Annotated in this window: 44 protein-coding genes and 8 pseudogenes (1 of these 52 running past the window's edge); 29 read left to right on the top strand and 23 right to left on the bottom strand. The window is 46.4% G+C overall.

Going from position 1 to position 57,671, the window contains the following annotated elements:
• The 12 genes and pseudogenes from DW830_RS06225 to DW830_RS06170 all read left to right on the top strand — a co-directional run.
• Nucleotides 1–331 carry the final stretch of an acyltransferase family protein gene (locus DW830_RS06225; RefSeq protein ID WP_119249295.1) on the top strand. Its footprint begins 794 nt before the window's first position, so only the last 331 of its 1,125 coding nucleotides appear in the window; the start codon falls outside the window, past its left edge; the stop codon is at nt 329–331.
• 130 nt (nt 332–461) lie between these two features.
• Entirely contained in the window at nt 462–2,192 is a 1,731-nt protein-coding gene (gene lysS, locus DW830_RS06220) for a lysine--tRNA ligase (RefSeq protein ID WP_119249294.1), read from the top strand.
• Nucleotides 2,193–2,300: 108 nt separating this feature from the next.
• Nucleotides 2,301–3,297, top strand: a pseudogene (locus tag DW830_RS06215) (NAD(P)H-dependent glycerol-3-phosphate dehydrogenase).
• Nucleotides 3,298–3,340: 43 nt separating this feature from the next.
• Entirely contained in the window at nt 3,341–4,699 is a 1,359-nt protein-coding gene (locus tag DW830_RS06210; RefSeq protein WP_119249293.1) for a glucose-6-phosphate isomerase, read from the top strand.
• A 3-nt stretch (nt 4,700–4,702) separates the two neighbouring features.
• Nucleotides 4,703–5,469: pseudogene (locus DW830_RS06205) on the top strand (HAD family hydrolase).
• Nucleotides 5,470–5,652: 183 nt separating this feature from the next.
• Nucleotides 5,653–7,035 carry an alpha-L-fucosidase gene (locus DW830_RS06200; RefSeq protein WP_119249291.1) on the top strand — a complete coding sequence of 461 codons (1,383 nt, stop codon included), beginning with the start codon at nt 5,653–5,655 and terminating at the stop codon, nt 7,033–7,035.
• 126 nt (nt 7,036–7,161) lie between these two features.
• The gene (gene fucI, locus DW830_RS06195; RefSeq protein ID WP_119249290.1) at nt 7,162–8,934 is read left to right on the top strand and encodes an L-fucose isomerase; all 1,773 of its coding nucleotides are present in this window, start codon (nt 7,162–7,164) and stop codon (nt 8,932–8,934) included.
• 48 nt (nt 8,935–8,982) lie between these two features.
• Complete coding sequence (locus tag DW830_RS06190) at nt 8,983–9,618, top strand: class II aldolase/adducin family protein (protein ID WP_117661511.1); 636 nt, start codon at nt 8,983–8,985, stop codon at nt 9,616–9,618.
• 117 nt (nt 9,619–9,735) lie between these two features.
• Nucleotides 9,736–11,126: pseudogene (locus DW830_RS06185) on the top strand (rhamnulokinase).
• A 54-nt stretch (nt 11,127–11,180) separates the two neighbouring features.
• Nucleotides 11,181–12,509: an L-fucose:H+ symporter permease gene (fucP, locus tag DW830_RS06180; protein ID WP_119249289.1), complete on the top strand. Its 1,329-nt coding sequence runs from the start codon at nt 11,181–11,183 to the stop codon at nt 12,507–12,509.
• A 730-nt stretch (nt 12,510–13,239) separates the two neighbouring features.
• Complete coding sequence (locus DW830_RS06175; RefSeq protein WP_119249288.1) at nt 13,240–13,458, top strand: hypothetical protein; 219 nt, start codon at nt 13,240–13,242, stop codon at nt 13,456–13,458.
• On the top strand, nt 13,448–13,891 hold the full coding sequence (locus tag DW830_RS06170) for a DUF2335 domain-containing protein (protein ID WP_119249287.1): 444 nt from the start codon (nt 13,448–13,450) through the stop codon (nt 13,889–13,891). Before DW830_RS06175 ends, DW830_RS06170 begins: the two co-directional genes overlap by 11 nt.
• Nucleotides 13,892–14,017: 126 nt before the next feature.
• On the opposite strand, the gene DW830_RS06165 is transcribed toward DW830_RS06170, so the two are convergent.
• The 3 genes and pseudogenes from DW830_RS06165 to DW830_RS06160 all read right to left on the bottom strand — a co-directional run.
• Nucleotides 14,018–14,344, bottom strand: a complete 327-nt coding sequence (locus DW830_RS06165) for a PD-(D/E)XK nuclease domain-containing protein (protein WP_119249286.1) — start codon at nt 14,342–14,344, stop codon at nt 14,018–14,020.
• Between the two features lie 149 nt (nt 14,345–14,493).
• Nucleotides 14,494–14,718 carry a fibronectin type III-like domain-contianing protein gene (locus DW830_RS16395; RefSeq protein ID WP_233544405.1) on the bottom strand — a complete coding sequence of 75 codons (225 nt, stop codon included), beginning with the start codon at nt 14,716–14,718 and terminating at the stop codon, nt 14,494–14,496.
• Nucleotides 14,719–14,925: 207 nt separating this feature from the next.
• Nucleotides 14,926–16,984 (bottom strand): annotated as a pseudogene (locus DW830_RS06160) (glycoside hydrolase family 3 C-terminal domain-containing protein); the annotation flags it as partial.
• 454 nt (nt 16,985–17,438) lie between these two features.
• Here DW830_RS06160 and DW830_RS06155 point away from each other — a divergent pair.
• The 4 genes from DW830_RS06155 (at nt 17,439) to DW830_RS06140 (ending at nt 21,933) form a co-directional block, all read left to right on the top strand.
• Nucleotides 17,439–18,845 carry a sigma-54-dependent transcriptional regulator gene (locus DW830_RS06155; RefSeq protein WP_119249285.1) on the top strand — a complete coding sequence of 469 codons (1,407 nt, stop codon included), beginning with the start codon at nt 17,439–17,441 and terminating at the stop codon, nt 18,843–18,845.
• A 238-nt stretch (nt 18,846–19,083) separates the two neighbouring features.
• Nucleotides 19,084–19,326 (top strand): hypothetical protein, encoded by a 243-nt coding sequence (locus DW830_RS06150; RefSeq protein WP_119249284.1) that lies wholly within the window; start codon nt 19,084–19,086, stop codon nt 19,324–19,326.
• A 220-nt stretch (nt 19,327–19,546) separates the two neighbouring features.
• Nucleotides 19,547–21,226, top strand: a complete 1,680-nt coding sequence (locus DW830_RS06145; protein WP_119249283.1) for a sensor histidine kinase — start codon at nt 19,547–19,549, stop codon at nt 21,224–21,226.
• Nucleotides 21,133–21,933 carry a response regulator gene (locus DW830_RS06140; RefSeq protein ID WP_158573451.1) on the top strand — a complete coding sequence of 267 codons (801 nt, stop codon included), beginning with the start codon at nt 21,133–21,135 and terminating at the stop codon, nt 21,931–21,933. The genes DW830_RS06145 and DW830_RS06140 overlap by 94 nt, the downstream gene beginning before the upstream one ends.
• Here the strand turns inward: DW830_RS06140 and DW830_RS06135 are convergent.
• Nucleotides 21,890–22,801, bottom strand: coding sequence for a helix-turn-helix domain-containing protein (locus DW830_RS06135; RefSeq protein WP_119249281.1), 912 nt, complete (start codon nt 22,799–22,801; stop codon nt 21,890–21,892). The two genes, DW830_RS06140 and DW830_RS06135, sit on opposite strands and share 44 nt — an antisense overlap.
• A gap of 184 nt (nt 22,802–22,985) precedes the next feature.
• Between DW830_RS06135 and DW830_RS06130 the strand changes: the two genes are divergently transcribed.
• From DW830_RS06130 to DW830_RS06115, 5 genes and pseudogenes are all read left to right on the top strand, one after another.
• The gene (locus DW830_RS06130; RefSeq protein WP_233544404.1) at nt 22,986–24,383 is read left to right on the top strand and encodes a TolC family protein; all 1,398 of its coding nucleotides are present in this window, start codon (nt 22,986–22,988) and stop codon (nt 24,381–24,383) included.
• A gap of 22 nt (nt 24,384–24,405) precedes the next feature.
• Nucleotides 24,406–25,442: pseudogene (locus tag DW830_RS06125) on the top strand (HlyD family secretion protein).
• A 160-nt stretch (nt 25,443–25,602) separates the two neighbouring features.
• Nucleotides 25,603–26,706, top strand: coding sequence for a hypothetical protein (locus DW830_RS06120; RefSeq protein WP_233544403.1), 1,104 nt, complete (start codon nt 25,603–25,605; stop codon nt 26,704–26,706).
• The gene (locus tag DW830_RS16390; RefSeq protein ID WP_233544402.1) at nt 26,706–27,032 is read left to right on the top strand and encodes a hypothetical protein; all 327 of its coding nucleotides are present in this window, start codon (nt 26,706–26,708) and stop codon (nt 27,030–27,032) included. Before DW830_RS06120 ends, DW830_RS16390 begins: the two co-directional genes overlap by 1 nt.
• 136 nt (nt 27,033–27,168) lie before the next feature.
• Nucleotides 27,169–27,891 carry a phosphatase gene (locus DW830_RS06115; protein ID WP_119249280.1) on the top strand — a complete coding sequence of 241 codons (723 nt, stop codon included), beginning with the start codon at nt 27,169–27,171 and terminating at the stop codon, nt 27,889–27,891.
• A gap of 191 nt (nt 27,892–28,082) precedes the next feature.
• Here DW830_RS06115 and DW830_RS06105 read toward each other — a convergent pair whose 3' ends face one another.
• From DW830_RS06105 to DW830_RS06095, 3 genes and pseudogenes are all read right to left on the bottom strand, one after another.
• Nucleotides 28,083–28,715: a response regulator gene (locus tag DW830_RS06105; protein ID WP_119249279.1), complete on the bottom strand. Its 633-nt coding sequence runs from the start codon at nt 28,713–28,715 to the stop codon at nt 28,083–28,085.
• A 47-nt stretch (nt 28,716–28,762) separates the two neighbouring features.
• Nucleotides 28,763–29,494: a sensor histidine kinase gene (locus DW830_RS06100; RefSeq protein ID WP_119249278.1), complete on the bottom strand. Its 732-nt coding sequence runs from the start codon at nt 29,492–29,494 to the stop codon at nt 28,763–28,765.
• A gap of 129 nt (nt 29,495–29,623) precedes the next feature.
• Nucleotides 29,624–29,757, bottom strand: a pseudogene (locus DW830_RS06095) (IS1380 family transposase); the annotation flags it as partial.
• A gap of 201 nt (nt 29,758–29,958) precedes the next feature.
• Between DW830_RS06095 and DW830_RS06090 the strand changes: the two are divergent.
• The 4 genes from DW830_RS06090 to DW830_RS15810 all read left to right on the top strand — a co-directional run bounded on the left by DW830_RS06090 (nt 29,959) and on the right by DW830_RS15810 (nt 31,574).
• Nucleotides 29,959–30,219, top strand: a complete 261-nt coding sequence (locus DW830_RS06090) for a hypothetical protein (RefSeq protein WP_147487230.1) — start codon at nt 29,959–29,961, stop codon at nt 30,217–30,219.
• A 292-nt stretch (nt 30,220–30,511) separates the two neighbouring features.
• A complete protein-coding gene (locus DW830_RS06085; protein WP_147487229.1) occupies nt 30,512–30,955 on the top strand; it encodes a hypothetical protein in 444 nt (147 codons plus the stop codon).
• Nucleotides 30,956–30,970: 15 nt separating this feature from the next.
• Nucleotides 30,971–31,240 carry a hypothetical protein gene (locus DW830_RS06080; RefSeq protein ID WP_119249275.1) on the top strand — a complete coding sequence of 90 codons (270 nt, stop codon included), beginning with the start codon at nt 30,971–30,973 and terminating at the stop codon, nt 31,238–31,240.
• On the top strand, nt 31,233–31,574 hold the full coding sequence (locus tag DW830_RS15810) for a hypothetical protein (protein WP_119249274.1): 342 nt from the start codon (nt 31,233–31,235) through the stop codon (nt 31,572–31,574). Before DW830_RS06080 ends, DW830_RS15810 begins: the two co-directional genes overlap by 8 nt.
• 160 nt (nt 31,575–31,734) lie before the next feature.
• Here the strand turns inward: DW830_RS15810 and DW830_RS06070 are convergent, their stop codons facing one another.
• The 9 genes from DW830_RS06070 to DW830_RS06025 all read right to left on the bottom strand — a co-directional run bounded on the left by DW830_RS06070 (nt 31,735) and on the right by DW830_RS06025 (nt 43,702).
• A complete protein-coding gene (locus DW830_RS06070; protein WP_117661492.1) occupies nt 31,735–33,177 on the bottom strand; it encodes an alanine/glycine:cation symporter family protein in 1,443 nt (480 codons plus the stop codon).
• Nucleotides 33,178–33,444: 267 nt separating this feature from the next.
• Complete coding sequence (locus DW830_RS06065) at nt 33,445–33,936, bottom strand: hypothetical protein (protein WP_119249273.1); 492 nt, start codon at nt 33,934–33,936, stop codon at nt 33,445–33,447.
• Nucleotides 33,937–33,938: 2 nt separating this feature from the next.
• Nucleotides 33,939–35,507: an ATP-binding protein gene (locus DW830_RS06060; protein WP_199656068.1), complete on the bottom strand. Its 1,569-nt coding sequence runs from the start codon at nt 35,505–35,507 to the stop codon at nt 33,939–33,941.
• A 35-nt stretch (nt 35,508–35,542) separates the two neighbouring features.
• Nucleotides 35,543–37,558: an AAA family ATPase gene (locus tag DW830_RS06055; RefSeq protein ID WP_119249271.1), complete on the bottom strand. Its 2,016-nt coding sequence runs from the start codon at nt 37,556–37,558 to the stop codon at nt 35,543–35,545.
• Nucleotides 37,558–37,782, bottom strand: a complete 225-nt coding sequence (locus tag DW830_RS06050; protein ID WP_119249270.1) for a hypothetical protein — start codon at nt 37,780–37,782, stop codon at nt 37,558–37,560. Before DW830_RS06050 ends, DW830_RS06055 begins: the two co-directional genes overlap by 1 nt.
• A gap of 29 nt (nt 37,783–37,811) precedes the next feature.
• Nucleotides 37,812–40,184, bottom strand: a complete 2,373-nt coding sequence (locus DW830_RS06045; protein WP_119249269.1) for a DEAD/DEAH box helicase — start codon at nt 40,182–40,184, stop codon at nt 37,812–37,814.
• A 13-nt stretch (nt 40,185–40,197) separates the two neighbouring features.
• Nucleotides 40,198–42,108: a site-specific DNA-methyltransferase gene (locus DW830_RS06040; protein ID WP_119249268.1), complete on the bottom strand. Its 1,911-nt coding sequence runs from the start codon at nt 42,106–42,108 to the stop codon at nt 40,198–40,200.
• A gap of 675 nt (nt 42,109–42,783) precedes the next feature.
• Complete coding sequence (locus tag DW830_RS06030) at nt 42,784–43,014, bottom strand: hypothetical protein (protein WP_119249266.1); 231 nt, start codon at nt 43,012–43,014, stop codon at nt 42,784–42,786.
• A gap of 49 nt (nt 43,015–43,063) precedes the next feature.
• Complete coding sequence (locus DW830_RS06025; RefSeq protein WP_119249265.1) at nt 43,064–43,702, bottom strand: hypothetical protein; 639 nt, start codon at nt 43,700–43,702, stop codon at nt 43,064–43,066.
• Between the two features lie 483 nt (nt 43,703–44,185).
• Here DW830_RS06025 and DW830_RS06020 point away from each other — a divergent pair.
• Nucleotides 44,186–45,334 (top strand): annotated as a pseudogene (locus tag DW830_RS06020) (AAA family ATPase); the annotation flags it as partial.
• Nucleotides 45,335–45,482: 148 nt separating this feature from the next.
• Here DW830_RS06020 and DW830_RS17300 read toward each other — a convergent pair.
• Genes DW830_RS17300 through DW830_RS06005 form a run of 4 tightly spaced genes read right to left on the bottom strand, consistent with a single transcriptional unit; the run spans nt 45,483 to nt 50,855 of the window.
• Nucleotides 45,483–46,082, bottom strand: coding sequence for a hypothetical protein (locus tag DW830_RS17300; RefSeq protein ID WP_410524496.1), 600 nt, complete (start codon nt 46,080–46,082; stop codon nt 45,483–45,485).
• On the bottom strand, nt 46,079–46,876 hold the full coding sequence (locus DW830_RS17295; protein ID WP_410524495.1) for a hypothetical protein: 798 nt from the start codon (nt 46,874–46,876) through the stop codon (nt 46,079–46,081). The genes DW830_RS17300 and DW830_RS17295 overlap by 4 nt, the downstream gene beginning before the upstream one ends.
• A 17-nt stretch (nt 46,877–46,893) precedes the next feature.
• A complete protein-coding gene (locus DW830_RS06010) occupies nt 46,894–49,725 on the bottom strand; it encodes a TonB-dependent receptor (protein WP_119249263.1) in 2,832 nt (943 codons plus the stop codon).
• Between the two features lie 59 nt (nt 49,726–49,784).
• On the bottom strand, nt 49,785–50,855 hold the full coding sequence (locus DW830_RS06005) for a metallophosphoesterase (RefSeq protein WP_119249262.1): 1,071 nt from the start codon (nt 50,853–50,855) through the stop codon (nt 49,785–49,787).
• A 395-nt stretch (nt 50,856–51,250) separates the two neighbouring features.
• Here DW830_RS06005 and DW830_RS06000 point away from each other — a divergent pair, with 395 nt between their 5' ends.
• Nucleotides 51,251–51,838: a hypothetical protein gene (locus tag DW830_RS06000; RefSeq protein WP_147487228.1), complete on the top strand. Its 588-nt coding sequence runs from the start codon at nt 51,251–51,253 to the stop codon at nt 51,836–51,838.
• 146 nt (nt 51,839–51,984) lie between these two features.
• On the opposite strand, the gene DW830_RS05995 is transcribed toward DW830_RS06000, so the two are convergent.
• Entirely contained in the window at nt 51,985–53,775 is a 1,791-nt protein-coding gene (locus DW830_RS05995) for a 1-deoxy-D-xylulose-5-phosphate synthase (protein ID WP_119249260.1), read from the bottom strand.
• A 270-nt stretch (nt 53,776–54,045) separates the two neighbouring features.
• Here DW830_RS05995 and DW830_RS05990 point away from each other — a divergent pair, with 270 nt between their 5' ends.
• The gene (locus tag DW830_RS05990; protein ID WP_119249259.1) at nt 54,046–55,644 is read left to right on the top strand and encodes an ATP-binding protein; all 1,599 of its coding nucleotides are present in this window, start codon (nt 54,046–54,048) and stop codon (nt 55,642–55,644) included.
• Between the two features lie 298 nt (nt 55,645–55,942).
• Complete coding sequence (locus DW830_RS05985) at nt 55,943–56,503, top strand: hypothetical protein (RefSeq protein WP_147487227.1); 561 nt, start codon at nt 55,943–55,945, stop codon at nt 56,501–56,503.
• 294 nt (nt 56,504–56,797) lie between these two features.
• Here DW830_RS05985 and DW830_RS05980 read toward each other — a convergent pair whose 3' ends face one another.
• Nucleotides 56,798–57,166 (bottom strand): winged helix-turn-helix transcriptional regulator, encoded by a 369-nt coding sequence (locus DW830_RS05980; RefSeq protein ID WP_119249257.1) that lies wholly within the window; start codon nt 57,164–57,166, stop codon nt 56,798–56,800.
• A gap of 356 nt (nt 57,167–57,522) precedes the next feature.
• Nucleotides 57,523–57,671, bottom strand: a pseudogene (locus DW830_RS05975) (IS982 family transposase); the annotation flags it as partial.

The following is a 57,671-nucleotide window of genomic DNA, read 5'->3' as shown; positions in this document are numbered from 1 at the left end:
ATTGGGCATCCTGGTACAGTTTATCGACGGAAGAGGAGCAGCTACCAATTCAGCTGCGACAGGCGACAGCCCGAAGAAGCCACGGAAAGACAACATCCTGACCAGAGGATTGCTCGCCTTTGGCATGAACCCACTCTTCCTCTATGTGATGAGTGAGGCACTCGCCATCCTCTTCGGCAGCTTCGGCATCAAGGCAGATATCTTTGCCGGCATTCACAGCCTCATCACCGATGATTATGTAGCATCGCTCACCTACGCCCTCTTCTTTGTAGCCATCCACGCTGTGATGGGAGTCTGGATGTATCACAAGAAAATCTTCATCAAACTATAGGCTCGTGCAATTTTTGCATAGATAAATCACCTTATTATATTAAAAAGCATAAAAATAGGGTGCGAGTTCGGAAAATTATTTGTATTTTTGCACCAAAATAAGAAAATATAAAGATATATCTGAATATAATATGAACATTTTAGAGTTAAGCGAACAGGAGATCGTTCGCAGACAGAGTCTTCAGACATTGCGCGAGATGGGCATCGATCCATATCCAGCAGCAGAGTTTCCAACCAATGCATTCAGCACAGATATCAAGGCTGAATTCAAGGACGAGGACGAGCCACGCCAGGTAGTTATCGCTGGACGTATGATGGGTCGCCGCGTGATGGGTAAAGCAAGCTTCGCTGAGTTGCAGGACTCAAAGGGAAGAATCCAGGTCTATATCGCCCGCGACGAGATTTGTCCAGACGAGAACAAGGACCTTTATAATACTGTATTCAAGAAGCTTCTCGACATCGGTGACTTCATCGGTGTAAAGGGTTTCGTATTCCGCACACAGACTGGCGAGATTTCTGTTCATGCCAAGGAATTGTGCTTACTCTCCAAGAGCTTGAAGCCACTCCCTATCGTGAAGTATAAGGATGGTGTTGCTTACGATAAGTTCGACGATCCAGAGTTGCGTTACCGTCAGCGCTATGTTGACCTCATCGTAAACGATGGCGTAAAGGATACATTCCTGCAGCGTGCTACCGTACTGCGCACTCTCCGCAACGTACTCGATAACGCTGGTTATACAGAGGTAGAAACTCCTACCCTGCAGAGCATTGCCGGCGGTGCTTCTGCCCGCCCATTCATCACCCACTTCAACGCACTCGACCAGGATATGTACATGCGTATCGCTACCGAGCTGTACCTGAAGCGCCTCATCGTAGGTGGTTTCGAGGGTGTCTATGAGATTGGCAAGAACTTCCGCAACGAGGGTATGGACCGTAACCACAACCCAGAGTTCACCTGTATGGAGCTTTATGTTCAGTACAAGGACTACAACTGGATGATGGCATTCACAGAGAAGTTGCTCGAGACTATCTGTATTGCAGTCAACGGCAAGCCAGAGCGCGAGATTGATGGTAACATCATCAGCTTCAAGGCTCCATATCGCCGTCTTCCTATCCTCGATGCCATCAAGGAGAAGACCGGTTTCGACTGCAACGGCAAGACCGAGGAAGAGATCCGCGCATTCTGCAAGGAGAAGGGCATGGATGTAGATGAGACCATGGGTAAGGGTAAGTTGATCGACGAGCTCTTCGGTGAGTTCTGCGAGGGTACTTTCCTCCAGCCAACCTTCATCACCGACTATCCTGTAGAGATGTCTCCATTGACCAAGATGCATCGTTCTAAGCCAGGCTTGACTGAGCGTTTCGAGTTGATGGTAAACGGTAAGGAGCTTGCCAATGCATACTCTGAGCTCAACGACCCAATCGACCAGGAAGAGCGTTTCATCGACCAGATGAAGCTTGCCGACAAGGGTGATGACGAGGCCATGATCATCGACCAGGACTTCCTCCGTTCACTCCAGTATGGTATGCCTCCAACATCAGGTATCGGTATCGGTATCGACCGTCTGGTAATGCTGATGACCGGCAAGACCTTTATCCAGGAGGTATTGTTCTTCCCACAGATGAAGCCAGAGAAGAAGATGCCACAGAGCACCATCAAGGAATGGGCAGAGATTGGCGTGCCAGAGGATTGGGCATACGTACTCCGCAAGGCAGGTTTCAACCTCATCTCTGATATCCGTGAAGAGAAGGCTCAGGGACTCCAGCAGAAGATTGGAGAAATCAACAAGAAGTACAAGCTCGGCTATGACAAACCTTCTGTTGACGACATTCAGGGCTGGATTGACGCAGCAAACAAATAAAATCAAGTTTATTTCGTTTCAAGAATTAGAGAATTTCAGATTTTTCTCTAATTCTCTAATTCTTGAAAAAAACTTGAGAACATTTAACACTTAACATTATATAATAAGGTGTATAATTGCGGTAAAATAGCGATAATTGGCGGCGGTAGCTGGGCTACAGCAATAGCCAAGATTGTGGTGGGACATACTCATCACATAGGTTGGTATATGCGTCGCGACGATCGCATCGAGGACTTCAAGCGTATGGGTCACAACCCTGCCTATCTGATGTCAGCACGATTCAATGTAGATGAGATTTTCTTCTCTTCCGACATCAACAAGATAGTGCAGAACTACGATACACTCGTATTCGTTACCCCATCACCTTACCTGAAGAACCATCTCAAGAAACTCAAGACCCGCATCAGCGACAAGTTCATCATCACAGCCATCAAGGGTATCGTGCCTGACGAGAACCTGGTCTGCTCGGAATATTTCCATCAGGTTTATGACGTACCATACGAGAACCTGGCGTGTATCGGCGGTCCTTCTCATGCAGAGGAGGTTGCTTGGAGCGATTGAGTTACCTCACCGTGGGTTGCAGCGACACAGACAAAGCGCGTGCCTTCGCCAATAACTGTTTGGCGAGTGAGTTTATCAAGACCAAAACTTCCAGTGACGTCATCGGTATCGAATACTCATCGGTACTGAAGAACGTGTATGCCATTGCAGCTGGTATCTGTGGCGGTTTGAAGTATGGTGACAACTTCCAGGCGGTACTCATGTCGAACGCCGTACAGGAGATGCATCGCTTCCTCACTGCCGTCCACCCCATCGACCGTAGTATGTACGACTCGGTATATCTGGGCGACCTGCTCGTAACGGGTTACAGCAACTTCTCCCGCAACCGCACCTTCGGAACCATGATAGGCAAGGCTATAGCGTGAAAAGTGCGCAGATAGAGATGGAGATGATTGCCGAGGGATTTTTCGGCACGAAGTGTATGAAGGAAATCAATCGCCACATGCACGTCAACATGCCGATTCTCGATGCCGTATATAATATATTGTACGAGCGTATCAGTCCGCAAATCGAAATCAAGCTCTTGACCGACTCGTTCAGATAAAGGAGAAACATTAACACATTCATTTAGATATTAAAAAGGAAAAATGAAAAGTATCAGCTTAAACATTTCAAAGGCTGCATCATTCCTCGCAGAGGGTGCAGTAAAGGCTTACGAGCCAAAGGTAAAGGCCGCTCAGGAAGCTCTTGAGAACGGCACTTGTGAAGGTAACGATTTCTTGGGATGGTTGCATTTGCCATCTTCTATCACTCCTGAGTTCCTCGATGAGATCCAGGCTGTTGCCAACACATTGCGCGAAAAGTGTGAGGTCGTTGTTGTGGCAGGTATCGGTGGTAGCTACCTCGGTGCACGCGCCGTTATCGAAGGTCTCGGCAACTCTTTTGCTTGGCTCGTAAACGACAAGAAGAACCCTACTATCCTCTTCGCAGGTAACAATATCGGTGAGGACTACCTCTTCGAGTTGACTTCTTTCCTGAAGGACAAGAAGTTTGGTGTCATCAATATCTCTAAGTCTGGTACCACAACTGAGACAGCTCTCGCTTTCCGTCTTCTGAAGAAGCAGTGCGAGGATCAGCGCGGCAAGGAAGAGGCTAAGGATGTTATCGTTGCTGTAACCGATGCCAAGAAGGGTGCTGCACGTACTTGCGCTGACAAGGAGGGTTACAAGAGCTTCATCATCCCTGACAATGTAGGTGGTCGTTTCTCTGTTTTGACCCCAGTAGGTTTGTTGCCTATCGCTGTAGCTGGTTTCGATGTTAAGCTGCTCGTAGCTGGTGCTGTAGAGATGGAGAAGGCTTGCGGCAAGGACGTAGCTTTCGAGGAGAACCCTGCTGCTATCTATGCAGCTACACGTCAGGCTCTCTATACTCAGGCTGGCAAGAAGATTGAGATCGTCTGCAACTTCCAGCCTAAGCTTCACTACTTCGCTGAGTGGTGGAAGCAGCTCTATGGTGAGAGCGAGGGTAAGGACCAGAAGGGTATCTTCCCAGCAGCTTGCGACTTCACTACCGACCTTCACTCTATGGGTCAGTGGATTCAGGAGGGCGAGCGCTCTATCTTCGAGACTGTCATCAGCGTAGAGACTCCTAACGAGAAGTTGCTCTTCCCTCACGACGATGAGAACCTCGATGGTTTGAACTTCCTCGAGGGCAAGCGTGTTGACGAGGTGAACAAGATGGCTGAGCTCGGTACACGTCTGGCTCACGTTGACGGTGGTGTTCCTAACATCCTGGTTAACGTACCTGAGTTGAACGCTTACTACCTCGGTCAGTTGATCTACTTCTTCGAGAAGGCTTGCGGTATCAGCGGTCTCTTGGAAGAGGTGAACCCATTCAACCAGCCAGGTGTTGAGGCTTACAAGAAGAACATGTTCGCATTGCTCAACAAGCCAGGTTATGAGGCAGAGAGCAAGGCTATCCAGGAGCGTCTGGCTAACGAGAAGTAATTGATGAAAGAATTTATTTCAAAATACTTAAAAGACCACGCTTTGGGGAATTCAACCCTAAAGCCGTTCTTTTTGATATGGATGGCGTATTGTATAACAGTATGCCCAATCATGCCGTAGCATGGCAGGAGTCGATGAAGCAATTTGATATCCACATGACTGCCGCCGATGCCTATGCCACCGAGGGAGCCCGAGGCATCGACACCATCCAGATGATGGTGAAGAAGCAGAAGGGTATCGACATCACGCTGGATGAAGCACAGAAGATGTACGATGTAAAGACTGACATCTTCCACACGATGCCTACCGCCGAGATTTTCCCTGGTGTGAAGGAAATCATGCAGAAGATCAAGGAAGCCGGTATGCAGGTAGGAGTTGTAACGGGCAGCGGTCAGCGCCCACTCATCCTGAGACTTCTCAACGACTTCGGCGAATATCTCGATGAAGCACATATCGTAACAGCTTATGATGTGAAGCGAGGCAAACCAAATCCAGATCCTTATCTGATGGGATTGCAGAAGGCTGGCAACCTGCAGCCTTGGGAAGGCATCGTGGTAGAGAATGCTCCTTTGGGCGTTCGTGCCGGTGTAGCAGCCAACATCTTCACCGTGGCCATCAACTCCGGACCTCTGCCAGATACAGAGTTATCTGATAAAGGCAGCAACCTGCTCTATCATCAGATGACAGAGTTCTGCGATGACTTCGGAAGCTTGATTGATGCAGCAAAAGAAACAGGCAATAATGCCGAAGGAAACAGAAAAAACGGGTAAGTAACACAAACCCGTTTTTCTATTATCTTTTTTTATTACAGCCAAGACTATGCATCTCCTGATGATACTCATGCTTGTTCTTCTTTTCTTCCATTATTTCCAATACTTTTTGCTCATTTGCAGCACATAAATAAAAACGGCATAAACAATTAAAACATCAATCCAATTTAACTATCAAAGCATATGAAACAATTTAAATTAATGATGCTCGGACTTGCCTTGTCTGCAGGATTCACTACCCAGATGCAGGCACAGGAAGCACAGAGTTTCGTTCACCAACAGTCAAACACTGAAGATTACGTCTGGCCAACAGATCCACAAGTATTAACCAAACTCAAGCACTGGCAGGACCAGAAGTTCGGCGTATTGATGCACTGGGGACTCTATAGCGTACCCGGCGTTGTAGAATCCTGGTCAATTTGTTCGGAAGACTGGATTGTACGTGAGCGCAAACCAACCTACGAGGAGGACAAGGCATGGTACTGGAGCCAGAAAGATTCCCTCAATCCAGTGAACTTCGACCCTAGCAAATGGGCTGACGTGATGAAAAAGGCAGGTATGAAGTATATGATCTTCACCACCAAGCACCACGACGGCTTCTGCATGTTTGATACCAAATATACCGACTTCTCCATTGCCCATGGACCTTTCGGCAAGGATCCACGCCACAACATCGCCAAGGAGGTATTCGACGCCTACCGCAACAAGGGATTCATGATCGGTTGTTATTTCTCCAAACCAGACTGGCACAGCAAATGGTTCTGGAACCCTTATTATGCAACCCCTAACCGCCGCATCAACTACAAGAAGCAGCAGCATCCAGACTGGTGGCAGAACTACCGCAAGTTTACACAGAACCAGCTTAACGAGTTGACCACCGATTATGGCAACATCGATATTCTGTGGCTCGATGGCGGATGGATTACCGGCGATGAAATCGGTCTTGATACCATTCTGGTAGATGCCCGCAAGCGCAATCCGGGTATGATCAGTGTAGATAGAACCATTCGTGGAAAGAATGAAAACTATCAGACTCCAGAGCAGGGTATCCCAGCCAAGCAGCTCGATATTCCTTGGGAAAGCTGCATCACCCTGAGCCATGCATGGGGATGGACACCTAACGCCAAGTTCAAGTCACCTAACAAGGTAATCGGTATTCTCGCTGAAATTGTAGCAAAGGGCGGATGTCTCGCACTCGGCGTTGGTCCGAAGGCTGACGGAACCCTGCAACCGGAAGTTGTGAATACCCTCCTGCGGATAGGAAGCTGGCTCAACAAGAACGGTCAGGCTATTTACTCTACCGTCAATGCAGCCCACTATAATGATGGCAAGGTATGGTTTACCGCCGACAAGAATGGCAAGACCCTCTACGCCATCTATGCACTGGAAGATGGAGAGAAGACTCCTAAGACCATTACCTGGACAGAAAACAAGCCTAAGGGTAAGCTGGTTCTGCTGCAGAACGGCAAGTCTGTCAAGTACACCGTCAAGGGCAATCAGGTAACCGTTACCCTTCCATCCGGACTCAAGAATGAACCTCTGGCATTCAAGTTTAATTCTAAATAAAGAAAAACAAATATAAAAAAGTATAAAGGTAGTGATAAGATTCGTTTTTTATCACTACCTTTGTGCTTACATATAATATAATGTATATAAAATATAGTAACTATAAAAACTTAAAGAACAAGAATTATGAGTAACTATCCTAAAATCGGTATCCGTCCTACTATCGACGGACGTCAGGGAGGTGTACGTGAAAGCCTCGAGGAAAAAACCATGAATTTGGCTAAGTCTGTAGCCAAATTGATTTCTGAAAACTTACGTAATGGCGATGGCTCACCTGTAGAGTGCGTGATCGCTGACAGTACCATCGGTCGTGTAGCAGAAAGTGCAGCTTGCGCAGAAAAGTTTGAGCGCGAGGGTGTTGGCTCTACCATCACCGTTACTTCCTGCTGGTGCTATGGTGCAGAAACTATGGATATGAATCCACACTGGCCTAAGGCAGTATGGGGATTCAACGGTACAGAGCGTCCAGGTGCTGTTTATCTGGCTGCCGTTCTCGCAGCTCATGCCCAGAAGGGATTGCCAGCTTTCGGTATCTACGGTCATGATGTACAGGACTTGGAGGATGACTCCATCCCTGCTGACGTAGCAGAAAAGATTCTTCGCTTTGCAAGAGCTGCCCAGGCTGTAGCTACCATGCGCGGCAAGTCTTATCTCTCTATGGGTAGCGCCTGCATGGGCATCGCCGGTTCCATCGTTGACCCTAACTTCTTCCAGGAGTACCTCGGTATGCGCAACGAAAGTGTTGACCTTACTGAGATTATCCGCCGCATGACTGAGGGTATCTACGACCCTGTGGAGTACGAGAAGGCTATGGCATGGACCCGCGAGCACTGTATGTGCAATGAGGGTGAGGACATCGCCAACAATGAAAAGGCAAAGACACGTGAGCAGAAGGATGCTGACTGGGAGTTTATCGTGAAGATGACTATCATCATGCGTGACTTGATGCACGGTAACCCAAGATTGAAAGAATTAGGTTTCAAGGAGGAAGCATTGGGCCACAATGCCATCGCCGGTGGTTTCCAGGGACAGCGTCAGTGGACAGACTTCTACCCTAACGGCGACTATCCTGAGGCTCTCCTCAATACTTCATTCGACTGGAACGGTATCCGTGAGGCTATCATTCTCGCTACAGAGAATGATGCAGGCAATGGCGTAGCCATGCTGTTCAACCACCTGTTGACAGGTCGTGCTCAGATCTTCAGCGACGTTCGTACCTACTGGAGTCCAGAGGCTGTGAAGCGTGTTACCGGTAAGGAACTTACAGGTCAGGCAGCAGGTGGTATCATCCACTTGATCAACTCTGGTGCTACCACACTCGACGGTACAGGTCAGGCTACAGATGCAGAGGGCAGCCCAATCATGAAGCAGCCTTGGGAGATGACCGAGGAGGATGTAGATAAGTGCTTGAAGGCAACTACCTGGTATCCAGCCAACCGTGACTACTTCCGTGGCGGCGGTTTCTCTTCCAACTTCCTCAGCAAGGGCGGTATGCCTGTAACCATGGTTCGTCTGAACCACGTAAAGGGTCTTGGTCCTGTGCTCCAGCTGGCAGAAGGTTGGACTGTAGAGATTGATCCTGAGATTCACAAGGTTCTCGACAAGCGTACAGACCCAACATGGCCTACAACCTGGTTCGCACCACGCCTTTGCGACAAGGCTCCATTCAAGGATGTATATTCTGTGATGAACAACTGGGGCGCAAACCATGGTGCTATCAGCTATGGTCATATCGGTGCCGACCTCATCACCCTCTGCTCTATTCTCCGCATCCCAGTATGCATGCACAATGTAGAGGACGATAAGATCTTCCGTCCAGCATCTTGGAACGCATTCGGTATGGACAAGGAAGGTGCAGACTTCCGTGCTTGCAAGAACTACGGTCCTATATATAAATAAGGTGTAACACCATCAGTACGAATATCATTCAAAAGAAAGAAAAAGAAAATGATTACAGAAGAGCATATTCAGAAATTCCTGGAGCAGGCTCACCGCGTAGGCGATGCAGCTCTCACCATCTGCAGTAGTGGCAACCTTTCTTGGCGCATCGGCGACGAGGCTCTTGTCTCAGGTACAGGTTCATGGGTTCCTAGCCTCCAGAAGGAGAAAGTATCTCAGTGTCTGGTAGCAACGGGCGAAGTACTCAATGGCGTTAAACCTTCTATGGAGAGCGGATTCCACCTTGGTGTACTCCGTGAGCGTCCTGATTGTGATGTGGTTCTCCACTTCCAGTCTCCTTTTGCAACAGCAGTGGCTTGCATGCAGGAAACACCAAAGGACTTCAATGTAACAGCAGAGGTACCATGCCACGTAGGCAAGGAAATCCCTGTGATTCCTTACTATCGTCCTGGTTCTCCAGAATTGGCAGCAGCCGTTATCGCAGCATTGAAGGATCACAACTCAGCTCTCTTGCTGAAGCACGGACAGGTAGTTTGCGGCAAGAATTTCGACGAGGTGTTCGAGCGTGCCATGTTCTTTGAGATGGCTTGTAGAATCATCGTTCAGAGTGGCGGCAAATACACCACACTGACACCGGAAGAAATCGACGATCTTGAGGTTTACGTATTAGGTAAGAAACAATAAGCCTCTATCCTCTATATGAGAGAAGCGGTAGGAGAGAAAGCTGCCCGCTAAACAGGGCACTCTCCTACCGCTTTTTATACGAAACAACTTTTATCTACCCAAACATTTAGAATAACTATGATTTATCTAGCTATAGATTTCGGTGGAGGCAGCGGACGAGTGATTGCCGGAAAACTAGAAAACGGCAAGCTCGAAATGGAGCTCATCCATCGTTTCCCTAACCGACAGGTAAGATTAGGCAACCACGTCTATTGGGATTTCCTCGCCCTTTTCGAGGATATGAAGACGGGACTGAAGATGGCAGGAGCCAAAGGACTCAAGGTGGATGGCATCGCCATCGATACCTGGGGAGTGGATTTCGGTCTCATCGATCAGGACGGCAACCTTCTGGCAACCCGGTATGCTATCGCGATGCCCGCACCCAGGGAATGCCGGAAGAAGTGTTCAAGCAGATTGATCCATCGGCACATTATGCCATCAACGGCACGCAGGTGATGGAAATCAATACCCTCTTCCAGTTATACAGTCTGAAGAAAGCCAACAGTCCACAGTTGGAGAAGGCAGCTCATCTGCTTTTCACCCCAGATCTCTTCAGCTACTATCTCACTGGCGAAGCCAACAATGAATATACCATCGCATCCACATCAGAACTGCTGAATGCCAGCACCAAGGACTGGGACTGGGCAACCATCGACCAGCTGGGGCTTCCACGCCACATCTTCGGCAAGATCGTGATGCCGGGCACCGTAAGAGGAAAGCTGCGCCGCGACATCGCAGAGGAAACCGGACTCGGAGAAGTAGATGTCATCGCTGTAGGTTCTCATGATACAGCCAGTGCGGTAGCAGCCGTACCAGCCACAGAAGATGAATACCCGATGGCATTCATCAGTTCGGGAACCTGGTCACTTCTGGGTGTTGAGATAGAAAAGCCAATCCTTACCGAGGAAGCCCGAAAGGCTGAGTTTACCAACGAGGGCGGCATTGGCGGTCGCATCACCTTCCTGCAGAACATCACAGGTCTCTGGATCATGCAGAGACTGATGGCAGAATGGAAGGAGAATGGCGAGGAACAGCAGTTCGACATCATCCTTCCTCTGGCAGAAGAAGCTCACATCAATGCCATCATCCCGGTGGATGACGCTGCGTTCCAGAATCCGGCATCCATGCAGCAGGCTATCATCGACTACTGCGCCACCCATCAGTTGCAGGTTCCTCAGAACAAGGCAGAAATCGTGCGCTGCGTACTCCAGTCGCTGGCAGCCAAGTATGCCGAGGCAACCGCTCACCTCAACGAGATGTTACCGCAGCCAATCAAGTGCATGCACATCATCGGCGGCGGCTCACAGAACAAGTTACTCAACCGTCTCACCTCCGAAGCATTGGGCGTTCCAGTCATTGCGGGTCCTATAGAGGCTACGGGTATGGGCAACATCCTGACCCAGGCACTTGCCAAGGGAGAAATCAAGGATATCGACGAGCTGAGAGCTGTGGTAAGACAAAGCATCTGATCCATCTGAACATTTACCCTACAAACATAAACGCAGACAATATTAACCTGAAATATGGAACCAAAAAAGAAAGAATCAATCCTGATGAAAGACGGGGTGAGCTACCTCGTACCCTTCATATTAATCACATCGTGCTTTGCACTGTGGGGATTTGCCAATGATATCACCAATCCGATGGTGAAGGCATTCTCCAAGATCTTCCGAATGTCATCTACGGATGGCGCACTGGTACAGGTAGCCTTCTACGGCGGTTACTTCGCCATGGCATTCCCTGCCGCCATCTTCATCCGCCGCTTCTCATACAAGGCAGGCGTACTGCTGGGATTAGGACTCTATGCCTTCGGTGCATTCCTCTTCTATCCGGCAAAGATGATGGGCGAATATTATCCATTCCTCCTCGCCTATTTCATCCTGACCTGCGGACTTTCCTTCCTGGAGACATCGAGCAACCCTTACATTCTGTCGATGGGAACGGAGGAGACGGCAACACGCCGACTGAACCTGGCGCAATCGTTCAACCCGATGGGTTCGCTGCTCGGTATGTATGTGGCAATGAACTTTATCCAGGCAAAACTCAACCCGCTTGATACGGCTGGGCGCACCAATCTCTCAGACAGCGAGTTTGAGGCAATCAAGGAGTACGACCTTTCGGTATTGATTAATCCATACCTGATTATCGGTCTGGTCATCCTCACCATCTTCTTCGTCATCCTGTTTACCAAGATGCCGAAGAACAGCGAGAAAGACAACAAGATCAACTTCATGCCTACCCTGCGCCGCATCTTCCGCATGCCGCACTATCGTGAAGGCGTATTTACCCAGTTCTTCTATGTGGGCGCACAGATTATGTGCTGGACCTTCATCATCCAGTATGGTACCCGCATTCTGATGCAGGAAGGTATGGCAGAGATTGATGCCGAGGTAACCTCACAGAAGTTCAACATCTTTGCAATGGTACTGTTCTGCTGTTCCCGCTTCATCTGCACATTCATCCTCCGCTTCTTCAATGCAGGACAGCTGCTGATGATATTGGCGATAGCAGGTGGCTGTTTCACGGCCGGCGTCATTGCCCTTCACAACATCTGGGGTCTCTACTGTCTGGTGGCAGTAAGTTCCTGCATGTCATTGATGTTCCCTACCATCTATGGTATAGCCCTGAGGGGTCTTGGCGATGATGCTAAGTTTGGTGCAGCCGGTCTCATCATGGCAATCCTGGGCGGTAGTGTCCTGCCACCTTTGCAGGCATCCATCATCGATATGCATACCGTATTCGGAATGCCATCTACCAATGTGTCGTTCATTCTTCCATTCATCTGTTTCGTGGTGATTGCCATCTATGGATATCGCACGAAATTGCGCAGTATAGGCAAACTTTTAGGTTAACAGAACGTCTGTGGCAAGACCAGGGTGCTCCAGCATGGGGCGCAGGAAGTGCAAAATAATATATAAATACATAGGGTATGGGGACACATCAGTGTTCCCATACTTTGTTTTTATCTAAGGCATCATCAGGAAACACAATACAGACTTCGTGAAAGCCGAAGACATCATTGCCCTAACTGCTGATATACTCCCATTGCTTCCATAAAACTCCACAACCCCTCCTCCATTCCTAGGTGCAACAGAGAATTTCAGCACGAAAATTGCAAAACACTCTTCACCCTTCACCAATCCGCTATAACTATCTGATATTCAGAAGTTTTAATAGGGTGAAGAGTATCCTTTCACTCTTCACCTCCCGAAACCCCAGTGTTTATCGGGGTTTCAGGCGAAAAGGTGAAGGGTGAAGAGTAAAAAAGAGATTAGGATTCTATACGACGCATCAGAAGAAAACCAGATGCACCAATTCCACCAATACGAGAGGACACATCGTTTCTTGCCTCGCCTTGGCATATTACTGCCCTGTACTAGGGCAATATCTTGCCAGCGAGGTAAAATATGAAAAGAGGTTTCAGTACATTTCAATTACTATGGAAAGCTTCTGCCCTTTCATAGCGAGTGGTGCATACTTGCAAAAATTCATTTAATATACAAAAGAAAAATAGTTTTTTTCTTGGTTGATTCGAGAAAAAAGCGTAACTTTGCAACAAATAAGAATAAAGGAGATTGAATTATGAAGAAATCTTTTATAGAAAGAATATCAAAGTTAGCTAATAACCCATACGTAAAAGGTATGGGAAGCATTACGAATATATTTGGCTCTAGTATTTCTTATAAACCAAAGTCTTTAAAGGATGATTTAAAAGTCTTAAGAAATGATTGGGAAGTTATAGGTACAGATATGCAAATTGCATTCGATTTATTTAGAAAGGAGGTTCCAAATGGACGATAATTCTATCAATGAAAAAGAGAAAACTTTAGAAAAAATCATTAGTGAACTTCCTAAAGAAGATAAAGATAAAGTTGTTGCAGCTATCTATGCATACGAACGTAAATCCTGGAGCGGTCCATTACCTTCTCCAGAAGATTTCGAAAAATACGAGAACATTATGCCAGGTTCTATGAATAGAGTTTTAACTCTTATGGAAAAACAAGCAGATCATCGTATGGATAAAGAGAATAAAGAATTAGAAGCTCAGATTCAACAGTCTAAAACTGGACAAATTATAGGAGCCGTATTGGTTTCTCTATTTGGCTGCTTTGCTTTTATTCTAGGTCTTTTAGGTCATGATAGTGTTGCTACAGGATTAGGTGTTGCTACAGCAATTAGCCTTGCAGCAATTTTTGTCTTAAAGCAGATTCCTTCCTGGTTGAAACAAAAATAAAAAACATATAAAAGTAAAACTAAAGGCGATAGGTATACTAAATCTTATTGATTCAAGAGTTAGTGCACCTATCGCCTTTTTTATTCTTCCTTGATAATCCAATCGCTAATAGTGCGCTGGGTGCTGTCATAATTTTACACCAATCTTAAACAGGCGCTTGCCATCTGCAGTATAAGGAATCAGATAGCCCTTTTCATCTATCTGCCTGATTGCTTCCTCGGCAGAACCGTCATACTTCAATTCGAAAACAAATACGGCATCTGGCATATACACCACGGCATCAGCCCTGCCTATAGCACTGTTCTCTTCTACCCTCATGTGGGCACCCATCAGATTGAAGATAAGATAGAAAACCGTTTGGAAATCACGTTCACTCTTATTGCTCAAACGGTTGGATATACTGGCAAGGAATGTCTGTATTCCTACAGGATAGAAATTTACTATTTTTGCCATATTCCTTCATGCTTTACGTTTTGCGCTGCTAAGTTACAAAGAAAATCCGAATAAACCAAGCTTAATGGTAAAAAAAATGAGCCATAGCTGAAAGTTCGCCGAATATGCCGAACTTTCAGCTATGAGGCTTATTTCAAATAGCTAGAATGCTATCTGATCTTCACTTCTATCTTAGCCTTGGCAGCATCTGCGCTGGAGCCGCCAACAAAAACCTGGTAAGTGCCAGAAACCACACGGATGGTGTTGGTCTGGGCATCCCAACCCTCGAAACTCTTGCAAGGAAGATCGATGCTCACCATCTGGCGCTCGCCAGCCTTCAAAGACACACGCTTGAATGCCTTGAGACTCTTGATAGGTCCATCCACGTCATCCATGCGCTTGATATAAACCTGCGCTACTTCGGTACCCTCTCGCTTGCCCGTATTCTGCAAGGAGAACATCAGCTTGTAATCAGCAGCCTTGCCGTCACGCTTCCTGCTCTTCACCTGCATCAGAGTAGGTTTGCCATACTCGAAAGAGGTATAACTCAAACCGTAACCGAATGGGAACAAAGGCTCACCCTTGAAATAACGATAGGTACGATTCTTCATCGTATAATCGAGGAAATCAGGAAGATCGTTCACACTCTTATAGAAGGTAACCGGAAGCTTGCCCGATGGATTCACCTCGCCAAAGAGAACCTTGGCTACAGCCTCACCACCCCGTTCACCAGGATACCATGCCTGAAGGATTGCCTCGCATCTCAGTCTCAGGAACCATGGCGATGGCACATCCCGAACAGTTGACAAAGACAACACGCTTGCCTGCCTGATGCAGCATGGCGATGACCTGGCGCTGAGCCTTCGGCAACTCCAGGTCGGTTCTGTCGCCGCCCTTGAATCCAGGCTCCTCAATCTCAAGCTGTTCACCCTCCAGGTTTGGAGAGATACCGCCTACGAATACCACGGCATCCGCATCGCCCACCTCTGCCAGGATCTGCTCGCAGGTAGGCTTCGAAGTCTTCAGGATATCAAACTGCATCACAGCCACATCTTCCCTCTGGGTATAATCTATCTGAATCTTGACCGGCTTGCCTGCTTTCAGAGAGAGCGGTTTGATGATAGGCGCCACACGGCCCCAACACTCCCTCATATTCACGATGGTATCGCCATCCACTATCAGGCGGCAACCGTCATCAATACCCATATTGATGGTAAGATCCTCATCCCTGTCAGGAGTCAACACTCCCTCATAGCGGGCAGAGAAATGAGTAAGATTCACACCCGGTGCAAACACGGTATTACCACCATTGCTCAGATTGATGGCAGTCTTCATCACATCCGTAGCCACCGGCTCGCCCTTCTGATTCTGATTGTTCCAATAGGTAGCCTTCATTCCCTCACGGAAGAGGTTGAAACGGCTCTCCTGCACCTCGTTTCTTGTCAAGGTACAAGCCGGAACATACTTCACCTCAGCCCCCTTCATATAGTTGCGGATGCCCTGGAGGATAGTGGTAGAACTGGTAGGATAACCCGAATAGTTGCCTCGCAGCATGATGGAATCATTGGCATTAGGTCCCATCACCACAATCTTCTGATTGCGGTTCAAAGGCAGCAGCTGGTTTCTGTTCTGAAGAAGTACGATGCCTTCTTCAGCTATTTTCTCAGCCAGATCCTTATGAGCCTTGCAGGCGATGACGTTCTCAGGAATCTGAGTCCACGACACGGTTTCATCCTTATCGAAATCGCCGAGCTTGAAACGAGCCACCAGCAGGCGCTTCAGGCTCTGGTTTACCTTATCTTCATTGATCATTCCCGCCTTCACAGCCTGCGGAATGGTGCGATAGGCGCTGCCGCACTCCAGGTCGGTACCGGCATTCACAGCCTGGGCAGTTGCCTCGGTAGCAGTCTTTGCCGTACCGTGATAGCCCGGCATATAGAAATCGTTAACAGCTCCGCAATCGGAAGTAATCAATCCCTTGAATCCCCATTCGTCTCTGAGGATCTGGCGCTCAAACTTGGCGTTGGAACAGCAAGGAGCACCATCTATACGCTGATAGGCACACATCACCTCAGCCACATGTCCATCCTGTACCAGCGACTTGAAGGCAGGAAGATAAGTCTCCCACAAATCCCGGGCTGGCAGATTCTCCAGATTGAAGACGTGGCGATTCCACTCCGGACCGCTATGCACGGCAAAATGCTTGGCACAAGCCAGTGTCTTGACATACTGGGGAGTCTTAGACTGATCAGAAGCCAGAACACCAGGAGCCGCCAGCGGCTTGCCGTCGAACGACTGTCCCTGCAAGCCATTCACTACGGCGAGTCCCATACGTGTAGTGAGATAAGGATCTTCGCCATAAGTCTCCTGTCCGCGTCCCCATCTAGGATCACGGAAGATATTGACATTCGGAGTCCAGAAGCTCAGACTCTGATATCTCTTTACATTACCCGACTTCTTCGCCACCTGCGCCTTGGCTCTCGCCTCATCGCTTACGGCAGTAAACACCTGATAGAGCAAGGCATCATCCCAGGAAGAAGCCATGTGCATGGTGATAGGGAAAACCGTGGCATATCCGTTGCGTGCCACGCCATGCAGCGCCTCGTTCCACCATTGAAACTGAGGGATACCCAGTCGGGAGATGGCAGGCGAAGCATCCATCATCAGCTTCGTCTTTTCCTCCAGGGTCAGGCGTGAAAGTAAGTCATTGGCTCTTGCCTCGGCAGAAAGGTTAGGGTTCTGATAAGGCAACAGCTGACTGGCTGGCTGTTGGGCATGAGCTGAGAGCGCCAGAGCGGACAGCATGGCCAATGTAAGTATTTGTTTCTTCATAACTGCTATTGTTATTACGTTAATATTGTATAGATTCGTTTTTTAAATGCAAAAATACATATTTTTCCTGAATACAGAGACTGATGAAGTGTTAAAAAACTCAGATTGTTTTCATTTTTATGTGATTACTTCCTAATTTTTTCGAATCATTCAAACAATAAAGCACTTTTTCCTTGCTGATTCCAAATATTAGTGCTAACTTTGCACTCAGAAACGACTCTATCTTTTTAGAAGACAAAGATACAATAAGAAAGATACAACAAGACAGTAAGATCGCAATAATATGGAAAAGATTCTAATAGTTGAAGACGATATCGCATTTGGAACCATGATTCAGACATGGCTCAGGAAGAAGGGATTTGAAGTGGAGAAAACCACTTCGGTCAAGGCTGCCATACAGGTTTGCGAGGAAGCAGAAAGAGGATTCGATCTGGTATTATCAGACCTCCGCCTTCCCGACCACGACGGCATCTTCCTGCTGCAATGGATGAGAAAGCATGGCGTGCAGGTGCCTTTCATCGTGATGACCAGCTATGCAGAAATTCAGAATGTGGTGCTCGCCATGAAATCAGGTGCTACCGATTATGTGGCAAAGCCTTTCCATCCGGAAATCCTTCTGGATAAGATCAAGGAAGCTATCAAGACTCCGAAAAAACAGGATTCGCATGCAAACTCAGCAGATAGTCTGCGTTCCACAGACTCAAATTCTACTCCTACAAACGCAGCACCTGGCAAGCAGGCAGGAAACCAGGCATCATCTGCCAATGGGGATGTGCCCAAATACCTGGAAGGTGAAAGCGAGGCTTCACGCAAGCTCTACAGTTTCGTTTCGCTGGTGGCCCCTACCCCTATGTCGGTACTCATTCTGGGTGCCAGCGGTACGGGTAAGGAATATGTGGCAAGAAGAATACACGAACTCAGCACTAGAGCCAATAAGCCTTTCTTCGCACTCGACTGCGGTGCCATTCCTAAAGAGGTGGCGGCATCAGAATTCTTCGGTCATGTGAAAGGTTCGTTTACGGGAGCCGATCAGGACAAGAAGGGCGCTTTCGAGATTGCCAACGGAGGAACTCTCTTCCTCGATGAGATGGGAAACCTGAACTATGAAGTACAGGTGCAGTTGCTCCGTGCCCTCCAGGAAAGAAAAATCCGTCCGGTGGGAAGCAACAAGGAAATAGATATCGATATCCGACTGGTATGCGCTACCAATGAGAATCTGGCTCAACGCGTGGCAGAAGGCAACTTCCGTGAAGACCTCTACCACCGCATCAATGAGTTTACCATCTACATGCCGGAGCTGAAAGACCGTGGTGCCGACCTCTTCCTCTTTGCCGACCTCTTTATCAAGCACGCCAACAAGGAGCTGAACAGAAATGTGGAAGGACTCGACGGCAAAGCCAAGGAGCGAATTGCCGCCTACAACTGGCCGGGCAACCTGCGAGAACTGAACAATGTGATGAAACGAGCTACCCTGCTCGCCACCGGAAGATACATCGGAGTAACCGAACTGGAACAGAGTATGGCGCATATCCAGCCACAAGCCCCTACCGCCCTGCACGATGAGGAAACAGAACTGCAGAGAATAGAAGCTGCGCTGAAAGCAGCAGGCGGCAACAAGAGCAAGGCTGCACAATTGCTCGCCGTGGATAGAAAGACACTCTACAATAAGATGAAGAAATACGGTATCTGATGACCATTCCCCAACTTTTTGGGGAATAATTCCACACTAGTTCCACACTTTCCACAATGTAGAATTCTGGCACAAAGAGCAATTACAACTGATAATCAAGCAATTAGATAATTCTTTTGTTTTTTGGCACGCAGATTGTGATATTAGAAAGTGAACACGCCAATGAGCGGTAACGCAAGCAAGGCTGTTCACAAAGAAAGTAATAAATATAATATTCACAATAAAAAAACAAAAGATTATGAAAAAGTTAGTTTTCGCAGCTATTGCTGCCATGGTTATGGTTTCAGTGAGCAATGTATTCGCCAGCAACAAGATGGCAAGTGTATCATCAGTAGCTCCAGTTGACACAGTAGCCCCAGCAGAACCAGCTGCTCCAGCAGACACAACAGTAGAGAAAGAGACTCCAGCAGAGACACCAGCTGAAACTCCAGCAGAGACTCCAGCAGACTCTACAGCAACAGATTCTACTGTAGCAGAGTAATATCACCTTTAAAAAAAAGTAATTAACAGAGGAAAAGATAGAATAACACTAGTAATTACGCGTCGCTTTCAATCAGGCAGGAGACTAATGATAGAATTCATTGGTCTCCTGACTTGTTTTTAGCCCTTTTGTTTTCTAATATCATTTTTTTGCATTAACTTTGCAAACAAATATCTATTGAGCAAGATATCAGTCTGCTCATCATTTTAAACGATTTCTCATGCACAAGAACAATATTCCTCTCAAGGTAGCCCTCGGATATAGCGCCATTGCCATTATCATGATTCTGGCAATCAGTCTGGTGTATAGCAACACCAAGAGCATCAATGCCATCAATGAAGCTTCGCGCGAGTATATCCAAAAAAGGGGTGCCGCCGATAGTACCATCTCTTCCCTGCTCAAAGAGGAGCAGAGAAACCTGAAGCAACTGTCTGATGCCATGGCAGGAAGACCTACCCAAAACTATCTGCAAAATAAGGTGAAGAATCTGAATACGGGAAAGGATTCCATACTGGTTCACTCCAAGGCACCTCAAACCCACGAGGCGAAGAAGACCACGGTAGAGGTATTGAAGACCCGAAGGGGGTTCTTCCGCCGACTCGCCGATGCCTTCAAGAAGGAGCACGCCGAGACCCTGAGCGTAAAACAGGACAGCAACCGGGCTGTCATCGATTCTGTTACCACCCCAGTCAACGTGGCGGAAAACGTGGCAAACATCCTAGAACAGATAGACAAGAAGGAGAAAGTGGCTACACAAGACCACAAGCAGAACATCAATAGGGAGATGGAAGAGCTGAAGATGGTGAGTGCCAAACTCGCCCTGCGCTCCGCCAAACATCTGAGCGATGTACACCAGCGTGAGAAAGACAATATGCAGGAAGCCATCGAGAAGGCGATGGAAGCAAGAAAGCATCTGTTGTGGCAAATGGAACTGCTCGCCATCGTAGCCTTCTTTGCCATCGTCATCATGATCTGGTTTATCTGGCGCGATGCCAGAAAGGAGCGTATCTACAGGGAAAACCTGGAGGCTGCCAATGAGGAAATCCAGCGTATCATGAACCAGCGCGAGCGCCTGCTCCTCACCATCACCCACGATATCAAGGCGCCAGCTGCCTCTATCTCGGGCTTCATCGATCTGATGAAAGCCTACGTCAGCAATCCCCAGGGCATCGAATGCCTCCAGAACATCAAGAATTCTGCCGCACATCTATCCCATCTCGTTGCCTCCCTGCTCGATTATCATCAGTTGGAAAATGGCTTGATGAAGGTACAACCAACCACTTTCTCGCCAGCGCAACTGGTAGCAGAATCGGTAGAGGGAATGAAATTGCGGGCAGAAGAGAAAGGATTGGAGATTTCATTCGAATGCAAGATGAAGGGGATGGGAACTTCGGATTCTTCGGAAACTTCGGATTCTCCAATGAAGAAGAAATTCTTCCGTGCTGATGCCTTCCGCATTCGTCAGATATTGGATAATCTGGTAAGCAATGCCATCAAATATACCGACCGGGGCAGCGTTACCATCCAGGCACAGGTTTCAGAAATTCTGGGCAAGCCTACGCTTACCCTGAGCGTAAAGGATACGGGAAAAGGAATGACCGATGAGGAGAAACAGAAAGTGTTCCAGGCGTTTACGAGATTGAAGAGTGCCCAGGGCATCGAGGGTACCGGCTTGGGATTGTCCATCACCCAGGAACTGGTATCGCTGCTTGGCGGAGAAATCATCCTCCACTCTACCCTGGCAAAGGTTCTACCTTCATCGTCACCATCCCTATCGAGCCAGCACCAATGGAGGAGTCTCAGGAAATGGCTCCATCAGAAGTTAAGCATGATCCTTCTCCCGATTCTGCTCAAGATAAGGAAGGACAGAATTCTGGCAGCCATCAGGTTACTGATATAAAGAAGAAGCCGGAATTTGCCAACCACAAGATTCTGATTCTGGATGATGACAAGCTGCAGCTCCAGCTTCTCCAGGAGATGCTGCGTCGCATCGTAGGCGACACCTGGCAGGTATTCGCCTGCAACCATGTAATGGACGCCCTCACTACGCTGCATAACGAGCAGCCAGCCCTGATGCTGATGGATATCGAAATGCCGGAGATGAACGGCATGGATATGATTGCCCACATCAACCATACCCAAATGACGGTGGTAGCGATGACGGCTCACGATACAAGCATCTTGGGACAGCTCTTGAAAGCAGGCTTTGATGATTGCCTGTTCAAGCCATTCAGCATGGAGAAACTGTCTGATATCCTGGGAATAGAGTCCCAATCCAAGCCTCAGCTTGATTCTCTCCTCGCTTTTGCCGAAGGCGACGAAGAGGCGGCGAAGGAGATTCTCGATACCGTGAAGCAGGAACTTGCAGCACACCTCGAGAACCTGAAAGAAGCCATAGAAGAGGAATCCTTATCTACCGACCGCATAGGAAAGGCGGCACATAAGCTCCTCCCTATCGCCACCATGATGCAGATGGGATGCCTTGAAGAACTCAAGGCGCTGTCACCTGAATACATCGGCGAGATAGAAGAAGCCGAGATCAGAGAAAAACTGAAGGTTGTGATTACGACCTTATCTGCTGCGGTGTCAGATCTGTATGCTTCTTGAAATAGCGGCAGAAGAAACTGACGTCGGCAAAATGAAACTCCCAAGCCATCTCCTTGATGCTTTGCGTGGTCCGCTTAAGATGCATCTTGAGTTGCAGAATCACGTATTGGTCGATGATGGTCTTGGGGGTATGCCCCGTCACCTGATTCACGATGTTGGTCAGATATTTCGAGGAGATATTCATCTGTTCGGCATAATAGTTCACATCCCTTGAAATCTTGTAATCCTTCTCCAGCAACATCATAAACCGATTGAACAGTTCTCTTACACGATACAATTTCACTTCATCTGGCCGGTATTGCGGATTGCGCTGAAGATACTCATGGAAACCGATGAAGAACGCCTTCAACTGACACAATACCAACTGCGAGATGCAGGTACATTCCGACTGGTCGAAATATACCTTCAATAAACCAAACATCCCATTGATGATGTTTGTCACCACAGGGGTATCCTGCCGGCAGCGGTCTTCCCGCAAGGAAGAATACACCGTCTGCTCCAGCTGCAAGCTTGCTTCGCGAAGCAAGGAAGGATTATATTTCAGGATTTCGGCCTGGAAACTGTTCGCTGTTTGAGGGGATTTGCAATCCCCGTTTTCAGTTTCAGGGGATTTGCAATCCCCATTTTCAGTTTGAGGGGATTTGCAATCCCCGTCAACCTTCAATTCCACTACATCATTCGGGAAGAGCGTAATCACCGCCCCCTCATAAAGTTCCCAATCCTTATAATTCACATTCAGCATAGCCTTTCCCTTCCGGCAAATCAATATCGCTCCGTAAGTCAAAACTTGCGGACCCTCCTGCCATTCCTCCAAACCAGAGCAGGAAAGGCTTGCTTCCTGCTGACTACTTAATTCAGATAATTCCATCTACACCTTATTATATATAGAGTTATTATATCTCTTTATTCCTATTTCGGTTGCAAAATTACACAAAATATGTGAGATAAAAGAACTATTATTCCCAAATCGTCCATCCGCTGCGAAATATTTAAAGCGATTGTTCGCTCAAAACTCCGTACCTTTGCACCCGAAATTCAAAAAGTAATGATCAATGATTAAGAACATCTTATTTGTAAGCCTTCTGCTTGCAGGAGGAACCCATTGGGCTTCGGCTCAATCACAAACCACCGTAGGAGCGGCTTCTTCCTTGCCCGTCAGCAAGAAAGAAAACATGACCATCAGCCAACTCTTCCAGAAGGTAGAGGATAACAGCAAAAGTCTTCGCACTTCATTATCAGGAGTAGAAGCAGCCCATCTCGGCATCGAAGCGGCTAAAAGCAAAAAACTGCCCGACCTCGATGCTTCCCTCTCATTCAGCTACATCGGCAATGCCCTGATTACCGACCGTAACTTCAGCAACGTTCATGGTTTGAAATCCCCACATTTCGGCAACAACTTCGCCTTCCAGGCACAGCAGGTGGTTTACGCCGGTGGAGCCATCAACGCTGGCATCAAACTCGCCGAACTCGGAAAGCAGCAGGCAGAAGTAGGCGTGAAACTCACCCGCCAGCAGATTCGCTTCATCGCCCTCGGTCAATATCTCGACCTCTATAAGATAGACAACCGTATCAAGGTGTATGAAAAGAACATCGAGTTGACCCGTCAGCTCATCGATGACATCAAGGAGAAACAGACACAAGGCATGGCACTGAAGAACGATATCACCCGATACGAGCTCCAGATGGAAAGCCTCAAACTCGGTCTTACGGCGCTCCGAAACAACCGGAGCATCCTGAACCATCAGCTTTGCAATACCCTCGGAATGAACCAGGAAAGCCAAAAGAATGAAGGAAGCCAGATGAACCAGACAAGCCAGGAGATTCAGATTATCCCCGATGCCACTATCGCCGACAAGACCTACGGCAAGGAGGGCGAGGCTTACTGGCAGACGGCAGGCACCCTGAACTCTCCACTCCTGGAGCAGAGCAGCAACGCCATCCGCATCGCCGAACAGAAAGAGAAGATAGCCAAGAGCGACCTTCTGCCAAAAGTGGCATTCGTTGCCGCAGACAACTTCGATGGACCTATCCTCTTCGAATTGCCACCTGTTGACAAGAACCTCAACGTCTGGTATGTGGGAGTGGGTGTGAAATACAGCCTCAGCTCTCTCTTCAAGAGCAACAAGCGCATCAAGCAGGCTGCCGTAGAGACCCGACAGGCTAAAGAGGCACATGCCGTACAGGCAGAGCAGCTCAACAACAATGTGCAGGCTGCCTACGTGCAGTATCAGCAAACCTACGTGGAACTGGAAACGCAGCGAAAGAGCGTGGAGCTGGCACAGCAGAACTACGACGTGATGAATGCCCGCTATCTCAGCCAGCTCGCTCTGGTTACAGACATGGTGGATGCCTCCAACCTCAAGCTCAATGCCGAGCTCAGCGAGGTGGATGCCCGCATCAACATCGTCTATGCCTACTATCGCATGAAGTACGTGGCAGGAGAAATTTAGAAACAATAAAATAAATAAAGCAATGAGCAAGAAGATTATCAAGAGAATATATAATGTAGTGATTATCCTCCTTTTTCTGGGAGCAATCGGCTGGTGCTTCAGCCATTTCTATCATGGCAGCGATGTGGCTTACACAGATGATGCACAGGTAAACCGCCATATCACCCCTATCAATACCCGTGTACCGGGATTCATCAAGGAGATTCGTTTCAACGATTATCAGCACGTAAAGAAGGGCGATACCCTCGTCATCATCGAGGATGCTGAGTTCCGCCTGCATGTAGCTCAGGCAGAGGCAGGCTTGCGTGGATCCAAGTCAAGTTCTTCGGTAGTTACTGCCAGCATGGGCACCACCAATACCAATGTGCAGACAGCGGCTGCCGGCATCGAGGAGGCTCGTGTGGATATGATGAATGCCAAGCAGGACTTCGACCGCTTTGCAGCCCTGATGAAGAAGGATGCGGTAACCCGTCAGCAATACGACAATGCTTATGCCCGCTATCAGGGAGCCAAGGCACGTTATGAGCAGGCTAGCAGCCGCAAGGCTAGTGCCGCATCAGTTCGCAATGTACAGACCCAGCAGCTCGGCGGTTCACGTGCCGGAGAGAGCGTGGCAGAAGCACAGCTCAACCTGGCTCGCCTGAATCTTTCCTATACCGTAATCGTGGCAACCTGCGATGGCGTGATGGGAAGAAAGGATATTCACGAGGGACAGTTGGTGCAGCCTGGTCAGATGCTCGCCCGCATCGTGGATGACAATGATGTTTGGGTGGTAGCCAATTATCGTGAGACTCAGATGGACGGCATCACCGTGGGAAAGAGCGTAGATTTCACCGCCGATGCCATCCCAGATATAGTATTCCATGGCAAGGTAGAGGCTCTCTCTGCCGCAGCGGCAATGCCTATTCCATGATTCCTGTGGATAATGCCACCGGCAACTTCGTAAAAGTAGAGCAGCGCGTGCCTGTTCGCATCGCCCTTACCAAGGACAATGATCCTAAGAATGTTGCCCTGCTCCGTGCCGGACTAAACGTAGAAACCAAGGTTCACATTAAATAGAATGTTCTATAAATTATAAACTATAAATGATAAATTATAAACGATAGAAAATGCCAGGACCTCCAATGCTTCAGGGACCTTCCGGGTTCCATCGTTCAATGGATACATTCCTCGCCGATTACAGCCTTGGATTTATCTCCTCTTCGCCTTCACCTTCCTGATGTCGGGCGGAATCTATGGAGGAGCCATGAGCCAGGTGATGGGCGAGTACAGTTTGATGAGAGAAGACGTGCTCATGATCATCATGTTCAACGTGGTGGGCGTGGCGATGCCATTCCCCTTCCTCTTCAAAATGAAGTTCCACTTTACCAACCGCCAGCTCCTGCTGAATGCGGCACTGGTAGTGGCAGCTTGTAATTTCCTCATCATGTGGACCGACTCGGTGCCCTTGATGTGCATTCTCGCTTACATCGCAGGCTTCTTCAAACTCTGCGGAACCTTCGAATGTATGAGCACCATCCAGTTGTGGATGACCTCCAAGCGCGATTTCACCATCTTCTTCCCCCTGCTCTACTGCATCGTGCTGGGAAATATGTTCCTCTCGCCCTGGGTCACCGAACACCTGATTTACATCTATCAGGATTGGCGCATCATCAACTGGACGATGACGGGAGCCCTGCTCCTGGTGGCACTCATCGTGTACGTCACCACCCACGACTTCCGCTTCATGAAACCTCTGCCCTTCATCAGCCTCGACTATCTAGGCTGCTTCCTGTGGTCGGCATGGATGCTGGAGTTCATCTTCTTCTTCACCTATGGCGAGCACTACAACTGGCTCGATTCGAAGATCATGCAGATGGATGTATTGCTCTTTATATTTACCGGATATTTTTGCATCCAGCGAATGCTCCACATCCGTCACCCTTACATCGAGCCGGCGGCGTGGAAGTATAAGCGACTCATCCCGCAGCTCATTCTCTTCGCCTTCGTAGAGTTCATGGGCAGTACGCCTAAAGTGTTGCAAACCGCCTTTACGGGTGGCGTGCTGCATTTCGGCAACATCACCACCAATGTGCTCAACTTCGTGGAATGGACGGGTGCCATCGCCGGCTGCCTCTTCTGCCTCTTCTGGTGCAAGGTGCTTCATCAGAAATACACCCGTCTGCTCACGATAGGCGTGGCAACGATGGTATGTTATCCCGTGATGATGTATTTCCTCATCGATCCGGGTCTTAACATCGAGGCGCTCTATCTGCCTGTTTTCTGCGGAGCTTCGGCAACGCCATCTTCTTCTGCATGCTCACCGTGTATCTGGAAGAGCTGATGCCATTCCAACATTTCTTCATGGGATTGACGATGGCAGGCATCATCCGTAATGGTCCGATGTCGGCGATGTGCTCAGGCCTTTACAGTTTCGGGCTCCGTTATCAGATGACAGACAACATGTCGCGCGGCTTGCCCTACGATGCCACCAATCTTCTGATGCTCAGCATCCGGAATCTCTATGGCATCACCTGTCTCATCGGCATAGCCGTGCTGATCATCTTCCTGCTCTGGGATGTACAGCCCGTGAGAAGTACCCTGAAGAAGATGCCTTCCTGGAACTTCGTGGGTAAGAGGATGAAGAAAAAGAAAGGATTTGCGAAATAAAACCTATAATCATTACGGCTGTCAGTTTCTTATAAACTGGCAGCGTTTTTGCTATTCAGCTACCCAAAACAACCAGAATAAAAGAAAAAGCCCGAAGAATCTTTGCTTTTCCAAACTTTATCCGTACCTTTGCAGTATGAAAACATTATTAGACGTTCATACACATACTATAGCATCGGGTCATGCCTACAGCAGTTTGCAGGAAATGACCTTGGCAGCAAAAGAAAAGGGGTTGGAAATATTGGGAATCACAGAGCACGGACCACATATCCCGGGCACCTGTGATCCCATCTATTTCAGAAACCTGCATTGCGTTCCCCGTCAGCTCTACGGAATCAAGCTGATGCTGGGAGCGGAACTCAACATCCTCAATACCCAAGGCGATATTGACCTCGATGAGGATTACTGGCGCATGCTTGATATCCGAATCGCTGGCATTCATAGCCTTTGCTGGCAGGGAGGAACCAAGGAAGAGAACACGCAGGGTGTCATCAATGCCATGCGCAATCCATTTGTGCAAATCATCTCCCATCCTGGAGATGGAACGGCAGAACTGGATTTCGAGGCTCTGATGAAGGTTTCCAAGGAGACGCATACCTTGCTCGAAATCAACAATCACTCCATGGCTCCCATCCGCCACAAGTCGGTAGCAGCTCCCAATAATCTGGAACTGCTGGAACTTGCCAAGAAGTACGAGACCCCAGTCATCTTTGGAAGTGATGCCCACTTCTCTACCATGATTGCCGACTACAGCAACATCATGCCTCTGGTAGAGAAAGCAGAGTTCCCTGACGAGCTGGTTCTCAACTATCAGCCGGAGAAGTTCATGGCCTATCTCAAGCCTACCCCAGAGAAATAGGAAAATTTCGTTTCACATTTCATTTGCACAAAATACCATCCGTACCCACCCTCTTGTACCAAAGGATGTCAATCTGCATGGTTATATCATCGATTCCCAAACGGGTAAGCTTACAGAAGTAAAATAGAACTATATAATAATAATGAGAACATCAGCCGGTGATGAAGAAGAAGAAAAAAATAAGATAGTTTTCAATGCTTGATGAACGCCAACCCCATCTGCATCGCCTTTTTCACCATATTTGCCACATTGCTGGCTTGCAGCTTGCTCATCAAGTTGTGGCGGTGAAATTCTACGGTATTGTTGCTGATGTTCAACTCCCGGGCAATGGTATTGGTCGAATGTCCCTCGGCTATGTGCTCCAAGACTTCGAGTTCTCTATTAGAGAGGTTGACTTGCTCGACATTCTGCTGATTGATCAGTCTGAAAAACTGTTGACTATAATACCCCTTTCCTTCTTCTATCCTGTGCAGAGCAGTAAGAAGTTCCTGCGGGTCATCACCTTTCAAAACTATGGCATCTACATCCTCGTCCATCAGCTGGCGTATCGTCCAGATTTCTTCGTGCATCGTATAGACAATGATCTTGGTCTTGGGATGCTTATGGTGAAGCAGCTTGACAAGCAGCAGACCATTCTCATTACTCAGTTCCAAGTCGATGATAGCGGTATCGATATTCTCCCTGTTGATGATATCCCTGGCAGATAGGAGGCTAGAGGCGGTCTGTACATTTTTATAGACACCATCTTGCAGGATGAGTGCCCTCAAACCAACCAAGACGACAGGATGGTCATCTACAATAAGGATGCTTTTGCTCTTTTCCATGATGATACATTTTTAAGCGTAATTTTTCGCAAGCCTTTGCTCGCAGATTATAGTTGAAACTTGAGTTCTACCAGATACTCTTCTCCATCATTTCTTATATCGAGTTCTGCCTGCAGAGCATCAGCTCTCATCTTCAGGGTATCTTTGCCGATTCCTGGCTTGTCCTGGCTGATAGGGTGAAGTGGTGACAGATCGTTGATGATGGATATGCTCCCCTGCTTTCCACAGATATCCAGCGTGACGCTTATCATCTTGCTGTATCCATATTTGATGGCATTAGATACGCATTCCTGGATGATGCGGTAGATTTCTATCGCCTTGCCGTCGGGGAGATTCTGCGCATTGAAAGAGGTACTGATGAACGGCTTAACGATGGTTCCGTTTTCGGCTGTTACCGATTGACAGAAGCTTTCTATCAGCTCCGCAAGCGAAGTGTTGTCAAACCTAGGTGGTATCAGCTCATGTGAAAGACGGCGTACATCATGTCCCACGTTCTTAAGCAATCTTTCTGCTTCCTCCTTATTGGTCTGCATCATGATATTCACCGCCAGAATATCGTTGCATATTCCATCATGCAATTCCTTGGCCAGACGCTTGCGCTCATTCTCCACACCATTGATATAGGATGTCTTTTCCAACAATTCGGATCTCTGCCTGTCGAGTTTCCTGCGGTATAGGATGACAAGAATGGCTATCAACAATATGATGAGTGCCAGGATGAGCCATAAGATACGGATATAGAGCAAGCTCTGTTCGTGGTTCATCTTTTCTATCAGCATTTCTTTCTCCAAGGTCTTGTACTTGATGTTGGCTACACTTACTCCAATCTGAAAAAGGAGCCAAGAGATTATGCCTGCTTCCTTTATGAATGAATACCTATAGATTTCACAGATTGAATAACGTTAGATATAACCAAACAATATGCATCTCAATCCCAAGGAGGAATCAATAGTTTGAGCAAAAGAGCATTAAATTGCTCCATAATCGAAAAAAATCCTCCAAAAGAAGTGAGTTTCTCAGATTTTATTTGTACTTTTGCCATGTCATTCTGAGTTTTATTATATTTTTAATTGCAACACAAAGATAAGTGAAATCTCAGACATGGCAACCCCTCAGTAACTTTTTGTTGCTCGGGCACTTATAAAAAATATCAAATTATAGCGTTGCAGAAATTAGGTTTATGAGAAAAACATTTTCACCATCAGGCATCCTCAATAGTAGCTGGATGCGAGTGTTTTTTATCATGGTTGGCATACTTGCCTCGCTCTCTGTAATGGCCGACAAAGGCGACAAATGGAGAGTGAGCGACCAAGATCTCACCGTGTGGGATTCACCCAACTATCTTCAAAAAATCGGAATGATTCATCGAGGCTATGAGATTGAGGAACTCGGAATTGATGGTGACATGATAAAATCGAGTACAAGGGGCAGACGGCTTATGTCGCTACTTATTGCTGCGAAAGAATTATATCCACAGGCAAAACCGGTGCTCAGGAGCAGATAGACGGAAGCACCAATGAAACATTCGACAAAACCACGGTAGAGACAAGCCAAGGAGAAGTCCAAGAAAGGGAATCTGCTTCTTCTGCCAAGCAACCACAAACAGAAAAAGTCTCAACTCAAAACAAGTTGACGCAGAGGAGAACGCTGCCACAGACAAGGCACAGGACAACGAACCGATAAGTGCAATAGGTCAGATATTAACGGTTGCATTATATATTGCGACATTTCTGTATGTGGCATTATCAATATGGTTTTTCGTGCAGATATTCAAATATCTCTTCCAATGGAAAAAGATGCGCAGACAATGGGACAAAAGAGCTGATGCACCGATCATGCCGGAAGATAGACTGTCGGCTATGCAAAACCCTCTGAAGCTTATCTCAAACTATTCCACAACAAAGATTCTCTACGGCAAGCATGCAGCAAGGGTACAGTTATGTTGGATTCTTCTGTCGTATGTCATGATAGCGTACCTCGTGGTGCTGACATTGACCTTGTTCATGTACTACCTAATGTTCCGCATAGCGCTTGGTTTCATAACTTCTAGCAGTAATGGTGGAACATCGTCATCCAGCAGTGATAACGAGCCAGACTTCCAACAGGCTTACGATGTCTACGGCAATAGTGTGAATATCCATCGTACTTCTACCGGAGAAATGATGGATGATAACGGCAACACCTACAGCAAGTCGGGAAACGGCATGAGACGCGATTGCGACGGCAGCACATTCTACTAAAGAAAACTGTTTAACATGAGCACAAATATAAAAAAGAAAAGGCTGCTTGACATTGCTATCCTGTGCGAACAGGATGGTGATACTTGTCAAGCAGCATCCTTGTATGGTGATATTTTAATGGCAGAAAGCCCTACAACCATTAAACAGATTCTCAATAGTCCTAATGACAACACGATTCTCAATCAGGCCTATCAGGGTCTCTTACGTATGGCTGCAAGCAAAGACGAATGTACATGGGAGATGGCGTCACAAATATTGGGTGACTTGAGAGCTATGTTTGGATAATGTGAAAAAGAGGCATGTGCATATACTCTCTCATTTTCATAACTTCATCTTCCTTGCTTCTTCCACAAGTGATACACTTTCTTCCATAGGTGTAGCACTTACCATAGCAACCCCCGTTCTGTGTCTTTGGTACAGATATAAGAAAGACAAGGAACAATATGGCAAGAAGGCAGCAAGCTGGATGATGCTCTATTCTTTCCTCAGTATAGTGGCAATATATCTGATTTGTGTTGTAATAGCCTATATTATTGTGGGAATTGTTGCTGTACTGATTTTTGCCCTGATTGTAAGCCTGGCATTCCCTACAAGATACTATGTTGTCCGCAGGTGGTAGCAGACCTGATTTCAATGACAGCTATATGTTATACCACCATTTGACAATGTTATAACTATACTTTAAGCAATACGTACAGAAAAAGGAAAAAGCTTTGAAAACAATCTTATTTTCAAAGCTTTTTCCTTTTTTCTTGCATCATTCAGATAAAAGCCGTATATTACCATGCCTCCAGCTTATCAGCAATCTCAGGCATCTTATCCTTGCTGAATACAGGATTCTTTCCTTCCTTTTTCTGCTGACGATAATCTTGCAGCAGGAAGACGGCTTGGCGGGAAAGCAGAACAATAGCCACCAGATTACAGAGCGTGAGAAGAGCCATCGTGATATCGGCAAAGCTCCATGCGAAATCCAGCGATACCACAGCTCCTACCATCACCATCGCTGCCACAGCAAGGCGATAGATAAATACGCCCAACTTGGAATCCCTGATATATCTCACATTGGTCTCGCCATAATAATAGTTGCCGATGATGCTACTAAAGGCAAAGAGCCAGATCATCACAGCCACAAATGGATTGCCGATACTTCCGATTTCGTGGGTCAAGGCATCCTGCGTCAGCTGGATACCATTGGATGCGGTAACATCTACCCCACTCACAAGGATGATGAAGGCGGTGCAGGAACATACCACCAAGGTATCTGTAAAAACACCCAAAGCCTGAATCAAACCTTGCTTCACCGGATGGCTTACCGTAGCCACAGCTGCTGCATTAGGTGCACTACCCTCACCAGCCTCGTTACTGAACAAACCTCGCTTGATACCCTGTATCACCGTAACACCCAGCACTCCGCCGGCAGCCTGATTGAATCCGAAGGCATTCTCCACAATGGCAAGCAACACTTTAGGCAGACTGGCAATATTCCAAACCACTACTCCTACAGCTATCAGAAGATAGACGACAGCCATCACAGGAACCACGGTAGAAGAGAACTTAGCCACTCGCTGGATACCACCGAAGATGATGAGAAGGGTAAGCGCAGTAAGCACAATTCCCATGGTAGCTGGTTCTATACCAAACGCTTTCTGCCAAGCCAGACAGATGGTATTGCTCTGAACAGAATTATAGGCAAAGCCAAAGGTGATGATCATCAGGACGGCAAAGAGAATACCCATCCATCCCTTTCCCAATCCATACTTCATATAATAGGCAGGTCCACCAAAGAAGGATGTCTTGCCCTTACGCTTATAAAGTTGGGCAAGAGTTGATTCGATGAAAGCCGATGCTGAACCCAGTAAAGCCAGCACCCACATCCAGAACACGGCTCCCGGTCCACCGATGCTGATTGCAGTAGCTACGCCTGCAAGATTACCCGTACCGATACGGCTGGCCAATGCCACCACGAAAGCCTGGAAGGAAGAGATATGTTTCATCTCGCCATCCACCTTTACCTCCATCGACAGCTCATCATGGCCTATCTCCTCCGGTTGAATCTTGTCGGGATTCAACAGCAGCCTGACCATCTCCTTGATGAGTCGAAACTGTACAAACCTAGTACGCCAAGTGAAAAACAGGGCACAGCATATCAACACGGTGATGATGATATACGACCAGAGAAAATCGCTAACCTGAACTAAAAAGTTTTGTAATGTATCTACCATTTGTCTATTAAAAACTGAATATTATTTCTTTTCGGTTGCAAAATTACGCAATTTCTTTCAAAAATCAGCAATTTATTCAAAGAAAACAGAATTTAAAGGATACTATGTCTTCCGCAGGTGGTTCAAGAACGGGCTGAAGGCCCAAAGGCTCTTAGCCCAGGGCAACACCCTGGGTACACTAGCAATCTGCAATGCGCCCTGCAAGGGCAAAAGCTTTATATCATATTTTTACTCATGGCAAGCATTCATAAATACTTCGGGATTAGTTTATATGAGTTCCCGAAGCTTACACTCCAGTATTACAGCAGACTCTCTATAAACCATCAAATCAAATAAATCCTGGTCTATTTCTGCATAAGCAAAAACATCACGTAAAGACTTTAAGCTAGAATAAAACTTCCTTTCTTTGCCTTTCTCATTTTTTACCAATCGCCAAAAGGGTTCATGCTGCAAATGATAATAAGGGTTCTCTATGCTACATTTAAAAGGATAACAATGAGGAATATCCATGGCCAATCCCTCTGCAACCAAAATACTACCCCCTGTATTCTGTTCACCAATATACAATCTCCATAACCTTTTAAACTCCCCAACCAACTCACTTGAAAGAACAATATGATTATCTTTTATGATACCTCGCTGGCAGAGATTTAAAATAGCCAAGAGCAAAAGGGGCTTATGCGGAGCTTTCACACCCCGCATAAGCGCCCTTTTCATCTTTTCAAAAGCACCCAGATAATAGTCTATATCTTTATTCATTATTAAATAAGATGAGTAACCTTAATTTTCTTCCAATGTTTGCCTATGCCGAGGGTCATAGCCTGGGCATCCTTGGTTATCAGTTCACCCTTCTGCAAGCCAGCAATAGCTTGCTTCAGTTCCTGCAGAGCCATGCCACTCACACCAAACAAATCCTTCAACACTCCATCATTCTGTTGCTGTTGCTTCATAATGAGTGGATATTGGGCGTTGGCATAGAAATCAAAAGAGGCTTTCTTAAACGAATCCATATTCTGTGTAGCAAGGATGATGCTCATACCCTTGTTTCTACCCACAGCTATCAAGTTCTGTAAAGGCTTGTTTTCGAAACCAAGCATATAGTGAGCCTCATCAATGATGGTGAAATGGCGTAGTTCCACCCTGTCCTCATTCTTTGCCTGTGGAGGCAGTTGCTCATAGATATTGTTCAACTTAGATGTCACGAAATATACGATAGCCTTTGCCATGATACCTTCCTTGTCAAACTTTCCTAAGTTGATAATATAACAACCTTTCACCAAATCTACCTTGTCTTCCTCTGCAAAAATATTATTCAGAATCAACTGGTTTAAGACTGATTTTACACTATCCATATCACCCTGTTTCTTCTCGGGCATCAACATCGTATAATGATCAAAAACTTCCTGAAAGGTGATTGGTTTCTGGTTCTTCGCCTTGTAGGCATTGATAATAGCTTCGCTCAGTCTGTTATCCATCAAAGCACCAATCTTAGCGGAAGATATAGCACAGATGGCATTTGCCAAGGTCGTGGAATACAGGTGGATTTCATTGACAGGTCTGCCAGTAAAGTCCTTGAACGGAGTAAACGGCAAAGGTTTCTCCATCGGATTCAAGATGGCAGAGGAATCGGTCTCAAACTTCGACAGCCAATCGGCATGGGCTGGATCAGAGAACTCCCCCTTATAATCGAACAAGAGGAAGTTGACAGGATAGTAGGTATCAGCCGATGCCATTCTGATTTGATTGATGAGGACAGCTAATAAATTTGACTTACCCGAACCAGTAGTTCCTGCTATCAATATCTGTGTATTTGAAATAGCAGTACTGTTGATATCTAAAGCCGCATCCATTCCATCCTCATACTGACCGATATAAAGATTCAACTCAGGAATATCCATCAACGACTTTCCACCTCTCAACGGAGAGAAGTGCAGCCATTCATCAATACCTCCTTCTTCCATCAAGATACTCTTACCCCTCATCATTTCGCTAAAAAGCACCTTGCTCAGAAAAGTAGAATTCTGCCAGTCGGCATCAATATCACTATAACGCATCTTGATAAGAGCCACGAAGACCTCCTTTATATTCGACTTGGTAAAGAAAGACCCACCCAATGGCTGCATACCTGCAGAGGTTTGCAATTTCTCTACCTTTGACTTACTTCTTGGTGTCTTATCGCTCAATCCAACAAGAAGACAGATTCGCATAACCGTAGTAAAGTTCAATACTACAGGGCGAACCATATCTGAGTAATCCGAAAGGTTCAGTTTCTGCTCGATAGCATATTTCACTTCTTCAAGCAAATCATGAGTTCCTTCCAGAATTCTCATTCCCTCAAGTTTTATATCTTGTACTTTCATTTCTACTAGAATTCGTAAGTTTGTAATCCAAAGTAATCATCACTGACAGTAGTACACTGCCTTTCCTGGTCTCTATGCAAAGTATAAGTTCTTGCCACATAAGCCACTATCTTCTTGAAATCAGTCTCTGTTGTTATTTCCGTATCAGTACTTAACAGGATGGTTTGATGAGCCAAATCCGGGAAATAACGGTTGATGATAACTTCACGACTCTCCTTGTCAAGAACACCCATTACAGTATCTATCATTACAGGAGGGTCGTAATCACCCAGTTCATACAGGACTTTCAGTAACACCTGCATCACAGTTTGCTTGGCACCAGCATTCAGCTGACTCAGATAAATTTCATTACCATTCTTGTGGAATATCTTGAACGAGATTTCCTCCGAATCATCTGCCGATAGCTCTACCCTACCGATGTAACCTGCATAAATCACCAAGTTGATGTTCAACTGCTCCTTCATCATACGCTCGATACTTGCCTTCTTCGACTTGAGTAACTTACAGGAAAGCGACTTGAAGAAACCAGGCAGTTTGCATAACATATCATACTGAGGATCTGGAACTTGTGGCATATCATAATCGTAAGTAGAAATCTTCCTCTCCATTTCCTTGATAGCATTCTTCTGTTCCACGATTTTTGCCTTCAATTCCTCTATCTTCCTGTCATTTTTTTCATAGAGTTCGATGATGCTGTAATCGTGACCAGTCAAGGCGCGTTTATATTCTTCCAATTGTTCCTGTTTCTTTGGAATATCCGCCAACTCTAAGTTTAAGCTTTCACGTCTCTCATCCAACGAAAGATAAGGATTGGAATATGATTGCTGAACCAGGTTTCTCAACACATTGACATCAGCATCACTCAGAAAACCATATTTATCATTATAATCATCGCTGTTATCTTGCTCACGTTTGATTTCTTCAATAATCTCGGCAATAGAAACCTCGCCTACCTGCGGGTATTTCTCCTTAAGCAATCGTATTACATCCTGGGTAACCTTTTCTATCTGTTGGTCATTGAGGATATTACCCCTTGCAGAAGCCACCACCTCCTTCTCGCTCAGAATAAGTTCCACCTCGGTACTGATGCTGTTGGCTACCTTTGGCATAATTACTTTCCACTCTAAATCTTTGGAGATAGCCTCAGCATCCTGTCTATAGTCCTTTTCCTTCTGATAGAAGCTGTTGATGCTCTCCTCTATCTGATGCATTTTGTCACGAATCACATCATCCGAGTTACGTCCCTCCTTCAGTTGCTCATACTGCAGCTTATGATCATTGGCATAGTTCAAAGCTTCGTTGTAGGCATCATTAAGACTTGCCACATCCCTTTCCATCTCCACCTTCTGTTTGGTCAGTTTCAAGTATTCGGCACGCAGGTTTTCGTTCTCCAAGCGTTCCGCCTTCTTCTCATCGAGATAAGCCGAGGCTGCTTTTTGCAACTGAGTGTATTTATTGAAACCCATCACCGAATTGATGTTCTTCATGATGAGCTTGTTGATTTGTTCTTCCTTCACGAGATCGGAAGTCTTCATGGCATCAAAGAGGAAGTAGTTGCTCAATTCAGCAGGCAGATTGGCAGAGATAATCTTGTTGACTATCGCTTCATTGGTGCTGCGTAGGATAGCCGTGGAACCAGAACCATAAGTATAACTGTTACCATTCATATTGAGCACATTGCTCTCCTGTATCTTGCCATCCACAAACCGATAGGCACGACACAGGCGATAAGGCGTTTCTTGTCCAAGAACCACCCCAGAGAAAGTAATCTCTAACATAATAGCCTTGCCTTCTATACCGCTCTCGTTCTTCACACCAGAATTGAAGAGTTCCTCAAACTGTCGTTTGTTGGATATCTTCAATCCATAGAGTGCAGAATAGATGGCATCGAAGAGCGTAGTTTTACCACAACCGTTGGCACCACCTATCAAGATGATGGGACGGTCGCTCGTTACCTCTAAGTTTAAGTCCAACTTTCTGTAGGTCTTATAATTCTCTATGTAGATACGCTTCAGTTTCATTACTTCTTAATTTCTTTGAGAGCCTTCTTGAGTATTTTCGTCACCTTCTTTTCCTCAAGACTTGACTCATTTTGGTTATTACGCTCTTCATGGAAAGGCTTGAGGATATAATCCTTGAGCCATTCCGCATCTATACCCTCCGATTGGCATGCACTCTCTATGAGTTGCATGTCTTCCTGCCTGATTCCATAGTTCAGGAATGTTCTGTCCAAGCTTTTCTTCATACCTTATTATATATGATTACCTTATTATATTATAGGGTTTCCAGATGTAATGCCGACCACCCATCTATATTGTCAGTGTTCTCGATAACGCCTCCAGGATAATACCAGTTGCTCGTGCCCTCGTCTTTGATGAGCACGCCACCCACAATCTTCTTGCCTGTAGATTGATAACTGGAGATGTAATCCAAGAGGGCATTGTTCTTTTCTGGCGCATCCGCATCGCTGCCCTTGGTTTTGGTGTCGAAGAGGCAGATGGTACCCGACTTCAATCTGACGATGAAATCCACATAGAAACAACGTTTTCTACTACCCGAATCCGTATAAGGCACGGCGAAATGCTGCTTTCCCTCGTCTCCATTCTTGTACCACCACTCCACATATTCCATCTTGTCATCCAACCAACGTGCAAACTCTTGCTCGGGTCTCGATGCCGTAATCTGCTCAAAATAAGGATACAAGGCATGGTTGAAGATTTCGCCTTCCGTGGTTCTCACCATTGCCGCATTATAGAGACGAGTTTCCGGTACTTGCCATACAGACTGCTGATATTCCATCGTCACCTCTTTGGCATTTCTCTTCAGCGTAGCCTCGTAGGTAACCAATGCCTTGCGTATCAATTCCTCGAAGCGCGGACGGTTCTGATGATAGAGCACCACCTTAGGCACATCCATCGAAAAGACTTGCAGGTATTCCTCCAAGGCACTCTCGATGGCTCCTTGCAAGACTGGCGTACTGTCAAATTTGGAGAACCCACCCACATTCTTACGGCAGAAAAGCGTAAAGAGATTCTGTAATTCAGATGCGTTCAGAGCCAGCCTTGCCTTGTCTGTTATCTCCACGATGCCCGAATCACCCGTCAATGGGGTGTCCTTCGGGATAGCCACCAAGATTCTTGATACATCGGTCTGCACGCCATGTCGCTTGGCATTGTAGCGATTCAACTTGATTTTGGCATCCATGTCTGCCTCCTTTTTTTTCGCCTCGTCAGCACCCTCTGTCTCACCATCATCCTCAAAGAAATCTTCTGCAGAGAAGAGCAACAACGGGTTTTGTTCCCATTCCCGTTCCATCGTCTTATAGAAGATGCTGCGGAACTGGGAGCCCAAGCGGTTTCTTGTTGCCCCATGCTTATCCGTATAATAGGAACGGAGCGTGATGTTCGGCAAGTCTTTCTTGCGATTGGCGTAGAGGGTGCTGATATAGTTCATGTCATCTCCCACAATGCTAATCATGTCAGCCGAAAGGTCGGTATAAACATAACCGTAGTTCAGAATGTCATTCTTATAAAAATGCTGCTCTGGCATTCGGAGTATTCGTCCCACGGTCTGCGTGGTAAAGGTCATGCTCTGCAATTCTCGGAATATCAGGAGGACGGATGCACGAGGACAATCCCAGCCCAAGGCTATGGCCTGCTTGAACAGCAACACCTCGGTAATATCATCAGAATGAGTGATATTCTGAAGATTGGGCGATTTATCTTTTGATAGCCATACAGCCAACCTGCCATTTGCCACGCTTATGTCGCAAACCTGTTCTAAGTAGGCTTGCATCTCCTCGGCGATGGTCTTGTCCTTCGACGACATAGATTCGCTGCTATCGTTAGGCAACTGAATGAGCAACAGCGGATTGATGCCATATTCCTTGTAAGCCTCAGCCAACTCTTTGCGCTTATCAAGTGCTTTCTTCAAGAGTCGCTGGTTAACCGTCAGTTCCGACTGTTCCTTACTGCTCTTTACATTCGGATTCAGTTCTATGCCCTTCTTAATCATCTCTTCATTGATTACATCTTGGCGTTTCACAAGAACTGCATGATAGCTTTGGGTGACTGGCGTTGCTGATACACGAAGTTCTATGTGTGGCTGGATAGCTTGCAATACCATCTCGCTTTTCTTGGCATTACGTCCTGCAAACATGTGTTCCTCGTCTATGATAACCACCACTGGAAGATGCTGCTCTATCTTGGTCTTCCGTATCAGTTCGTAGAGCGTGCGGTTCTGCTCATTATCACGTATCATCACGGCATTATCCTTATTGATGCTCTCCCAATTTAAAAAGAGCACATCGCCAGGATGCAGACCATCTACATGATCACACTCATCAAACATAACAGGACGCAACGATCTTCGTTCACTAAAGAAATTGCGCATGGAGCGATAACTCTGCTGATGCAACTTGTTAGGAGCAATCCAAACCCATGCTACACGAGAATATCGGCACTGCCCATTCATAGGTAGGTCACGAGTCAGCTCATCCAGCAAGGTACTCACCATCACCGTTTTTCCTGCTCCTGTAGGAGCCTTGAATATCAACTTTTGGCGGTCTTCAAAATCATTGAGCATGTCAATCATCTTCTGTTTCAGTTCACGCACCGCCTTTTTCTGGTAATCTCGTAGTTCTATCATTTTCGTTACCTCCTTAGTCTATTATGTCATTAGTAACATTATCTTCTTTCTCCTTCAACACATAATCATAGTCATCGCTGAGAGCTTCTTTCACAACCTCCTCGTTTTGCATGGCGAGTTCCTCGTTTTGCTGAAACTCTTTCATCATAGCCTCACTATACTTTTGCTTTGGCAGAATATCCGTTCTACCTTCTAAAGCTTGCAAGAAAGCATCTGGCATGGCACACAGTTCTATAACAGGCATGACTTTATGGAATTCGTCCTCATATGCGTATGCGCCATCACTATAAACATAAACCTTCAAAGGATTCAGCTTGGTCGCAACCTCAGCTATCATCGGAATGACGATACTGACTACACGCTCGTCGAGGACAACAAGCATCTGTCCAGCCTCATCCTTAAAATAACGCAATACGTTCTTCTTAAATTTCTTGCCTCCAAATGTTTCTTGCTCTTGATAGATATTGTTCTTGATGCAAAGGAGGTCAACGAGAGAAGCCATCAATGCTCGACGACTTTTGAAGTTGCTTTGGTCACGAGGCACAAACTCCGTTTTATAATAACGAAGATTATTGTGAGTCAAGCCAGGGACTTCTTCACCCTTCTGGTTCGTATAACCATTAATGACTCGTTTGTTTCGCTCGTAGGTTACTTTTTCGCAGATGTTATTCTCGTTGTTGGTCACTAAGATACATTTGCGATGACCGCCGTCTTCTGAGTTCAATTGCATCGTTGCGTGGAGAGTGGTGCCTGAGCCAGCGAAGAAGTCGAGGATGGTTGCATTTTTATTTGTCCTTACAGATATTTCAAGTAATTGCTTAACGAACTTTGAAGGTTTTGGAAAATCAAAAGTACGTACACCAAATATGGAAGTTATTTCTGCGGTACCTTGTGCTGTATTAAACGCATCTGAAGTAATCAAATTCCGAAAAGGAAAACTGCGGTCTATTGGATTACCAGAATTGTCAACCCTTGAATATCTCTTATTATAGACATTCCATATTCCCTTCGTCTTTTTGAAAACAATAAAATCATGTTCTATGCCCCATCGAACCTTTGTCTTACTCCAAAGATAATTCCATCCCTCCATTGATTTTTCACAACCTCCACCAGGATAGCGCAATGTACCATCAGGCATTTCTATCGGAAAATTTAAGGCATCCGAGTAATGTCCAGCAACTCGCCGCCTATCTAATTTATCCAAAGAATACTTTCCTCTCTCCATTTCATACTCATCAGTAAATTTAAACGCATCTTCTGAGGACAAGACCCCATCAAATTGACAATACTCTTTATGCGCACAATAAACAAATACATACTCTGTTACTGTTACTATATCAGTACCAGTATTAGAACCTGCTGTTGATTGCCAAACACACTTTGCTACAAAATTTCTTTCTCCAAATATTTCATCACAAAGCAATTTCAAATCAGCCTGTTCATTATCATCAATAGAAATGAATATTACTCCTTTTTCCGAGAGCAACTTTTTGGCGATTCTCAATCGTCTATCCATAAACGACAACCATTTGGAATGGCGATAGCCATCCTCTTTATCAACAAAAGAGTCGTTGTAGATAAAGTCTTTATTACCAGTATTATAAGGAGGATCGATATAAATTACATCAATCTCCCCTGCATAAGCATAAGTAAGAGCAGCAAGAGCATTGAGGTTATCACCTTCTATCAACACATGGTTAGGCGAACCTTCTGGCGCAGAATCCAAACGCTTGGTGGCATCCTCAACAAAAACAGGAAGTTTGTCTTGCATTTCATCCCATGCTTCCTCAGAACTCTCCTCCCACACAAGTCCATAACGTTGCTTATCGTTGATAGCAGCCAACAAGTCGTGCTTCAAATCTTTATCAATCTGAAGCTCATTTATCTGCTGGCGCAAAGCTTGCAAATCTATTTTCTTTGCCATATCGGTGTCTCCTAGCCCTATAAATATGCTCCACCGATTCCCTAAGCAGAGAAGATTGTTTGTGTTTGTAATGGCTATTATAAAAAGAAAGGCATAGGAATCATATTACTTCTATATAACCCTTGATTATAGAGGCTCTGGAAAATGCCTTAGACACCAAGGAGAAGCAATAGACCCTACGCCAAACTTGTATATATAGATAGCATAGGGAGCACCCTCTTCTTATTTAAGAAAAGGGCACACCTATGCCTCGCGTATATACACGATGCGTAGACGCCTACCACAATCTTCCTCTGAGTGTCTATTTGAATTTTCCAGATTCCTATAATTCAGAAGAAAACGTCAGTACACGTCTTTCTTATTAAAATAGGCCAAGCCATGGACTTTTACTTAGCCAGCGACTCATCGCCAGCCATCCACGGCAAGACAACTGCAAAAGTACGAAAAAGAATTGGGATTTGCAAGAAAATCGGAAAGTTTCTTGCAAATCCCAAATAAAAATGGTTATAAAGCAGCATATATTCAAGGCTTTTGCCCTTACAGGGCGCAGGGGAACAACACCTTAATACCCAGGGTGTTGCCCTGGGCTAGGAGCATTTGGGCCTTCAGCCCGTGCTTGAACCACATGCAAAAGTTCAATGATTTACTTCTTAACCAGGCATTTTATACTCATGTCTAAGCCTCCAGATAGTTCATCATATCCTCCAATGTATCAAAGTTCTTGACATTCTTCCTCTTTACATCCATAATAGCCTCCAACAAATCACCCTCATACACTTGTGGTCTAGTATGCTTCTTATCATCCATAAAACGAACCAAACGTACATAGCCAGAGCGACAAGCCTTCGACTTTTCCTTCTTGGAACAATCAAAAGCGTTCTTAAAATCTATAGTAATCTGCTTCATAATTATTTGGACTTTAAATTAAACATCTATTTTAATACTATCGTTGCATTTATTCTTTTCTCTTCACCCAAACCTTGTGGCTGCCGCTGCCCATCGAACCTATCGGCGAAGTTCGGTCGGCGGTGATTTCCTTCAGCTCCAGGGAGGCGGCGGTGCGGCTCAGGTTGTTGATATAGGCATAATCAGAGAGGGTGATGAGACCATTGGCTTCTATCACCTCCAGGGCACGGGCGATGCGTTCTTCTCTGGAATACAGCTGCTTGCGAATCACCTTTACGCCACCCATATCTCGTTCCAGACCGCGATCGGTTTCCTGCTTCACACTCTTGAGAAATTCAGGAGATGCCTTGAAGTTGATGTCCTTCACGCCCACCTTACGATACGTCATCTTATCCTCTTCACTCTGCATTTCCGTAGGCTTATCGTCCTCGAAACCGAGGGAGATGGAGAAGGTACCGATACCTTCCAGATTCACATTGTAGCCCATGGAGAGCATTTCTACCAACATATCAGCCACATCTAGCAATACTGCCTCCGTGGTACTTTCCGAAATACCACGATGGTAGCCCTGCATTCTCTTGATGAATTCTTTTCTGGATAGTGTCCGGTTGGTCACCATCTTGGGATAAACTCTGCGCTTGCCTTCATTACGCATGTCAGTTAACTCTTGCAACTTGTACTTAGCCATACCGATTCCTTTCTTATTAAGTTTGTTATCACTCCATATTGAGACAGCTATTACAGTCAAGAGTAATGATGATTGCTCCTCATCATAATAGTTCTCATACCTAAAGATAAAAGTATTTATCCCTAGGCAAAAGCTCCGTTCAGCGACGTTGAACCGACATTCAGCGACGTTGAATACACATTCAACGTCGCTGAATGAAACTTTCTATTAGGCAAAGATACAACTTTATCCTATATTAAACAAGACTTTTCCTAAGATTAACACAAAATTAATACTGGAAGGAGGGAGAAAGGAGATAAGAGAAGGAAGAAAGAAGATAAAAGGAGGAGAGAAAAGAAATAAGGAGAGAAAAGAAATAAAAGGTATAAGGAAATGAGATAAGGGGCATAAATGAAGAAAAGATGTTTTTAATTTGGTGGTTTCACCATTTATTCGTATCTTTGCCAACAAAGAGAATATCACTTAAAAGAAAGGCGAGCAATTATGGCAAGAAAACTATATCCGATAGGATTACAAACTTTCGAACGAATCCGAGTAGAGGATAAGTTCTACATTGACAAGACGGAATATGTATATCGTATGGCACATACTGATGGTACTTATTTCTTCCTGAGCCGTCCACGCCGTTTCGGAAAGTCGCTGTTGCTAACTACCATGAAGAGCTATTTTGAAGGAAAGAAGGATCTTTTCAAAGGACTCGCCATCGAAAAGCTAGAAAAGGATTGGATAAGCTATCCGGTGCTGCATTTCGATATGAGCATGGGCAAACACATGGAGATAGCCCAGCTGGAAAGATATTTCGACCAGCAACTTGCAGAACAAGAGCAGAAATGGGGCATTACGAATCCGGCTGTTGATGCCAACGTCCGCCTCATCTCACTTATCCAGACTGCCTATAGGGAAACGGGCAAGCAAGTGGTAATACTCATTGACGAATATGATGCCCCTTTGCTTGATGTGGTGCACGAGGATGAAGAGTTGGAAGAAATGCGCAACGCCATGCGCAATTTCTACAGTCCGTTAAAAGGATGCGAGAAATTACTCCGCTTCGTATTCCTCACAGGCATCACCAAATTCTCCCAGCTCAGCATCTTCAGCGAATTGAACAACATCACCAATATCAGTATGGACGAACCGTATGCCGGCATTTGCGGAATTACGGAAGATGAACTGGTGAACGGAATGCGGGATGACATAGAGGCACTTGCAGAAAAATTAAACCTGTCGTATGAGCAGACGTTAGCTAAGTTAAAGGATAATTATGACGGCTATCATTTCACATGGCCTTCTCCTGACGTTTATAATCCGTTCAGCTTATTAACCTGCTTTGCCAAGCAGAAGATTGATTCCTACTGGTTTGGTTCCGGCACTCCTACTTATCTGATTAATATGATGCGCAATTTCAACTTTCTGCCAGCGAACCTGGGCGAGAGTATGGAAGCCGGAAAGGATGACTTTGATGCTGCCACGGAAACCATGACCACCATCATGCCGCTGCTCTATCAGAGTGGTTACATCACCATCAAGGATTACGATGAAGAAACGGAACTCTATACCCTAGCCATTCCTAACAAGGAAATAAGAGTTGGATTGTACAGAAGTTTGTTGCCTCATTATCTGACCTCAAAGACGGCGTCAATATCAAAGAAGACAACACCATCGTGTTCGATTGGAAATCATAACAAGTTTAGATGATAAAAAGAAAAAGCGTGCAAGCAACACCATCGTCTGCACGCTTTTTCATTTATCTTTTTTCCTTTTATCTTATTCTTCATTTATCCTACAGCCACGCTCCGAATCTTGCGCTTGGCAATGGGGCGGCGAAGTAATAGTTCTGGTCGTTATTCTTATCCAGGAAATTCACCTGCTTCATGCCGAAGAATGGCAGACCTTGTGGGAAGAGGCGGGCAAAATCGGTTACACCTCCTGAGAGGGCAGGACTGCCTGCCTGATAATCGAAATTCCAACTCTTGTCGAATGCCAATGGAGCACCCTGGGCTACATCATCTATCTCGCAATTGATGTTCATCTTCTCGCTCTGAGTGAAGTTCTTGAATAGAGGATTGAGCTGACCTGCCACGCTGCTCTTGATATCGGTATCAAACCAGATGCCGAGCTCTGCACCCTTCGCCATCTGCGCTACGCCAGTCTCTGTAGATGCAAAGTAGTAATTTGGTGTAAGACGACTGTGATCCATATCTGCACCATCCTTCTTTGGCTGCTTCAATCCGAAACGGGAATCGTAGATGAGGTTGTTCACGAAGACTGGCTTCGCAGCCTTCTCTACCCAGACAGAACCACCCTTCTTGTTCTTGGAACGGCGCCAGCCGCAGTTGATGATGGTGTTGTTGTAGGCGGTCATCTCAGAGAGAGGAATCACCTCGCTATTGCCGGCATTCGAAAGCTTGAGGCGTTGGTGCAGGCGTTGTAGATGATGTTGTTGGCTACATCGAGCTTGCAACCTGCCTTTACGTTGATGGCCTCGCCGCCATCGGCTGCATTTCCGCTATCGGCAAAGATATTGTTGATAATCACGCCGTTACCACCTGTAAAGTAAGTCTGGTCGTTGTAGTTGTCATGGAAGAAGCTGTTTGCCATCACAAACTTGCCGTTCACATTACAGAAGTGGAAGGCTGGCACACCGCCATCGATGGTAGTCTTGAAAAGCTTGTTCTGGAAAGAAGCTGAACTCTCGGTAGGAGTAGCACCAGCATAGGCTACATCCACGTGGTTGAGCACCACCTCCTCTGAATTATATCCGCAGATGATGCCGCCCCAATCGGCAGGCTTCCTGGTATCAGAAGTAAAGACTACTGGCTTCTCGGCAGTTCCCATACAATAGAGATTGCCCAACACCACAATTTCTACCGGCACCTGAACCTCTGACTTGCAGGTAACGGTTACGCCCGGCTCAATATAGAGCGATGCTCCTACAGGAATCTCAACGCTCTGGCTCAGGGTAGTATCCTTGGTCCAAACCACAGAACCTGCTGGATATTCTGCCACCTTCGTTGTAATGACATCCTTAGAACCCTGGTTCTGGTTGCCATCACTTCCATTACCGCCATTATTCACGTAATCGTATGGATTGATATTATCGTTCTCGCAAGATGTGGAGAACATTGCAGCTGCTGCCATCAACAGCAAAGCAGCAAAAGTATTTATCTTTTTCATTTTTACAGTTTCTTGTTTTATAATTTGTATCTTACTCCCAGCAGGAAGGTTCTGCCATACTGATAAGTTCCCACGATGGTCTTATCGCTCTTCTGACCCTCATACTCCAGGTTGCTCTTGTTCACGGTCTTCAAGTATCTCTCGCGCTTGGCATCGAGCAGATTGTTTGCCTTGAAGAAGATGGAGATGCCGTTCTTGAATTGCTTCTCGGCACTCAGGTCGAGACCGAACATCGCCTTATCCCACTGGTCGGCATCCTTAAAGGGAGAAACCAGGGCAAGCTTGGTGCCCGTGAAGGAAGAGGCCAACTGCGCATTCCAGCCATTCTCCGTATCCTTATATAATAAGGAGATGTTAGCGGTATGAGGAGCCTGGTTAACCAGCGGACGGGTCTGGGTTACGCCCGTCTTATACTCGGCACTACCCTCCTGGTACTCACGCTTCGAGGTGGTGATTTCAGAATGGGTGTAAGTATAATTCGCCTTCACTCCGAAGTGGCGGATGTACTTGATGAGGTCGATTTCGAATCCCATGTTCTTGGCATTACCCAGGTTATCCGGCATGTAGTAGGCATCGGTTCCGGCGCCAATCTTGCCATCCGATGTTACGAACACCTGCTCTATCGGGTCTTTCAGATACTTATAGAATACGCCGGCAAGAATCTGCTCGGTCTTGCTTGGGAACCACTCCCAGCGCAGGTCGATATTGTCGATGCGGGCACGCTTCAGGTTTGGATTACCTTTTTCCTGATACTCCTCGCCCTGAATCTGATAAGGCACTATCTCGTAGAAGCCCGGACGGTTGATGGAGCGATAGTAAGAGAGACGCACGTTCATCTTCCTGGTTGGTGTCCACTTGATGGATGCCGATGGCAGATAATCCCAGTAGCTCTGCTCGCCCACCTGTCCCATGTTGCGGAAGTGCTGGAGCATGGTGTAAATCTGGTTGGTGTGCTCGGCTCGGAAACCGGCATTCAGTTCGCCCACCTCGCTCTTCAGGGTTACCATGGCGTAGGCTCCGCCGATGTGCTCCTTGGAATCGTAGTTGAGCTGCGAAGCCTGAGAATAAGGGGTCTTGCAAACCCAATCGATGTTGGCATACTGGTCTATTCCGTTGCCATCCAATCGCTGCGAGATGTCGGCAGGATTGAAGATGTAAGAATAATATCTGTTGCTGCGTTCCTTTCTGCGATACTGCGCTCCCGCCTTCCAGAGAGCCTCTACATCGTTGGCGAAATGAGTATCGTAAGAGAGGTTGATGTAACCCGCCCAGTCGGTATCCTTGTTGTGCTGGAATCGGCGCTCGGCACTTTTAGGCAGGGTCTTGGTGATGTTCTTGTCGCCTTCCCAGATGGAACCCGAAACGGCATCGCCACCATTCTCGGCTTTTCTGCTCACGGTATTCGTCAGGGTAACGTAAGTTCTATCCGGATCTTCCTCCTTAGCCTGCGAGAACACGCCCGACCAATCTACGGTAAAATCCTTGGTAAGATGATGCGTACCCTTCAGATTGGTGGCAAAAATGCTCTGGGTGGTTGAAAGAGAGCGCACCTCATCATCCTGGGTGTAGCTGTCGGCTCCGATGTATTCGGTGTTGACGCTATTGTTGTATCTGGTGCCCTTGGAATTGGTGCGCACATACATGTTGTACCATTCCAGCTTGTGACCAGGCAGGGTTAAGTCGAACTTGGCATGAGCACCCGCAGTAAGGTCGTGGATGCTATAGTAGCGATGCTGTAGATTGGAAATGTACATGGCCTGCTCGCCCGAAGCCATCTTTACGGAATTGTAGGTGCGCTCGGTACCACGGAAAACATTCTGCACGCTTCCGGCAAGCATCACGCCCAGGCGGTCGTTCCAGAAGCGGTTGCCGATGCTCAGACCTCCTATGAAGTTAGGAGCAGGAAGAGAATGGCTCTTCAACTGAACAGGACCGTTCTTGAAATCGCTCATCTGCGCCTTGTAGTCTTTTCCGAAAGCCTCGTAAGGAGATTTCTTTGTATAATCAGAGCGGTTGCTGGTAAGATAATCTCTGCCATTCTTCCAGAAATAATCACTTGCTCCGATGGCAGCATTCGCCTGAATCTGGAAGCGGGATGGGGCATCCTTCATCACCATATCCACCACGCCACCGGCTGCATCGCCTTCCATATCAGCAGTCAGAGACTTGGAAACCACGAGGCGGTCCATCAGATCTGAAGGGAAGATATTCAATGGGATGTAACGGTTTTTATCATCCGGACTAGGAATCTTCACGCCGTTCACCAGGGTGTAGTTGTAGCGCTTGTCCATACCTCGGAGGATGGCATAGGAAGCTTCGCCCGATGCATCACGCTCCATGGTTACACCTGATACACGCTGCAGAACGCTCGCCACGTTGACATCAGGCGAAAGCTGGATGCTCTGCTGGCTCATCACGTTGAGCACGTTGCCGGCATTCTTCACGGTTTCTATGGCGCTTCGGTCGCTGCGGTATTCACGATGACCGGTAACCACCACTTCGCCCAACTGCTTCAGGTCTTCATCCATCGCGATGGTCAACAGTCCATCCTTTCCCTCTTTTCCATCCTTGGAGAAGTCTTTAGCCACATCCACTACCATCTCCCTGGTCTTGTACGACATGTAGGAAACGATGATGGTCACCTTGCCCTTATCAGGCAATTCATGCAGGGTGAAAGTACCATCAAGTCCGGTGGTGGTACTCACGTTGGGCAGCTCCTTTACTCGGATTACGGTTCCGATGAGGGGTTCGCCCGTTTTGTTATCCTTGACTACACCATCCAGCGTGTGGGCCTGGATGGCGGTAGTTGCAGCGGCAAGAAGCGCCGCACTCAGCAAAAATCTTTTCATCTATATCGCAATTGAATTCTTCACTTTTCGTTCTTCACTCTTCACTTACTTTTTGCTTTTTACTTACTTTTTGTAATCGTGTGGATGATTTTTCCATCCTTGTCAATCATCGACATTCTGAGCTGTTTCTTATCTGCTGTAAATACAGAGAAACCATCGGCAGGACTGCAGAACACGGTGCCATCGATAGGCTTCACAGGACGGGCCAGAGATGAAGAGGAATTGACTACGTAGTCGATGTTGTCGCCCTTCTTCTGGATGTGCTGGAAGTTGTGGATGTGACCGCAGGCATAAATCGCCACATTATTATATTTATGGAGGATAGGCAGAAGGCGCTTCTGCATGTCGAGTCGCTCACTCTCCTTCTTTGTGGTGTAGGCGTAGATAGGATGATGGCCTACCACGATGACCCAATCTTCCTTGGCATTCTTCAGAGTTTCGTCGAGCCAGGAGAGCTGAGCCTCAGCATCCTGCTTGCAGGCGTCAGGATAGATTTCCGCATTCTTGCGATAGGAATCGATGAGGGGTGTGGTGTCAAGGAAGATGACGCGCACGGTGGTTCCCTTGTGGTCGAACACCTTGGTGTAATATTTGGCTGGCATCATCCAGCGGCGGCTCACCTTGCCGTAGTCCATAAAAGCCTGAGTATTACCACGATACTCATGGTTTCCGCAAACCGGGAACCAGTTGAGCATCAGGTCGGGATGAGAATAAACATATTCATAATTGGTAAGCCACAGAGGGTCCTGGGTAGAAGCCACGCCATTGAAATGGTGGATGTCGCCCACGGCAAGTACGCATTCCGGATCTACCGTACCCGCCATTTCGCCCATCAGTTCGGCGATAGGCTTCTGGTCGTAGTAGCCGTTGCGTCCCATATCATTGGTCATGTAGAGGGTGATTTCACCCTTCAGTTTCTGCCATTCGGCAGCATTCGCCTTCCAGTTTGGATTCTGCGGAATGGCGGTTGCTGCACTCTGAGAGCAGGTGGTTAATGCTGCGTTTTGAGCCTGTGCAGTCAAGCCCCCGCCCAACAATAAAGCCGAAGCCAAAACTACAGTAGCTACTCTACCTTTCATCATAGCAAAGCCATTCATGCTGCTATGCTTACCCGATACTTTCTTTTCCATTTTTCTTTATCTGACTATAATACTTTTATTAAAGATTTCCCCTTTCGGGGTAATACCTGTTAAATTTCGGGTGCAAAGGTAAGGGTATTATGTGTCAATGAGGTTACAAGAATTTGAATTAGCAGATAAAAGATACTACAATCTTATTACGGGAGTTTCCCCCGATGCTTTTAGGGAAAATCATACATCAGATTATGGATTTCCCCTTGTTGTTTTCAGCTATTCTCCCTATCTTTGCACTACGTTAGAAGAAAGGCTGCACTCGACAATTTGAAAGCAAGCTTTCATTGTGCTCGTTTGCACTTTCTTTGCACCATCAAAAAGTTGATAGTGGCACCAAGTAGCCTCTTCAAGTAAAATAAATGCAGTAATAACCCTTTAAAGAGAAGATAGTTATGAAAAGAATGATTATGACATTGGTAGCAGTATGGATGATGATTACATCTATGAATGCTCAGAGACTGACAAATATTCAGGCAGAAGCCCGTTTTATCACAGATAAGATGGTGGTGGAACTGGGATTGAGCAGCGTTCAGCGCAACAGCATCCTGAACATCAATCTCAATTATCTCAATGGCATCCAAAGCTATCGCGACATCGATGCCTACGGCTGGCATTACCGCAACAAGCAGCTCAAGCGCATGATGACCGCCAGACAATGGAAGAGATTCAAGGACTCTTACTATTTCTATCGCCCTATCGGCTGGCAGAATCATGTGTATGTTCACCATATTTACACCAAGTATCCAAAGCATAACTGGGGACACGACAAGCGCCGCCCTCGCCCTGAGTGCAGCTACGGAAGACCGGGATGGCCAGGCGGAACCCATGTAACTTATGGACCAGGAAAGCCGGACAAGCATCACAAGCATCACAAGCACGACAAGAAGTGGAAGCACGACAAGAAGTGGAAGCACGACAAGAAGAAGTGGAAGCACGATAGAGATTGGGATGACGATGATGATGATGATGACGATGATTGAGATAATGACTGGGATGATGACTAAGATTAAGACAAACATTCGATGATAAAACAGAAGAAATCCAAGCTGGAGATGATTCTCCGGCTTGGATTTCTCGTTAAATAAAAACTAACTATGCCGTCTAACTAATAACTAATCATTAATTACTAATCATTAATAATTAACAAAACGTCTTCCACAATCTGCTCATCGAGTAGGCGATTATCCGAAAGCAACTGCTGCACATCATATCTATCGTAGAGTCCCTTCCTGATGCCGCCCACCATCACCTTCATTTCTGAAGTGCCATAGTAAGAGGCGATGCGCTCGCCGAAGCCGCCATCCTTCGAACCATCCTCCAAGGTTACCACCAACTGATGGTTTGCCTTCAGACTATCCAACGTCTCGGCATCCACCTCATTCAGATAACGGGGATTGATGAGCGTTGCATCGATGCCCTTATCAGCCAACAGGCGGACTACATTCTCGCCCTTCTGATAGAACGAACCAGCAGCGATGATTGCCACCTTCTCGCCCTGGTGCATCACCTTGTACCTTGCCTCGTAGCCATACTCAGCATCAACGGCTTCTGACGTATGAACCACGCCATTGCTTGGCACACGGATGGCGATAGGTTTCTTATCCTGCAAAATGCTCCAGCGGAGCATGGCGAAATACTCCTCGCAGGTGGTTGGAGCCAGATAGATGAGCCCCGGAATGCTGCAGAGCATCGGAATATCGAAAAGGCAGATGTGAGTGATGTCGTTCATCGAGTTCACTCCGCCTCCTACCACGTTGATTACGGCAGGGTTGGAATTGATGCAGAGATCTTGCGCTATCTGGTCGTAGGTACGTTGGATGAAGGTGCTGTAAACCGTCCATACCGGATGCAATCCACCCTTCGCCATTCCCGAAATCATGGCCACCGCCTGCTCTTCGGCGATTCCCATATCGATGTGCTGCTTGCCAGCCAACTTTCGCTTATCGGCAGTAAAACCACCTGCGGTAGGAGTACCAGCGGTTACGGCGATGAGGGTCTTATCCTGCTTCATCTCGCCCAGCATCCAGTCGGCAAATAATGTACCGTAATCTTCAGTCGGAGTCACCTCCGGAATGGTTCCATCGGCATTCCTTCTTGGTCGCGAACCGTCTTCCAGATTGAAAGGCATTCCCCAATGCCAAGCCTCCTTGTTGGCTACGGCTGGCGCAAATCCATGACCTTTTTCTGTGTGGATGTGAACCACGGTAGGCTTATCTGTATCCTTCACGCTCTCGAAAACCTGGATGAGTTTTTCTATGTCGTTACCCTCTTCCAGGTACTTGTATTCAAAGCCCCATGCCTTGAACCAGTTGTGCTCGCAGGTGCCGTTGCTCTGGCGAAGGGCACGCAGGTTCTTATAGATTCCGCCATGATTTTCGGCGATAGACATTTCGTTGTCGTTCACCACGATGATGATGCCCGTGCCGAGTTCCGAAGCCTCATCCAGTCCCTCGAAAGCCTCGCCGCCCGAAAGGGAGCCGTCGCCGATAATGGCGATGATGTTCTCATCGGTTCCCTTGACGTCGCGCGCCTTCTGCAAACCGGTGGCAAGACTCACGGAAGTAGAAGTATGCCCCACCTCGAAGTTATCATATTCCGGACATTCGGCAGGAGAAGAATAGCCCGAAATGGCATTCATGTCATCCACATCGCCAAGGAATCCCGCAGCTCGTCCGGTGAGCACCTTGTGCGGATAGCATTGGTGGCTTACGTCAAACACGAGCTTATCCTTTGGCGCATTAAAAACGTAGTGAAGCGCCACGGTAGCCTCCACGAATCCGAGGTTCGGCCCCACATGACCGCCATGCTTGCTTACACGGTTCAGCACAGCCTGTCTGGTTTCATCAGCCACCACCTGCAGCTCCTTCAAATCCAGCTTCTTCAAGTCGGCTGGCGACTTTATTTTCTCAATATACATTTTTTGTACTTGTTTTTTATACTTATAGTTATAATTCTATTATGATTATATGATGATCATGATTCTATTATGACCATGATTTCCGAGTGCAAAGATACGAAGATTCCCGAAAACACGCATTACCCAAACTACAGAAAAAATGAATTATTTTCCCTTTTCCAGCAAAAGCCTCCACTTTTTCTTCTCTGAACCACATTTTTTCTTTTCCAAATCACTTCCTTTTCAAAAACTTTTCGTAACTTTGCCACAAAGAATAAAAATGCAAAGACTATGGTAGAAAGAATTTATCCTGTGGGAATACAGACATTCAGCGACATCATCAAGAGAGGATGCGTGTATGTGGATAAAACTGACTTGATATACAAGTTGACCAAGAAGTACAAGTATGTATTTCTCAGTCGTCCCCGCCGCTTCGGAAAATCCTTGCTGAGCACAACCCTCCATTCCTATTTCGCTGGCGAGAAAGACCTGTTCAAGGGGCTTGCCATCGAAGGTTTGGAAAAGGATTGGACAGAATACCCTGTCCTGCACTTCGACATGTCTACATTCAAGTATTGTGACATCAAATATTTTGATGAGAAATTTGACATACAACTTGAAGATTACGAGAAGAAGTACGGAATAGAGCGCAGCAAAAAAACCCCTGGAAACAGATTGACGACGCTGATCAAGACCATCAAAGAGAAGACTGGTAAAGACCTCGTTATCATCATAGATGAATACGACGCTCCTCTGCTCGATGTTCTTCACGACAAAGAGAAATTAGAGCAAGTAAGAACCATCATGCAGGAATTCTACACTCCTATCAAGGAATGTGACAAGTATTGGAGATTCGCCTTCATCACGGGTATCACCAAGTTCTCGCAGCTCAGCATCTTCAGCGCCATCAACAACCTGACCAATATCTCCATGGACCCAGAGTTTGCTGCCATCTGCGGCATTACCAAGGAGGAGCTCACCACCACCCTGAGCCAGGACATCGAACTGATGGCGGAGCACAATGGGGTGAGCAAGGAAGAGATGGCACGGATGCTTCAGGAGAATTACGACGGCTATCATTTCACAAGAAACAGCCCAGACATCTTCAATCCGTTCAGTCTGATGCGAGCCTTGGCGTCGGGCGAGATAGAGGACTACTGGTTTGCATCGGGCACTTCTACCTATCTCATCAATCAGATGCAGAGATTCAAGACTAACGTGACGGAGCTGGACAATGTCTTCGCCTTCTCGTCTTCATTCGACCGTCCTACGGAGAAGATGACGGATGCCCTGCCATTGCTCTATCAGAGCGGCTACCTTACCATCAAGGACTACGACCCTCTCACCAAAGGCTACTTTCTCGGCATTCCAAACAAGGAAGTAAGGGCCGGCTTGATGGAAAACCTGCTGCCGCTCTACACGAATTTGAGCGACGGAACTTCGCTGGGCTTTGCGGCAAGATTCTATCAGGCATTGGTGTATGGAAACATCGACAAGGCGATGACGCTGATGAAATCCTACTTCGCCTCTATTCCTTATCCAGAAGGCGGAAAAGACGTATTGGCAGACATGCAGAAAAACGAGTATTATTACGAAACCGTTTTCTACATCATGCTTTCGATGATGAACATAGCCGTTCTCACGCAGGTGAAGAGTTGCAGGGGCAGGGCCGATGCCGTGATGTTCTCGCCCCACACCATCTTCGTCTTCGAGATAAAGATCAACAAGCCTGCCAAGGAAGCCCTCGCCCAGATAGACGAAAAAGGCTACATGGTTCCTTTCGAGGCTGATGAAAGAAAGCTCGTAAAGATTGGCATCAGCTTCAGCACAGAAACAAGGACTATTGAGGATTGGGAATACAGGGTTCTGGATAAAAGCCAGGAATTATAAATTAACTGATTCCAATATCCTGAACGAAAAGGTAGAGTGGTAATTGAAAATCTGGGAATCTCCCCCAATGCTTTTAGGGAAAATCATACGCTAGTTTATGGTTTTCCCTTTGCTTTTTTCAGCTATTCTCTCTATCTTTGCACTGCGTTAGAAGAAAAGCTGCACTCGACAATTTGAAAGCAAGCTTTCATTGTGCTCGTTTGCACTTTCTTTGCACCATCAAAAAGTTGATAGCGGCTCCAAGTAGCCTCTTCAATTAAAATAAATGCAGTAATAACCCTTTAAAGAGAAGATAGTTATGAAACGAATTCTGATGACAATCGTAGCAGTATGGATGATGATAACATCTATGAATGCTCAGAGACTGACAAATATTCAAGCAGAGGCTCGTTTTATCACAGATAAGATGGTGGTGGAACTGGGATTGAGCAACGCCCAGCGCAACAATCTCCTGAACATCAACTTCACCTACCTGGACGGCATCCGCAGCTATCGCGACATCGATGCCTACGGCTGGCATTACCGCAACAAGCAGCTTAAGCGCATGATGACCGACAGACAATGGAAGAAATTCAAGAACTCATACTATTTCTATCGCCCTATCGGCTGGCAGAATCATGTGTATGTTCACCATATTTACACCAAGTATCCAAAGCATAACTGGGGACACGACAAGCGCCGCCCTCGCCCTGAGTGCAGCTACGGAAGACCAGAATGGCCAGGCGGAACCCATGTAACTTATGGACCAGGAAAGCCGGGCAAGCATCACAAACATCACAAGCACGACAAGAAGTGGAAGCATGACAAGAAGAAATGGAAGCACTATAGAGATTGGGATGATGATTGGGATGATGACTAAGATTGAGACTGAGACTAAGATTAAGACAGAGACTAAGATTAAGACTGAGATTAAGACAAACATTCGATGATAAAACAGAAGAAATCCAAGCTAGAGATGATTCTCCGGCTTGGATTTCTTGCTATGTAAAACAAACTATGCCGACTAATTAATAACTAATCATTAATAACTAATTGAGCTCACTTTAAAAAGAAGTTTTTGGTTCTTTATCCAACAAAACGCCATTTGATTATCAGATGATTACATTTGAAGAAATTATCTAAAATGACTTTTTAAAGTGGACTCAGTTTATTATCAGCCTACAGCCTTCTCCCTATCCTTCAGAATCACAGCCATGTTATCCAACGCCCATTCTATCAGATGATCCATAATAGGAATAAGGGTTTCAGCACGGGGTGCGAGAGAATACTCCACTCTTGGCGGCACTTCGGCATAAGCCTTGCGGATAACATAGCCATCAGCCTCCAGCGATTTTAACGTGCTGGTAAGCATTTTCTGCGAAATATCCGGAATCAGCTTACGCAGGGCATTAAACCGGAGGGGACCATCCTGATGATATTTCAGGGTGTAGATTACCAGTAGCGACCACTTGTCGCAAACGCGCGCCAGAACGTTACGGATGGGACAGTCCTGCACTACCATTTCTTTTATCATTCTTGCCATAATCTATCTTCTTTATATTCTACTATAATCTATAATATTCTGCAATAATGTTCTGCAAAACTCTATAATATTCTGCAATAGGCTACAAAAGTAACTAATATCCGAAAAGAAACCAAACATACCAAGTTAATCTAAGTTAACGCTTCATTTTTCTTTCTCCCATTCCCACGCAATAGTTACCTCCCAGTAACCATCTTACCCCCAAGTGCCCTCTTGCAGAAACCAGTTTTTTGCAGTATCTTTGCAGCGCAATTCAGAAATGAAAGCTGAAAATAAACGCTATTCAGAAATGAAAACTGAAAGCAGAAGTATTCACAAATTCACAATAAGAAATAACATAAAACCCGTTGGCGGAATTAATTTAGCGCATACTTAACCCTGCCAATCGGTCTGTTGTTACATAATTAATATATTGCAAGACTGTAAATGCGCTGATTTTCCCGATGATTCGGGTAAACAGTCCTGGTGTTTGCTTAGCATAGTTTCGGAAGAGCATGAAGTGATC

This window comes from Prevotella sp. AM34-19LB (assembly GCF_003468525.1).
GTDB lineage: Bacteria > Bacteroidota > Bacteroidia > Bacteroidales > Bacteroidaceae > Prevotella.
Note: the sequence above shows the minus strand (reverse complement) of the source record. Positions and strands in the feature narration are given on the sequence as shown.

What these genes read in the sequence shown, in the direction of transcription:
- lysS (WP_119249294.1), top strand. Translation starts at nt 462, where the DNA reads ATGAACATTTTAGAGTTAAGCGAACAGGAGATCGTTCGCAGACAGAGT.
- DW830_RS06210 (WP_119249293.1), top strand. Translation starts at nt 3,341, where the DNA reads ATGAAAAGTATCAGCTTAAACATTTCAAAGGCTGCATCATTCCTCGCA.
- DW830_RS06200 (WP_119249291.1), top strand. Translation starts at nt 5,653, where the DNA reads ATGAAACAATTTAAATTAATGATGCTCGGACTTGCCTTGTCTGCAGGA.
- fucI (WP_119249290.1), top strand. Translation starts at nt 7,162, where the DNA reads ATGAGTAACTATCCTAAAATCGGTATCCGTCCTACTATCGACGGACGT.
- DW830_RS06190 (WP_117661511.1), top strand. Translation starts at nt 8,983, where the DNA reads ATGATTACAGAAGAGCATATTCAGAAATTCCTGGAGCAGGCTCACCGC.
- fucP (WP_119249289.1), top strand. Translation starts at nt 11,181, where the DNA reads ATGGAACCAAAAAAGAAAGAATCAATCCTGATGAAAGACGGGGTGAGC.
- DW830_RS06175 (WP_119249288.1), top strand. Translation starts at nt 13,240, where the DNA reads ATGAAGAAATCTTTTATAGAAAGAATATCAAAGTTAGCTAATAACCCA.
- DW830_RS06170 (WP_119249287.1), top strand. Translation starts at nt 13,448, where the DNA reads ATGGACGATAATTCTATCAATGAAAAAGAGAAAACTTTAGAAAAAATC.
- DW830_RS06165 (WP_119249286.1), bottom strand. Translation starts at nt 14,344, where the DNA reads ATGGCAAAAATAGTAAATTTCTATCCTGTAGGAATACAGACATTCCTT.
- DW830_RS16395 (WP_233544405.1), bottom strand. Translation starts at nt 14,718, where the DNA reads ATGGATGACGTGGATGGACCTATCAAGAGTCTCAAGGCATTCAAGCGT.
- DW830_RS06155 (WP_119249285.1), top strand. Translation starts at nt 17,439, where the DNA reads ATGGAAAAGATTCTAATAGTTGAAGACGATATCGCATTTGGAACCATG.
- DW830_RS06150 (WP_119249284.1), top strand. Translation starts at nt 19,084, where the DNA reads ATGAAAAAGTTAGTTTTCGCAGCTATTGCTGCCATGGTTATGGTTTCA.
- DW830_RS06145 (WP_119249283.1), top strand. Translation starts at nt 19,547, where the DNA reads ATGCACAAGAACAATATTCCTCTCAAGGTAGCCCTCGGATATAGCGCC.
- DW830_RS06140 (WP_158573451.1), top strand. Translation starts at nt 21,133, where the DNA reads ATGGCTCCATCAGAAGTTAAGCATGATCCTTCTCCCGATTCTGCTCAA.
- DW830_RS06135 (WP_119249281.1), bottom strand. Translation starts at nt 22,801, where the DNA reads ATGGAATTATCTGAATTAAGTAGTCAGCAGGAAGCAAGCCTTTCCTGC.
- DW830_RS06130 (WP_233544404.1), top strand. Translation starts at nt 22,986, where the DNA reads ATGATTAAGAACATCTTATTTGTAAGCCTTCTGCTTGCAGGAGGAACC.
- DW830_RS06120 (WP_233544403.1), top strand. Translation starts at nt 25,603, where the DNA reads ATGTCGGGCGGAATCTATGGAGGAGCCATGAGCCAGGTGATGGGCGAG.
- DW830_RS16390 (WP_233544402.1), top strand. Translation starts at nt 26,706, where the DNA reads ATGCCATTCCAACATTTCTTCATGGGATTGACGATGGCAGGCATCATC.
- DW830_RS06115 (WP_119249280.1), top strand. Translation starts at nt 27,169, where the DNA reads ATGAAAACATTATTAGACGTTCATACACATACTATAGCATCGGGTCAT.
- DW830_RS06105 (WP_119249279.1), bottom strand. Translation starts at nt 28,715, where the DNA reads ATGGAAAAGAGCAAAAGCATCCTTATTGTAGATGACCATCCTGTCGTC.
- DW830_RS06100 (WP_119249278.1), bottom strand. Translation starts at nt 29,494, where the DNA reads ATGCTGATAGAAAAGATGAACCACGAACAGAGCTTGCTCTATATCCGT.
- DW830_RS06090 (WP_147487230.1), top strand. Translation starts at nt 29,959, where the DNA reads ATGGTTGGCATACTTGCCTCGCTCTCTGTAATGGCCGACAAAGGCGAC.
- DW830_RS06085 (WP_147487229.1), top strand. Translation starts at nt 30,512, where the DNA reads ATGCGCAGACAATGGGACAAAAGAGCTGATGCACCGATCATGCCGGAA.
- DW830_RS06080 (WP_119249275.1), top strand. Translation starts at nt 30,971, where the DNA reads ATGAGCACAAATATAAAAAAGAAAAGGCTGCTTGACATTGCTATCCTG.
- DW830_RS06070 (WP_117661492.1), bottom strand. Translation starts at nt 33,177, where the DNA reads ATGGTAGATACATTACAAAACTTTTTAGTTCAGGTTAGCGATTTTCTC.
- DW830_RS06065 (WP_119249273.1), bottom strand. Translation starts at nt 33,936, where the DNA reads ATGAATAAAGATATAGACTATTATCTGGGTGCTTTTGAAAAGATGAAA.
- DW830_RS06060 (WP_199656068.1), bottom strand. Translation starts at nt 35,507, where the DNA reads ATGAGAATTCTGGAAGGAACTCATGATTTGCTTGAAGAAGTGAAATAT.
- DW830_RS06055 (WP_119249271.1), bottom strand. Translation starts at nt 37,558, where the DNA reads ATGAAACTGAAGCGTATCTACATAGAGAATTATAAGACCTACAGAAAG.
- DW830_RS06050 (WP_119249270.1), bottom strand. Translation starts at nt 37,782, where the DNA reads ATGAAGAAAAGCTTGGACAGAACATTCCTGAACTATGGAATCAGGCAG.
- DW830_RS06045 (WP_119249269.1), bottom strand. Translation starts at nt 40,184, where the DNA reads ATGATAGAACTACGAGATTACCAGAAAAAGGCGGTGCGTGAACTGAAA.
- DW830_RS06040 (WP_119249268.1), bottom strand. Translation starts at nt 42,108, where the DNA reads ATGGCAAAGAAAATAGATTTGCAAGCTTTGCGCCAGCAGATAAATGAG.
- DW830_RS06030 (WP_119249266.1), bottom strand. Translation starts at nt 43,014, where the DNA reads ATGAAGCAGATTACTATAGATTTTAAGAACGCTTTTGATTGTTCCAAG.
- DW830_RS06025 (WP_119249265.1), bottom strand. Translation starts at nt 43,702, where the DNA reads ATGGCTAAGTACAAGTTGCAAGAGTTAACTGACATGCGTAATGAAGGC.
- DW830_RS17295 (WP_410524495.1), bottom strand. Translation starts at nt 46,876, where the DNA reads ATGAAAAAGATAAATACTTTTGCTGCTTTGCTGTTGATGGCAGCAGCT.
- DW830_RS06010 (WP_119249263.1), bottom strand. Translation starts at nt 49,725, where the DNA reads ATGAAAAGATTTTTGCTGAGTGCGGCGCTTCTTGCCGCTGCAACTACC.
- DW830_RS06005 (WP_119249262.1), bottom strand. Translation starts at nt 50,855, where the DNA reads ATGGAAAAGAAAGTATCGGGTAAGCATAGCAGCATGAATGGCTTTGCT.
- DW830_RS06000 (WP_147487228.1), top strand. Translation starts at nt 51,251, where the DNA reads ATGAAAAGAATGATTATGACATTGGTAGCAGTATGGATGATGATTACA.
- DW830_RS05995 (WP_119249260.1), bottom strand. Translation starts at nt 53,775, where the DNA reads ATGTATATTGAGAAAATAAAGTCGCCAGCCGACTTGAAGAAGCTGGAT.
- DW830_RS05990 (WP_119249259.1), top strand. Translation starts at nt 54,046, where the DNA reads ATGGTAGAAAGAATTTATCCTGTGGGAATACAGACATTCAGCGACATC.
- DW830_RS05985 (WP_147487227.1), top strand. Translation starts at nt 55,943, where the DNA reads ATGAAACGAATTCTGATGACAATCGTAGCAGTATGGATGATGATAACA.
- DW830_RS05980 (WP_119249257.1), bottom strand. Translation starts at nt 57,166, where the DNA reads ATGGCAAGAATGATAAAAGAAATGGTAGTGCAGGACTGTCCCATCCGT.